The organism is Pseudomonas sp. FG1 (assembly GCF_034313875.1).
GTDB lineage: Bacteria > Pseudomonadota > Gammaproteobacteria > Pseudomonadales > Pseudomonadaceae > Aquipseudomonas > Aquipseudomonas veronii.
In genome coordinates, this window is record NZ_JAVIWP010000001.1 from 6,628,981 (window position 1) to 6,686,651 (window position 57,671).

Genomic DNA, 57,671 nt, shown 5'->3' on the forward strand with positions numbered 1-57,671 from the left:
AGAACTTCCCGCCGCTGCAAACCATGGAAAGCCTGCTGTTCAGCTTCCTGTGGGCCGGCTGGACGCTGCTGTCGCTGTCGCTGATCTCTGGCTGGCTGTTCGTCGAGAACCTGTTCGCCCAGCACCTGGTGCATAAAACCCTGCTGGCGTGCCTGGCGTGGGTGGTGTTCAGTGTGCTGCTGTGGGGCCGCAACCGCCTTGGCTGGCGCGGGCACAAGGCGATCCGCTGGACCCTGGCCGGTTTCTGCCTGCTGATGCTGGCCTACTTCGGCAGCAAGCTGGTTCGCGAATACATCCTGCATATCTGACGGGCAGCGATCATGGACAACTTGCCCTTAGGGCCGATGCTCGCGGTAATCGCCTTGCTGATTTTGTGGGCGGCGCTGTTTACCGCCATCGAAGCCGCACAACAACACCTGTTGGCCCTGCGCCCCGGTACCCGCCAGGGCGACAAAGCCGCTGCCCGCCTGCACTTCCCACGCCCCAGCATGATCCTCTGCAACACCCTGTGCCGTGCTGGCGTGGTAATCCTTTGCACCCTGCTGGCGATCTACGCCTGGGCGCAAAACGGCGCGTGGCTGGGCTGGCTGGTCTCCTGCTCGATCCTGCTGGTGCTGGCCGATTACCTGCCGCGCGCCCTGGCCACCCGCCATCCGCAAGCGGTGCTGGGCTTCGGCAATGCCCTGCTGGGCGTGCCGCTGAAAATTATCTACCCCCTCGCCTGGCTGCTCAATGGCATCAGCCTGCTGTTGCTGCGCCCCTTTGCCCGCCCGCCGGGCATGGTGAAAAAAAGCGACGACCCGCAGCCCGACCATGATGACGAACCCGAGCCAGAGGGAGATGAACGTCGCACGCCCGGCATGCCCGGCATCCACGCGCTGGACAACATCACCGTCAACGACATCCTGGTGCCGCGCAGTGAAGTGGACGGCATCAACCTGGACGACTCGCTCGACGCGATCCTCGAGCAACTGCGCAACTCCCAGCGCACCCGCCTGCCGGTGTTCCACAGCGACATCAACCAAGTCGAAGCCGTGCTCAACACCCGGCTGATCCAGCACCTGCTACCGGATGCCAGCCTGACCAAGGAGACCTTGCTCGAGGCCTGCTACGAACCCTACTTCGTCCCGGAAAGCACGCCCCTGCAACTGCAACTGCTGAACTTCCACAAGCAACAGCGGCGCCTGGGCATGGTGGTGGACGAGTATGGCGAAGTGCTGGGCATCGTCACCCTGGAAGATATTCTCGAAGAAATCGTCGGCGAATTCGAAAGCGAACAAAGTGCCGACAACCCGCATATCGAAGCGCAACCGGACGGCCGCTACATCGTCGACGGCACCGCCTCGATCCGCGAATTGAACAAGAGCCTGGCCTGGCACCTGCCCAGCGACGGGCCCAAGACCCTCAACGGCCTGGTGACCGAAGCGCTGGAAACCATTCCCGATTGCGCGGTGTGCCTGAAGATCGGCCGCTACCGCCTGGAAATCCTCGAGACCGAAGACAACCGCGTGAGCAAGGTGCTGATCTGGCACACCAGCCGCGTGCCGGTTGCCACGTAGCCTCGCCGACGGAACACACTGATCCACTGTGTGCAGACGATCAGATTTTCCCCCTTGTTGGATGCGCAACCCCCTTCCTATAATCGGGTCGGCTTACCCAAGCCGCGCCCGACCGCGTGCTATCCGCACGGACCGCGTCCAGGCACTGCCTTGCCCTGTACGACCGGTGTCCGCTCTCATCCCGAGCCGCTCCGCCCACAACCCTGATCCATGGGTGTTCGACCAATAATAATCCGCGTCCAAACGCGCACTGCCCCTCAGGGATACCGCCATGAGCACCACCTATAACGAGGCTGCGACCGCCGCCCCGACCAACTCGACCGCCCGCGTCGCCACCGCCAGCATCGTCGGCACGGCCATCGAGTTCTACGACTTCTATATCTATGCCACTGCGGCCGCGCTGGTGATCGGCCCGGTGTTCTTCCCGCAGACCTCCGGCACGGCGCAGATGCTCGCGTCGTTCCTGACCTTCGGCATCGCGTTCATCGCCCGCCCGCTGGGTTCGGCGCTGTTCGGCCACTTTGGCGACCGTATCGGCCGCAAATCGACGCTGGTGGCTTCGCTGCTGCTGATGGGGGTGTGTACCACGCTGATCGGCTTGCTGCCGGGGTATGACAGCATCGGCGCCTGGGCACCGATTCTGTTGTGCGTGCTGCGTTTCGGCCAAGGCCTGGGGCTGGGCGGGGAATGGGGCGGTGCGGCGCTGCTCGCCACCGAGAACGCGCCGAAGGGCAAACGCGCGTGGTTCGGCATGTTCCCGCAACTCGGTCCTTCGATTGGCTTCCTGGCGGCCAACGGCCTGTTCCTGATCCTGGCCATGAACCTGAACGACGAGCAATTTCGCAGTTGGGGCTGGCGCATCCCGTTCATCCTCAGCGCGGCGCTGGTGATGGTCGGCCTGTATGCGCGGCTGAAGCTGCATGAAACCCCGGTATTCGCCAGTGCGGTAGCGAAGGAAGCGCCGGTAAAAGTGCCGTTGGTGGAACTGTTCAGCCAGCATTGGCTGCCGGTGCTGCTGGGTGCCGCGTCGATGGTGGTGTGTTATGCGCTGTTCTATATCACCACGGCGTTTTCCCTGAGCTACGGCGTTTCGACCCTGGGCTACAGCCGCGAGACATTCCTCGGCTTGCTGTGTTTTGCCGTGCTGTTCATGGGCCTGGCGACGCCGCTGGCAGCCTTGGCCAGCGATCGATTCGGGCGCAAGCCGGTGCTGATTGTCGGTGCGCTGCTGGCGATTCTGTCGGGGTTCACCATGGAGCCGTTGCTGACCCACGGTTCGACCTGGGCCGTGGCGCTGTTCCTGGCCCTGGAGCTGTTCCTGATGGGTGTGACCTTCGCCCCAATGGGCGCGTTGCTGCCGGAACTGTTCCCGACCCGCGTGCGTTATACCGGCGCTTCGGCGGCGTATAACCTGGGTGGGATCGTCGGCGCGTCGGCGGCACCGTTCTTCGCGACCAAGCTGGTGGCGATGGGCGGGCTGAGTTATGTCGGCGGGTATGTGTCGGCGGCAGCGTTGCTGAGTTTGATTGCGGTGCTGTGCTTGAAAGAGACGCGGGATAACGATTTGAACAAGGTTGCCTGATAGATCGCTATCGGGGGCAAGCCCCCTCCCACATTTTGACCGCATTCCTACAGATTAAACGCGGTTAAGTGTGGGAGGGGGCTTGCCCCCGATAGGCACGACGCGGTTTAGAGCTCTACAACAACCGCCTGAGCCGCACGGGTCGCCTTGGCGCGAGCCGCTTCAATCGACTCATCCCGCGCCAACGCCACGCCCATGCGGCGCTGGCCGTTGACTTCCGGCTTACCGAACAGACGCAACGCCGTGTCCGGCTCGCTCAGGGCCGCGCCGAGGTTGGCGAAGGCGGTCTGGGTCGATTGCCCTTCCACCAGGATCACCGCCGATGCCGAAGGCCCGAACTGACGGATCAATGGGATCGGCAGGCCCAGGATGGCGCGCGCGTGCAGGGCGAACTGCGACAGGTCCTGGGAAATCAAGGTGACCAGGCCGGTGTCATGCGGGCGTGGCGACACTTCGCTGAACCACACCTGATCGCCCTTGATGAACAACTCCACGCCAAACAGGCCGCGGCCGCCCAGGGATTCCGTGACGGCCTTGGCCACGCGCTCAGATTCCGCCAGGGCAATCGGGCTCATGGCCTGAGGCTGCCAGGATTCCTGGTAATCGCCTTTCTCCTGACGGTGGCCGACCGGCGCACAGAAGGTCGTGCCGCCGATGTGGCGCACGGTCAGCAGGGTGATTTCGTAGTCGAAGTCGATAAAGCCTTCGATGATCACCCGGCCCTTGCCGGCACGCCCGCCTTCCTGAGCGTAATCCCAGGCTTTCTGCACGTCGTCGGCACTGCGCAGCAGGCTCTGGCCCTTGCCCGACGAACTCATCACCGGCTTGACCACACACGGGAAGCCCAGGTCTTGCACGGCCTTGCTGTAGTCTTCGAAGGTATCGGCGAAGTGGTACGGCGAGGTCGGCAGGTCCAGCTCTTCGGCGGCCAGGCGCCGGATGCCTTCGCGGTTCATGGTCAGCGACGCGGCGCGCGCGGTCGGGATCACGGTGAAGCCTTCGGCCTCCAGCTCCACCAGGGTGGCGGTGGCGATGGCTTCGATTTCCGGCACGATGAAGTGCGGTTTTTCCGCCTCGATCACCGCACGCAGGGCCGCGCCGTCGAGCATGTTGATCACATGGCTGCGATGAGCCACCTGCATCGCCGGCGCGTTGGCGTAGCGATCCACGGCAATCACTTCAACGCCCAGGCGTTGCAGTTCGATTACCACTTCCTTGCCCAGCTCACCGCAGCCACACAGCAAAACGCGGGTCGCGGTTGGCGACAATGGAGTTCCGATTCGGGTCATCTCAGGTCCTCAGGGGAGCGGATCATGGGGAGAAAGGCCGGCATTTTACATGAACTGCACAGATTGGCTTCAGTTGGCGACGGCACGTTTGCGGATACGCCAGGCCATGATCAGCCAGACCGCGGTGACCCCGGCGAATTTCGACGCCAGCGCGGTGCCCACCACGGCAGGCGTAAGCGCGCCGATCAAGCCGAAAAAGATAAAGGTATCGAGGGGAATGCTCAGCGCCGAACTTATCCACAGGCGATCGTGGAGCGGGCGCTTGGTGATGCTGAACACCAGCCAGTCAATGCACTCGGACACCGCAAACGCGGTGGCGCTGGCCAGCGCGATGGACGGGTCGGAGGTGATATACGACAGCGCCAGCGCCGCCAGCATGGCAAGAATCGCGCCGTGGCCGAAGCGGGTTTGCACCATGTCGCGCAGGATAAACACCAGGCCACCCCAGGCGGACCAGATCACATCCAGGTGCGGCGCGGTGGAGAAGGCGAAGTTGATCAGCACGACGCTGCTGATGTAGGCGATCAGGAAGAGCATGGGGGGATGGACCTGTGGGTAATGCCGCACAGGGTACACAATTACAGGGATGTCGTCTGGGATGGCGCTATCGGGGGCGAGCCCCCTCCCACATTCGACCGCGTTTAATCTGTAGGAACGCGGTCAAAATGTGGGAGGGGCTTGCCCCCGATAACGATGGTTCAGCCAACGGATTTACCGGACGCCATAAACACCAACCCACCCGCCAGCGCCCGCTCATGACACAACCCCAGCACCACCCGACGCTCGGCGTTGTCCATGCGGCTCCAACGCGTGATTTCTTCCACGGTACGCTGGCAACCGGTGCAAATGTCGTCGTCATCCAGTGCGCAAATGCTCACGCACGGCGAGGCGACGGGGCGCTCTGGCGGCTTCATTCTTCCTGCTCGACCAGATCCCGCGCATAACGCTGGGCGTTATGCACATAGTGCGCAGCGCTGGCCTCGAGCATCTTCTTCTGCGCGTCAGTCAATTCGCGCACGACTTTGCCCGGCGAGCCCATGACCAGCGAGCCATCGGGAATCTCCTTGCCTTCGCCGATCAGCGAATTGGCGCCGATGATGCAGTGCTTGCCGATCTTCGCGCCGTTGAGGATCACCGCGTTGATGCCGATCAGGCTGTAGTCGCCGACGGTGCAGCCATGCAGCATGGCGTTATGGCCGATGGTCACGCCGGTGCCCAGGGTCAGCGGGTAACCCATGTCGGTGTGCATCACGCTGCCGTCCTGCACATTGCTGTTCTTGCCGATCAGGATCAGTTCGTTGTCGCCACGCAACACCGCGTTGAACCAGACATTGGCGCCCTCCTCCAGCTTGACCTTGCCCACCAGCGTGGCATTCGGCGCCACCCAGCTGTGTGGGTGCGTCTCAACGCGGGCGTCGCCCAGGCGGTATTTCATGATATGTCCTCACGACTGGCCATTTAAACGATGGCTTATAGATGGATGAAGCTCTTGGGCGGCTGGTGCAGGCTGATGTTGGCATCGTCATAGAGCAAATTGATCAGCTCGACGATCATGATTGCCGTCAGCCCCCAGATCTTGTATTCGCCGAACCGATAGCTCGGCACGTACCAACTGCGGCCCTGGTAATCGATGCGGTGCGTATGTTCGCGCGGGTCCTGGCGGAAAAACTCCAGGGGCACGCTGAAGACGGCGGCGATTTCGGCGTCGTTGGCCAGGTATTCGACGTAGTCCGGGATGACTCCAACGTAGGGCGTGACCCGAATGCCATGCAGGGAAATCAGCGGGCTCAACGGGCCGATCACCTCGACCAGGCCGGGCGGCAGGCCGATTTCTTCTTCGGCTTCGCGCAGGGCGGTGAAGATCAGGTCCGGGTCTTCGGGGTCGCGCCGCCCGCCGGGAAAGGCCACTTCGCCACCATGGGTCGACAGGCCGCTGGCGCGCAGGGTCAGGATCAGCTCAGGTTCGTCACTGCGGGTAATCGGCACCAGCACGGCGGCCTCGGGGAAACGCCCGTCGGTCTCAAGCCGTTGCGGTGTGTGATTGCTTACCCGGCGAAGTAGCTCGTCCAGCATGAGTCATCTCGGTCTGTTGGCTACTTTGCATCATGCACCAAAGCGCGCGGGCGCCCAACCCCAAAACCGAAGGGCTGTCGCGAAACGACAACTTGCAGGGCCCTGCCGCCCACGCCAAGATAGGCAGACTTTCCAGGAACCCCAGCATGAATTTCTGCAGCCAGTGCGGTAAACCGGTCACCCAACGCATTCCCGAAGGCGACGCACGCCTGCGTTTTGTATGCGATCACTGTCATACCATTCACTACCAGAACCCCAATATCGTCGCCGGCACCGTGCCGGTGTGGGGCGATCAAGTGTTGTTGTGTCGCCGCGCCATCGAGCCCCGCCTGGGTTACTGGACCCTGCCCGCCGGTTTCATGGAGAACGGCGAGACCGTGGAACAGGCCGCCATGCGCGAGACCATGGAAGAAGCCTGCGCCCATGTACGCAACCTGAGTCTCTATACGCTGATCGACGTGCCGCATATCAGCCAGGTGCATGTGTTCTACCGCGCCGAGCTGATTGACCTGAACTTCGCCGCTGGCCCCGAAAGCCTGGAAGTGCGACTGTTCGACGAAGCCGATATCCCTTGGTCCGAGCTGGCTTTCCGCACAGTCGGGCGTACCTTAGAATACTTCTTCGCCGACCGTCGCCTACGGTCGTTCCCGGTGCGCAACGAAGCTGTGCCGCCGCTGTCCCAGCCCGCCCAATAACAAACCGGCAGATCGTCGTCCAAGGGAAATCGTTTTAATGCGTTGGTTGCTTGCTTTGCTCTGCCTGTCGTTCGCCACATTGTCCTCAGCCACCACCCTGGAAACCCTGGGCGGCAAGACGGTCGAGAAAATTCTGGTCCTCAAGTCCGCCCATCAGTTGCAACTGATCAACGACGGCAAACCCCTCAAGACCTACCGTATCTCCCTGGGCAAAAACCCCAAGGGCACCAAGCTGATCGAGGGCGACCGTCGCACGCCGGAAGGCTTGTATTGGATCGACTGGCGCAAAACCAGCGACCGCTACAACCTGTCCATGCACATCTCCTACCCCAATATCAGCGATTCGGCCCGTGCCCGCCGCCAAGGCGTGAACCCCGGCAGCATGATCATGATCCACGGCACGCCCGACACCGCGGAGTACCCGGAGCAGTGGTTTCACACCCTGGACTGGACCGACGGCTGCATCGGCATGCGTAACGTCGACATGCGCGAAGTCTGGAACCTGGTCAAGGACGGCACCCTGGTCGAGATCCGCCCGTAACCTTCGCCCCTCGGTCAATTAACTAAAAAAAGTTTCCTGCCCTCGGCAGCGCCTGCCGGTGAATACCAATTCACCCCGCAGGCTGCGCAGCTCTGCGCGCCTTAAAGACCTCTCTAATACCACTTGATACCAGACACCGTTAGTGCGCCCTGAAACCAGGAGCCGAAGCGTTTTGGCAGCATTGACATGGTATTTAAGTGGTATTAGTTTCCGGCCAATACCGGGCGACAACACACTAATAACCGCATCGGAAACCTGACAGATGAACCCCATCCTGACGCTGCGTCCCGACGACAAGCAATCCACACCGCTGTACCTGCAACTGGCCCGCAACCTGGAAGCGGCGATCCACGCCGGCCAATGGAAATCTGAACAGGCCCTGCCGTCGGAACGCGCCCTCAGCGAGCAGTTGAGCATCTCGCGCGTCACCGCCCGCAAGGCGCTGGAAGTCTTGTTTGCCCAAGGCCTGATCCGTCGCAGCCAAGGCTCCGGCACCTTTATCACGCCACGCCTGGAACAACCGCTGTCGCGCCTGTCGGGCTTCAGCGAGATGCTGCGACTCAAGGGGTTTGTGCCCAGCTCCCAGTGGCTGGAACGCGACATCAGCGCGCCGACCCACGAAGAGCTGATCCGCCTGGGCCTGTCGCCAACCGACAAAGTGGCGCGGCTCAAGCGCCTGCGCAAGGCAGACGACACGGTGATGGCCATCGAAATGACCACCATGCCCGCCGCGGTGCTGCCGCACCCGCAAGCCATCGGCCAGTCCCTCTACGAGTACCTCGAAGGCATCGGCAAACCCATCGTGCGCGCCCTGCAGCATATCCAGGCGATCAACGCCTCGGACGAGTTCGCCGCGCTGGTCGGCATCGCCCCCGGCACCGCCATGCTGTTGATGACCCGTGTCGGCTACACCGCCGACAACACCCCGATCGAAATCACCGACACCTACTGCCGCAACGACTACTACGACTTTGTCGCCGAGCTGCGTCGATAGGCCTTTGCCGCGCACTGCGGCCTTAGAGAACTGCCCATGTCCGAAGACAATATCCTCACACCCCATGGCTGGATTCGCGGCCGCCTGGTGCATGAACACGGCAAGGTGATCGCCATTGAAGGCGCACCTTGCGACCCGGCGGACAACGACCTGCCCTACCTGCTGCCGGGTTTTATCGACCTGCACGTCCACGGCGGTGGCGGCAAAGACATCATGGAAGGTGCCGACGCCTTCGAAACCATCACCCGCACCCACGTGCGCTTTGGCACCACGTCGCTGCTGGCCACCACCATGACCGCGCCGGTGGATGAAATCTCCAGCGTGCTCGGCCAGCTCGGCAGCTTCTGCGCGCAACGCCCGAGCGGCAGCGCCCGGGTCCTCGGCGTACACCTGGAAGGGCCCTACATCAATCCGGGCAAACTCGGCGCGCAACCCAACTTCGCCCACACCGCATTGATGGAAGAAGTGGAAGCCTACCTGCGCCTGGCGCCGATCCGGGTGATCACCATCGCCCCGGAAATCGCCGGGCATGACCGCCTGATCCGCGCCCTCAGTACACGCGGCGTGCGTATGCAGATCGGCCACACCCTGGGCAGCTATGAAGAAGGCGTCGCCGCCCTCGCCGCCGGCGCCACCAGCTTCACGCATTTGTATAACGCCATGAGCCCGCTGCATCACCGCGAGCCCGGCATCGTCGGCGCGGCGCTGGCCCACGCGCAGTACGCGGAATTGATCCCGGATTTGCTCCACGTACACCCCGGCGCCATGCGCGTGGCCCTGCGCGCGATCCCATGCCTGTACTGCGTCACCGATTCCACCGCTGCCGCCGGCATGCCCGACGGCGAATACAAGCTGGGCAGCCACACCGTGACCAAATGCCTGGGCGGCGTGCGCCTGGCCGACGGCACCCTGGCTGGCAGCACCCTGACCATGGATCAGGCGCTGCGCAACCTGGTGAAGATCGGCCTGCCCATCAGCGAAGCCTCACAACGCCTGTCGCAATTTCCGGCGGACTACCTGGGCCTGGAACAACGCGGCCGCCTGCAACCCGGCAGCTTTGCCGACTGCGTGCGCCTGGACCGCTCTCTGCACCTCACCGACGTCATGGTCGAAGGAGAAACCATTGTCTTCAAAAATGCTTGAAGAGGCCCTCGCCTCCAGCGACGCGGTCGCGGCGCAGCTGCAACGCCTGGCCCCGCGCCTGCAAGACATCGCCGAGCACCTGCGCCGTCAGCCGCCGCACGTGGCGATGACTGTCGCTCGCGGCAGTTCCGACCACGCCGCGAGCTACTTCGCCTACCTGGCCATGCAGCACGTGGGCATTCCGGTGGCGTCGTTGCCGATGTCGGTGGTGACCCTGCTGCACGCGCCGTTGAAGGTCAGCGGCCAGGTCGCGTTCGGCTTCTCTCAGTCGGGCCAGAGCCCGGACCTGGTCGACAGCCTGCGCCTGCTGCGCCAACGCGGCGCCTTGAGCATCTCGCTGGTGAATGCCGAAGACTCGCCCCTGGAAGCCGCCTGCGAATTCCATGTGCCGCTGTGCGCCGGGCCGGAACTCAGTGTGGCCGCGACCAAGAGCTTTATCGCCACCCTCAGCGCCAGCGCGCTGTTGATCGGCCACTGGAACCAGGAAACCGACCTGCTGCACGCCTGCCGTGCGTTGCCCGATGGCCTGCGCGAGGCGGCCAAACAGGATTGGACGAACGCCATCGACGCCCTGCGCGACTGCCAGCAGTTGATGGTCATCGGCCGTGGCGCTGGTTTTGCCATCGCCCAGGAAGCCGCGCTCAAGCTCAAGGAAACCTCGGCGATCCAGGCCGAAGCCTTCAGCAGCGCCGAGGTGCGTCATGGGCCGATGGCCTTGATCGACGACAACTACCCGCTGCTGATATTCGCCCCACGCGGTGCCGAGCAAGCCGGCCTGTTGAGCCTGGCCGCCGATATGCGCCAACGCGGCGCCCGCGTGTTGCTGGCGGCGCCGGACGATATCGCCGAACGCGACCTGCCGCTGAGCCGCGCCGAACACCCGAGCCTGGACCCGATCCTGGCCATCCAGAGTTTCTATGTCATGGCCGCCGGCCTGGCGCTCGCCCGTGGCATGAACCCGGACCAGCCGCGCCACCTGAGCAAAGTGACCCGCACCCACTGAGTGGCGTGCCGCGATTTCCTGATGAGTACCGTGCCCATGTCCAACAACAATAATGCATTGACCCTCGGCGCCCCCCTCAGCGGGCCGGTGCTGGCCCTGGGCAACGTCCCCGACGAAGTATTCGCCAGCGGCGCCATGGGTGACGGCCTGGCCATCGATCCGCTGAACGATAGCCTGTACGCACCGTGCGACGGCGAGATCATCCATGTCGCGCGCACCGGGCATGCACTGACGCTTCGCGCGCAGAACGGCGCCGAGCTGTTGATGCATGTGGGCATCGACACCGTGGAGTTGAACGGCGAAGGGTTCGCCCTGCTGGTGAAGAACGGTGCGCAGGTGAGCAAGGGCCAGGCGCTGATACAGTTCGATCTGGACCGGATTGCGCGCCAGTGCAAAAGCCTGGTCAGCCTGATCATTCTCACCAACAGCGAGCGCTTCGAACTGACACCGCTGCCGCAGCGCTCAGTCAAACACGGTGAACCGCTGGCGCGCGTGGCGCTGCGTTCCGGCGCCGCGCTGCAAACCGCTGTGGATAACTCCGTCGCGCAAGCCAGCGCCAACGTGCGGATCACCCATCGCGGCGGCTTGCATGCGCGTCCGGCGGCATTGATCCGCAAGACCGCACAAGCGTTCAGCAGCCAGACGCAGTTGCACTTCGCCGGCAAGTCGGCCGCGTGCGACAGCTTGATCGGCCTGATGGGGCTGGGCATCGGTGAGGGCGATGAGGTGTGCGTCACCTGTCGCGGCAAGGACTGCGCTGCGGCATTGCAGGCGCTGGTCGCCGCGCTGTCTGTCGCCATCGGCGAAGAACCTCACACGCCGATGGCGGCCGCTCCACGCCGCGCGAATACCGAGGTCGGTGTGTTGCAAGGTGTCTGTGCGGCACCGGGCCTGGTGTGCGGGCCGCTGTTCCGCCTGAGCACGATCGAGTTGCCGGCCGATACCGGCAACCACTGCGCCGACGAACAGTTGCAACGGCTGGACGCGGCCCTTGAGCAAGTGCGCGGCGAAATCCGCACCACCCTGGACCTCGCCCGCCAACGCCGAAATGCCGAAGAAGAAGACATCTTCGCCGCCCACCTCGCCTTGCTGGAAGACCCCGCCCTGCTGGACACCGCCACCCGCGCCATCGAGCACGGCAGCGCCGCGCCCCACGCCTGGCGCGATGCGATCCAGGCGCAATGCGCGGTGTTGCTGGGCCTGGGCAAGCCGTTGCTGGCCGAGCGTTCCAACGACCTGCGCGACCTGCAACAACGGGTGCTGCGCGTGCTGCTCGGCGAAGCGTGGCACGTCGAGTTGCCTGCCGGGGCGATTGTCAGCGCCCACGAGCTGACGCCGTCGGACCTGCTGCAACTGAGCGCGCAACACGCCGCCGGCCTTTGCATGGCCGAGGGCGGCGCCACCTCCCATGTCGCGATCCTGGCCCGCGGGAAAGGCTTGCCATGCGTGGTGGCATTGGGCGCCGAAGTGCTCGATGTGCCCCAAGGCCAACGCGTGGTGCTCGACGCGGCCAACGGTCGCCTGGAGCTGGCACCCAGCGCGGCGCGCCACGCCGAAGTCGAGCGGATTCGCGACACGCAGAGCCTGCGTCGCCAGGAACAACAGACCCAGGCCCGACTGCCAGCGAACACCCGCGATGGCATGACCATCGAAGTCGCCGCCAATGTCGCCTCCAGCGCCGAGGCCCAGCTGGCGTTTGAAAACGGCGCCGATGGCATCGGCCTGCTGCGCACCGAGTTCCTCTTCGTCGACCGCCGCACCGCGCCGGATGAACAGGAACAGCGCCAGGCCTATCAAGCCGTGCTGGATGCGATGGGCGACAAGTCGGTGATCATCCGCACCATCGACGTGGGCGGCGACAAACAGCTCGACTACCTGCCGCTGCCGGTCGAGGCCAACCCGGTGCTGGGCCTGCGCGGCATTCGCCTGGCCCAGGTGCGCCCCGACGTGCTCGACCAGCAACTGCGCGCACTGCTGCAAGTCAGCCCGCTGGCGCGCTGCCGCATCCTGCTGCCGATGGTCAGCGAAGTCGACGAACTGCTGCAGATCCGCCAACGCCTGGATGAACTGTGCGCCGAGCTGCAACTGACCCAACGCCCGGAACTGGGGGTGATGATCGAAGTGCCCGCCGCCGCGCTGATGGCCGAACAACTGGCCAGGCATGCGGACTTCCTGTCCATCGGCACCAATGACCTATCCCAGTACACCCTGGCCATGGACCGCGACCACGCCGGCCTCGCCGCGCGGGTCGATGCGCTGCACCCGGCGCTGCTGCGGCTGATCGCCCAGACCTGCGCGGGCGCGGCCAAACACGGGCGTTGGGTCGGCGTGTGCGGCGCCTTGGCGTCCGACCCGCTGGCGACGCCGGTGCTGGTCGGGCTGGGGGTCAGCGAGCTGTCGGTCAGCCCGCCGCAGATCGGCGAAATCAAGGACCGCGTCCGCCACCTGGACGCGGCGCAATGCCGGCAACTGAGCCTGGGCCTGCTCGACCTGAGCAGCGCCAAGGCGGTACGCCAAGCCTGTCAACACCACTGGCCGCTGAGCTGACAACAACAAGAAAAGGGAGACACGCCATGTACCAACACCTTATCGAAGGCCTGCAACGCCTGGGCCGTGCGCTGATGCTGCCGATCGCGATCCTGCCGATCGCCGGCCTGCTGCTGCGCCTGGGCGACACCGACCTGCTCAACATCGCGGTGATGCACGACGCCGGGCAGGCGATCTTCGCCAACCTTGCGCTGATCTTCGCCATCGGCATCGCCGTGGGCTTTGCCCGCGACAATAACGGCACGGCCGGTTTGGCCGGGGCCATCGGTTACCTGGTGATGATCTCGACGCTCAAGGTGATGGACTCGACCATCAACATGGGCATGCTTGCCGGGATCGCCAGCGGCCTGATGGCGGGCGGGCTGTATAACCGCTTCAAGGACATCAAGCTGCCGGAGTACCTGGCGTTCTTCGGCGGGCGGCGATTCGTGCCGATTGTCACTGGGTTCAGCGCGGTCGGCCTGGGCGTGATCTTTGGCCTGATCTGGCCGCCGATCCAGCACGGCATCAACAGCTTCGGCGTGTTGCTGATGGAAAGCGGCAGCCTGGGGGCCTTCGTGTTTGGCGTGTTCAACCGCCTGCTGATCGTCACCGGCCTGCACCATATCCTCAACAACATGGCGTGGTTCGTGTTCGGCAGCTTTACCGACCCGGTGACCGGCGCGGTGGTGACCGGCGACCTGACCCGCTACTTCGCCGGTGACCCGAAAGGTGGCCAGTTCATGACCGGCATGTTCCCGGTGATGCTGTTCGGCCTGCCCGCCGCATGCCTGGCGATGTACCGCAACGCCCTGCCGGAACGACGCAAAGTGATGGGCGGGATTTTCCTGTCGATGGCGCTGACCTCGTTCCTGACCGGCGTGACCGAACCGATCGAATTCGCCTTCATGTTCCTCGCGCCGTTCCTGTACCTGCTGCATGCGCTGCTGACCGGGCTGTCGATGGCGGTCACCAACCTGCTGGATATCCACCTCGGGTTTACTTTCTCCGGCGGCTTTATCGACATGGTGCTGGGCTGGGGCAAGTCCACCAACGGTTGGCTGGTCGTACCGGTCGGCCTGGCTTATGCGGCGATTTACTACAGCGTGTTCAGCTACTGCATCCGCCGCTTCAACCTGAAGACACCGGGCCGCGAAGATATCCCGGTGGCGCAGGCCGAAGCGATGAGCGATAACCAGCGCGCCACGGCTTACATCCACGCGCTGGGAGGGGCGGACAACCTGCTCAGCGTCGGGGCTTGCACCACGCGCCTGCGCCTGGACATGGTCGACCGCAACAAAGCGGTGGATGCACAGTTGAAAGCCCTCGGCGCGATGGCCGTGGTGCGGCCGGGCAACGGCGGCAGTTTGCAGGTGGTGGTCGGGCCGATGGCCGACAGCATTGCCGATGAGATTCGCCTGGCGATGCCAGCGTTTGTGGCCGGCGCGCCGGTGGATAAACCGGTCGCGGTCAATGTGCAGGAAGCCGAGCAATGGTTGAGTGCACTGGGCGGCCGGGGGAATGTGCGCCAGCTGGAAGCGGTGGCGATGACCCGCTTGCGGGTGGAGCTGGGGGATGATTCGGTGGTGTCCGAGGCTCAACTGACGGCACTTGGTTGCCAAGGCGTCAGCCAACTTGATAGCGGTGTTTGGCACCTGCTGATTGGTGACAAGGCCTCGGGCTTGAGTGAGGTATTGGAGCGACTGGTCAGCGTCCATGAGGTCGGCGCCAGGGTTTAAGAGAGGTAGTGGTTGTTCTGGCCTCATCGCGGGCAAGCCCGCTCCCACATTTGCCCGAGTTCCAACGCTGGAATGCGGGTAAATGTGGGAGGGGCTTGCCCGCGATGAGGCCCTTACAGCCAACAAAAAACCCACTGACCAAACTGGCCCAGCGGGTTTCTCGTTCATGCAATCAACGAATCAGAAATCCGCCAACCGCCACACCTCATACGCCGGTGTCTCATAGGGATGGCTCAGCTTCAACGCAGCCACAACAGCCACGATCAGCTCATCCGCCACCACCAGCTCAACCTTCCACTCTTCAACCACTTCAACCTGGCCGACTTGCCCGAGAAACGGCTGGCTGCCGTCCAACGCGCGGAATTGGCCCTGGCCCAGCACTTGCCAGGCGCAGCTGTCGTAGTCGCCGATGCGCCCGCCGCCGGCTGCGAAGACGGCGGCTTTCACCGCCTCCACATGGCTGCCGGGCACGAAGAAGCTGAGCTTGTACACCGCCTTAGTTCACCCACACGCGCGCGTTGCGGAACATCCGCATCCACGCGCCGTCTTCGTTCCACTCTTCCGGGCGCCACGAGTTCTGCACGGCGCGGAATACACGCTCCGGGTGCGGCATCATGATGGTGACGCGACCGTCGCGGCTGGTGAGGCCGGTGATCCCGCGCGGCGAGCCGTTCGGGTTGGCCGGGTAGCTTTCGGTGACCTTGCCGTGGTTGTCGACGAAACGCATGGCGACGCAACCGGATACATCAGCTTCGAGCAAGGCTTCTTCGCTGGCGAACTCGGCATGGCCTTCACCGTGGGCGATGGCGATGGGCATACGCGAACCGGCCATGCCTTGCAGGAAGATCGAGTTGGACTCCTGCACCTGCACCATGGCGACACGGGCTTCGAACTGCTCGGAACGGTTACGCACGAAGTGCGGCCAGAACTCGCTGCCCGGGATCAGTTCGTGGAGGTTGGACATCATCTGGCAACCGTTGCACACACCCAGGGTGAAGCTGTCGTTGCGCTCGAAGAAGCCCTGGAACGCGTCGCGGGCACGGCTGTTGAACAGGGCCGACTTGGCCCAGCCTTCACCGGCACCCAGCACGTCGCCGTAGGAGAAACCGCCGCAGGCCACCAGGCCTTTGAACTCATTGAGGTCGACGCGACCGGCGAGGATGTCGCTCATGTGTACGTCGATCGCATTGAAGCCGGCGCGGTCGAACGCGGCCGCCATTTCCACCTGACCGTTGACGCCCTGCTCGCGCAGTACGGCAACCTGTGGGCGAATGCCTTTCTTGATGTACGGCGCGGCGATGTCCTGGTTGACGTCGAAGCTGAGCTTGGTGCTCAGGCCCGGGTTGTCTTCTTCCAGGATCACGTCGAATTCCTGTTCGGCGCAGTCGGCGTTATCGCGCAGGCGCTGGATCTGGTAGCTGGTCTCGGCCCACTGGCGCTGCAGCAGACGGCGCTGGCCTTCGAACACGGTGTCGCCGTTGAAGACGATGTCGATCTGACCGTTGTTGATCGGCTGGCCGATTACGGCTACGCAATCGCCCAGGCCGGCGGCGCTGAACTGTGCCAATACGTTTGGCGTCGCGTCCTGGCGCACCTGGATCACCGCACCCAGCTCTTCGTTGAACAGGATGCCGTTGAGTTCAGAGGCGTCCTCGGCAACGCTGTCGAGCACCAGGTTCAAGCCGCAGTGACCGGCGAAGGCCATCTCGACCACGCTGGTCAACAGACCACCGTCGGAACGGTCGTGGTAGGCCAGCAGGTGGCCGTCGGCGTTGAGGCCCTGGATCACGGCGAAGAAGGCTTTCAGGTCTTCGGCGTCATCGACGTCCGGGGCATGTTTGCCGAGCTTGCCATGGGTTTGCGCGAGGATCGAAGCGCCCATGCGGTTCTGGCCACGGCCCAGGTCGATCAGGATCAGATCGGTGGTGCCCTTGTCCATGCGCAGTTGCGGGGTCAGGGTCTGGCGGATGTCGGTGACCGGCGCGAAACCGGTGACGATCAACGACAGTGGCGAGGTGACGCTCTTGTCCACGCCTTCGTCGTTCCAGCGGGTGGCCATGGACATGGAGTCCTTGCCCACCGGAATGGTGATCCCCAGTTCCGGGCACAGCTCCATGCCGACAGCCTTGACGGTGTCGTACAGGCGCGCGTCTTCGCCGGGGTGACCGGCAGCAGACATCCAGTTGGCCGACAACTTGATGTCGGACAGCTTGCCGATACGGGACGCGGCGATGTTGGTGAGGGTTTCACCAATGGCCATGCGGCCCGACGCCGGAGCGTCCAACAGGGCCAGCGGCGTGCGTTCGCCCATGGCCATGGCTTCACCGGTGTAGACGTCGAAGCTGGTGGCAGTGACGGCAACGTCGGCCACCGGCACTTGCCATGGGCCGACCATTTGGTCACGGGCCACCAGGCCGGTGATGGTGCGGTCGCCGATGGTGATCAGGAAACTTTTGCTCGCGACCGCCGGGTGGTGCAGCACGCGTTCGATGCTGTCGGCCAATTCCAGTGTGCTTGGGTCGAAGTCATCGCCCAGCTCGGTTTCACGTACCGCCGAGCGGTGCATGCGCGGGGCTTTGCCCAGCAGCACTTCGAGCGGCATGTCCACCGGGCTGTTGCCGAAGTGGCTGTCGGTGACCGTCAGTTGCGGCTCGGCAGTGGCTTCGCCGACCACGGCAAACGGGCAACGCTCGCGTTCGCAGATGGCCTGGAAGCGCGCGAAGTCTTCAGGACCGACGGCCAGGACGTAGCGCTCCTGGGACTCGTTGCTCCAGATTTCGTGCGGGGCCATGCCCGGCTCGTCGTTTGGAATGTTGCGCAGTTCGAAACGGCCGCCACGCTCGCCATCGTTGACCAGTTCCGGGAAGGCGTTGGACAAACCGCCGGCGCCGACGTCGTGGATGAAGCTGATCGGGTTCTTGTCACCCAACTGCCAGCAACGGTCGATGACTTCCTGGCAGCGGCGCTCCATCTCTGGGTTTTCGCGCTGTACCGAAGCGAAGTCCAGGTCTGCCGAGCTGGTGCCGGTGGCCATGGAGGAAGCCGCGCCGCCGCCCAGGCCGATCAGCATCGCCGGGCCGCCGAGCACGATCAGCTTGGAGCCGACCAGGATCTCGCCTTTCTTGACGTGTTCTTCACGGATGTTGCCCATGCCGCCGGCCAACATGATCGGCTTGTGGTAACCGCGCACTTCGTCGCCACGCGGGGTGGTGATGGACTGTTCGAAGGTACGGAAATAACCGGTCAGCGCCGGACGGCCGAATTCGTTGTTGAACGCGGCGCCGCCCAGCGGGCCTTCGATCATGATGTCCAGCGCGGTGACGATGCGCTCCGGCTTGCCGTAGGGCACTTCCCACGGCTGTTCGAAGCCCGGGATCTGCAGGTTGGACACGGTAAAACCGGTCAGCCCGGCCTTGGGCTTGGCGCCACGGCCGGTGGCACCTTCGTCGCGGATCTCGCCGCCGGAACCGGTGGCTGCGCCCGGGAACGGGGCAATCGCGGTCGGGTGGTTGTGGGTCTCGACTTTCATCAGGATGTGTACCGGTTCCTGCACCGCGCCGTACTGGCGGGTTTCAGGGTCCGGGAAGAAACGGCCGGCGACGCTGCCGACGATGACCGAAGCGTTGTCCTTATAAGCCGACAGAACGCCTTCGCTGTGCATCACGTAGGTGTTCTTGATCATGCCGAACAGGCTTTTTTCCTGGCTTTCGCCGTCGATGTCCCAACTGGCGTTGAAGATCTTGTGACGGCAGTGCTCGGAGTTGGCCTGGGCGAACATCATCAGTTCGATGTCGTGCGGGTTGCGCTTCAAGCCGTTGAAGGCGCTGACCAGATAATCGATCTCGTCTTCGGCCAGGGCCAGGCCCAGCTCGGTGTTGGCCTTCGCGAGGGCGGCGCGGCCACCGCCGAGCACGTCAATCGCGGTCAGCGGCTTGGGCTCGGCGTGGCTGAACAGAGCACCGGCCTGTTCCAACTGGCTGACGATGATCTGGGTCATGCGGTCGTGCAGGCTGCCGGCGATCAGCTCGGCTTCGGCCTCGCTGAACTGGCCCGCGACATAGAAGGCAATACCGCGTTCCAGGCGCTGGATTTTTTCCAGGCCGCAGTTGCGGGCGATATCGCTGGCCTTGCTCGACCAGGGCGAGATGGTGCCGAACCGCGGCAGAACCAGGAACAAGCGGCCGGTCGGCTCTTGAACGGGAACGCTTGGGCCGTACTTCAGAAGGCGTGCCAGCACTTGCTGTTCGTCGGCGGTCAAGACGCCGGTCACGTCGGCGAAATGAGCAAATTCAGCATACAGGCCTGTAACAGCTGGAACCTTCTGGCTCAGTTGCTCAAGGAGTTTGCTGTGGCGAAAGGCAGAAAGGGCAGGAGCGCCGCGCAGGATCAACATCTTCGGGACAGCCTCGGGAAGGGGTGTGCTTTGAGGCCGTGCATTCTAACGTAAACCGTCGTCAACGGCACCCGAAACACTAACGCTGGCCGCTGCCGAACGTCAGTTGGCTGGGTTTGTAAGGTGTCGGGGCGTTATCCGGGGCGGCGGGCACAGTTATTTTAACCGTCACAATCGCTCTCCAAGCCACGTTTCTGCGGGCTGCAGCACAGTTTCAAGGCGGCTAGCAGACAAGTCCCCCGCTGTCGAGATATGGCGCCGTGGGCCGTTTGCGTATACTGCGCAGATGTTCTCCCCAACTGCTTTGCGCCCGCGATGCGCCAAATGGCTCATCGCCACCGGACTCTTCCTGATGCTCAGCGCCTGTGTTGATAAGCCCAGCACGCTCGAGCGAATCAAGGAGGATGGCGTATTGCGGGTGATTACCCGGAACAGCCCGGCCACGTATTTCCAGGACCGCAACGGTGAAACCGGTTTCGAATACGAACTGGTCAAGCGCTTTGCCGACGACCTGGGGGTGAAGCTGGAAATCGAGACCGCCGACAACCTCGACGACCTGTTCGGCCAGTTGGGCAAACCCAACGGCCCGGTCCTCGCCGCCGCCGGCTTGGTCAGCAGCGAGCGACGCAAGCAGCAGGTACGCTTTTCCCACCCGTACCTGGAAGTTACCCCGCAGATCATCTACCGCAACGGCCAGTCGCGCCCCACCAATGCGGCAGACCTGGCGGGCAAGAAGATCATGGTGCTCAAGGGCAGCACCCACGCCGAACAACTGGCCGAGCTTAAAAAGCAGAACCCTGCGATCGAATACGAAGAATCCGACGCCGTTGAAGTGGTCGACCTGCTGCGCATGGTCGACGAGGGCCAGATCGACCTGACCCTGGTGGACTCCAACGAAGTGGCGATGAACCAGGTGTACTTTCCCAACGTGCGCGTGGCGTTCGACCTCGGCGATGCCAGCAACCAAAGCTGGGCCGTGGCCGCCGGCGAAGACAACAGCCTGCTCAATGAGGTCAACAGCTACCTGGACAAGGTCGGCAAGAACGGCACCTTGCAGCGCCTGAAAGATCGCTATTACGGGCACGTCGATGTACTCGGCTACATGGGCGCCTACACCTTCGCCCAGCACTTGCAGCAGCGCCTGCCCAAGTACGAGAAACACTTCAAGACCTTCGCCAAGGAAGAAAAGGTCGACTGGCGCCTGTTGGCCGCCATCGGCTATCAGGAATCACTCTGGCAACCGGCGGTCACTTCCAAGACCGGCGTGCGCGGCCTGATGATGCTGACCCAGAACACCGCCCAGGCGATGGGCGTGTCCAACCGCCTGGACGCCAAGCAAAGCATCATGGGCGGCGCCAAGTACCTGGCGAAGATCAAGGACGAGCTGGACGACGATATCGCCGAGCCGGACCGCACCTGGTTTGCCCTGGCCGCCTACAACGTGGGCACCGGGCATCTGGACGACGCGCGCAAGCTGGCGCAGAAGGACGGCCTGAACCCGAACAAGTGGCTGGACGTGAAGAAAATGCTGCCGCGCCTGTCGCAGAAGCAGTGGTACAGCAAGACCCGCTACGGCTATGCACGGGGCGGCGAGCCGGTACACTTCGTGGCGAACATCCGGCGCTACTACGACATCCTCACCTGGGTGACCCAACCACAGCTGGAAGGCAACCAGGTAGTCGAAGGCAACCTGCATGTGCCAGGGGTCAACAAGACTAAGCCGCCGGAAGAGAACCCGCAGCTGTAAACCCGAAGCCCCCAAACACCACCGCACAATGTGGGAGGGGGCTTGCCCCCGATAGCGGTGTGACAGTCAGCTTGTTTATAACTGACCCACCGCCATCGGGGGCAAGCCCCTCCCACATTTGAATCGCTACTGGCCTTGGAGGCCGGTGAGCAGATGTACCGCGCCACCCGCCAGCACCATCACTCCCGACACTCCCGCCGCCTTTAACGCCGCCGCATCCACCCGCGCCGCATCCCGCAGTTGCACACGCACCCGCGTCAGCGCCACGCGTTGTTGCGACTGGAGGTTATCCGCGCCACCGAGGGCATTCAGCACATCGGCGGACAACAGGTTCTCCGCCGCCGGCACAGGCGCCGCGACGGTTTCGGCGATCAAGTCCGGGGTCAGGGCTTTCCAGAACGCCCGCTGCAATTTCTCGAACATGCTCAGTGCTCCACGACAGGTGAGGTTTCAACGGTGGCCGCGTGGTACAGGCGCAAGGCCTCGCGCACCTGCGCGGCTTCTTCAAGGCCGAGCACCTGATGGGCGATGATCTGGCAGTCCGCAAGGTCCAGCTCGCGCACGGTGGCCTTGATGGTCGGGATCAGCGGTACGCTGACCGACAGCTCGTCCACCCCCAGCCCGATCAACACCGGCACCGCCGACGCTTCAGACGCCAGCGCCCCGCACACGCCAACCCACTTGCCATGGGCATGGGCGGCCTTGACGGTGGTGGCGATCAGACGCAGCACCGCCGGGTGAAAGCTGTCGGCCTGGCTGGCCAGGCGCGGGTGATCGCGGTCCATCGCCAGGGTGTATTGGGTCAGGTCGTTGGTGCCGATGGAGAAAAAGTCCACATGGGGCGCGAACACGTCCGCCATCAAAGCCGCGGACGGCACTTCGATCATGATGCCCAGCTTCGGCAGCTCGGTGAGCCCCAGCGCCAACGCTTCCTCTTCAAGCATCGTGCGCGCCAGGCGCAGCTCCGAGAGCAGGCTGACCATCGGCAGCATGATGTGCAGCCGCGTCAACCCGGCACTCGCGAGGATCGCGCGGAACTGTTCGCGCAACAACTCGGGGCGCTCCAGGCACAAACGAATACCGCGCAAGCCCAGGAACGGGTTGGTCTCGGCATCCATCGGCACATAGGCCAACGGCTTATCGCCGCCGACATCCAACGTGCGTACCACCAGGTTGCGCTCCGGGCCCAGGGCGCGAGCGATGGCGTTGTAGGTGCCGGCTTGCTCCTCGGGGCTCGGTGCGCGATGGCGGTCCAGGTACAGAAACTCTGATCGCAGCAGCCCCACGCCTTCGCCGCCCAGGCTCAGGGATTGCTCGACCTCCTGAAGCGACGCGACGTTGGCCGTGACTTCGACGTGATGACCATCGCGGGTGATGGCCGCCAGGCGTGCCTGCGCGACGTCGCGTTGGCGCCGCACTATTTGCTCCCGGTGGGTGGCCTGCAATTGCTCGATCTCGGCCAGGTCCGGGTCCAGGTGCAACTCGCCCTTGTCGGCGTCCAGCAACACTTGCCGACCGTCAGCCAACGCCAGCACCTGCGGCGGCGCCCCGCAAATCGCCGGCAGCCCCAGCGCCCGGGCGAGGATCGCGACGTGGCTGGTCGCCCCGCCGCCGACGGTGACGAACCCGAGCACCTTGTGCGTGTCGAGGCTGGCGGTCTGCGACGGCGTCAGTTGCTCGGCGATCAGGATCGCGCGCTCAGGCAGTTCCCAGGCGCGGTCGTGAATGCCGAGGATCAGTTTCAGCACGCGCTGGCCGACGTCGGCCAGGTCCGCCGCACGTTCGGCGAGCAGGGCATTGCCCAGGCCCTGGAACAGTTGGGCGGTGGCGAGCGTGGCGCTGTTCCAGGCAAAGGCGGCGCTTTTGCCGACGGCCAGCAGGTCGTGGGCTTGCTCCAGCAGGGTCGGGTCTTCGAGCAGTTCCTGATGGGCGCGGAAGATCTGCGCCTGGGCACTGCCGACCGCCTTGGCCTGCAAGCTCTGCAAGGCCTCGGTAGCGGCGTGCAGGCCACGGTCCAACGCCGCGCGTTCGAGTGCTTCGCCGCCGCCCGTTTCGGGAATGCTCAGCGCCGGCTCTGCCACCTGGACCACCTGGCCAAACGCCGAGCCCGGCGACGCACACACGCCCCGCAGCAGGCTCGTGGACGCCAGCGACACACGCGGTTCGACGTCCTCGACCGGCGCCGCGACGCTCTCGCCGCACCCCTCGGCCAACAGCGCCACCAACGCCTTGATCGCTGCGGCGGCATCCTCTCCCGCCGCGCTCACCTGCAAGGTGTCGCCCTGCACGGTTTGCAGTGCCATGATCGCCACCAGCGACTTGGCGTTGGCGCTCTGGGTTTGCTTGTGCAGGTAGATACTGGCGTCGAACCCCTTCGCCGCCTGGGCAAACACCGCCGCCGGGCGCGCGTGCAAACCGTTGGCATTGGGCAACGTCAACGGTTTGGAGAACAGTGCGTCGCCCTCCTCTTCGTCCTCGGTTTCAGCCGCCTCGCCTGGCGACAGGCGCACCAGCGGCTGGCCCAGCGTGACCGGGCCGCTGTCCGACGCCAGCAGCGCAAACGGCTCGCCGCTGACCACCAGCATCAAGGTCAACAGGCTCCGGGCATTGAGCGCTACGTAGTCGGCGTCGAACTCGATCAACGGCTGCCCGGCCTCCACCCGCTGGCCTTCCCCGACCAAACGGCTGAACCCCTTGCCCGCCAGGTTCACGGTGTCCAGGCCGATATGCAGCAGCACCTGGACGCCATTGTCAGCCGTGATGCTCACCGCATGGCCAGTGTTCTGGATATTGCTGATCACCCCGGCCAACGGTGCGCAGAGGGTCTGCGAGGTCGGGTCGATGCACAGGCCGTCGCCGATCAGGCGGCTGGAGAACACCGGGTCGGGGACCTTGTCCAGTGCCAGCAGCACGCCCGACAAGGGCGCAAGCAATTCCAGGGGTTGAGTTGCGGTCATGACTTCACCTGCTGTTTTGTTCTGTAAAAATCATTGGGTGGATACACATCCCGAGGTGACAAAGATCAAATGTGGGAAGGGCTTGCCCCCTGCCACATTTAAGCCTGTCTACATCCGAAGATTCACTTCCACCAGTACTCGACTTGCACACCGACATTCGAGCCATGCCGCGCGGTGCCGTAGGCGCCGGTGTCAGACAATGCCGACCCAGCCGCCAGCTCATTCGCCGCGCGTTTGGCCGCTGCGTTCCAGCTCGCATAGGTGTAGTACAGACGCACTTCCGGGCGCGCCCAGAAATCCGGGCCTTTGGGCGACCAGGTCGGGGCGAAGGTGAATTTGCTCAGTTTGCGCGTACCGCCGGTGGCGTCGACCTGATCATGACCAAGCTCGGTGACCAGTTTGAACTGTTCACTGATGGCATAGGCCGGGCGCACACCGATGGACATCCAGGTCTGGTCCTGGCTGCCGGGGCGAATGTCTTTCTGGTACACGGCCTCGATCTGCCCACCGAAACGCGGGGTCACCTGCCAGTCGAAAAACTCCACGGCGCGGTAGCTTTTGCTGCTGTTATCCAGGGCCGTATTGCCGGTGTAGCCAAGGCCGGTGCCGGGACCTTCGCCATACTGCAGGGCGAACTTGTTCTTGCCGCCAAGGAAAGGTTTTTGCACATGTTGCGCGGTCAGCGCCCAACCGCTGTTGGCATCACGCCCACCGGCTTTTTCGATGTAGCTCAAGCCCAGTTCCAGCTCGCCGCCGGGGTTGGTCTTGAAGCCGGCCACGTTGAAGTCGTGACGCGTGGCGTATTCCTTCTGGTACAGGTTGTCCTTGCGCGAAAGCGCGTAGCTGTATTTCAGGTCGCCAATCAGCACATCCTCGATGCCGCCGCCCGTGGCGCTCTGGTTCCAGTAGTAGAAATCGGAGATATGGATGTCGTTACGCTTGTAGTAACGCCGCCCCGCCCACAGCGAGCCGCCGTTGAGGCTGGGCAGGTTGGACCACTGTGCATACATCTGCGGCATGCGCGCCGAGCCGTTGTCTTCGCCCTGGAATTTAAGCGCGCGGTCGTACTTGTTGTAGAGCGAAGCCATGGCGTCGACGCTGAGCACGGAGCCGTCGTCGAGGGTCAGCAGGTCCTGGCGCAGTTCCAGTTCGGCGTACTGTTCGCATTCGTTGCCCAACCGGTATTTGGATTGCGCGCCCGGTAGTTGGAAGCATTGCTGCTTGCCACTGCCGGTCGACGTCCCCGCGCCGCTACGCAAGTAACCGGCAAACTCCAGGGCCTGAGCGCCGAACGGCAAGCTCAGACACGATGCAACGAGGCCCAGCTTTATTGTTGTTTTCATGAAGTACTCCGATATTTTTATTATGTTTGTGTGAAGCGCCCGGTGCTCCCACACCGGGAATTGACCTTCTGCTTCGCGTCGCGCGGGGCAGTTGCAACGACGTTCCAGCCGTCAGTCCTTGAGGTGCAGCACAAAGGATTCGTAAGGCCGCAACAGCAGCGGGCCCGTGCTGACCTGGCAAGCGGGGTAGTTGCTGATCAGCAGGCGTTGTCGGGTAGCGGCGTTGAGGACGTGATCGGGCAGCTGGATTTCGCAGGGTTTGCCGTAGAAGTTGTTCAGCACCAGCAGGCGCTCGCCATGGCCTTCGCGCAGGTAGGCCCAGACCTGGAGGTGGCCCAGCAACAGTTCGCGGTAAACGCCGTCTTGAATCAGCGGCTCCTGGCGACGCAAGGCGATCAGGCTGCGGTAGTGATGCAGCACCGAATCCGGGTCATCCCGTTGGCTGTCGACGTTGATCTGCGCCGCGTTGGCCGGGATGCCGATCCACGGTTCGCCGCTGCTGAAACCGGCATGCTGGCGAGCATTCCACTGCATCGGCGTGCGCCCGTTGTCCCGCGACTTCTGCATAATCGCCGCCATGCTCGACGCCTCGGACTCACCGGCATCGCGCTTGAGGCGGTAGATGTTGAGGGTTTCGACATCGCGGTACTGCTCGATCGTGTCGAATCCCGGATTGGTCATGCCCAACTCCTCGCCCTGGTACACATACGGCGTGCCCTGCAGGAAGTGCAGCGCCGTGGCGAGCATCTTGGCCGAGACCACACGATGCTCACCGTCATCCCCAAAGCGCGAGACCACCCGTGGCTGGTCGTGGTTACACCAGAACAGCGCGTTCCAACCACCGCCGGCCTGCATGCCCAGTTGCCAGTCGGAAAAGATCTGCTTGAGCTGCAGGAAATCGAAGTCGGCCTTCACCCACTTCTGCAGGTTCGGGTAGTCGACTTTCAGGTGGTGGAAGTTGAAGGTCATCGACAGTTCTTTGGACTCCGGCCGCGAGTAGCGGATGCAGTGTTCCAGGCTGGTGGATGACATCTCGCCGACGTTGATCAGGTCATGGCCTGCGAAGACTTCGCGGTGCATTTCCTGCAGGTACGCGTGTACGTTCGGACCGTCGGTGTAGAAACGCCGACCGTCGCTGGCGTCCTCGGGGAAATCGGCGGGCTTGGAGATCAGGTTGATCACATCCAGGCGGAAACCGCCGACGCCTTTGTCGCGCCAGAAACGCATCAGCTTGAACACCTCGGCGCGCACCTTGGGGTTGTCCCAATTCAGGTCGGCCTGGGTGTGATCGAACAGGTGCAGGAAGTACTGGCCGGTTTGCGCTTCGTATTCCCAGGCCGAGCCGCCGAATTTGGATTCCCAGTTGTTCGGCTGGTCGCGCCAGATGTAAAAGTCGCGGTACGGGTTGTCGAGGCTGCTGCGCGCCTGCTGGAACCACTCGTGCTCGATGGAGGTGTGGTTGACCACGATGTCGAGCATCAACTTGATGCCGCGCTTGGCCGCTTCGCTGATCAGTTGGTCGCAATCGGCCATGGTCCCGTAGCTCGGGTCGATGGCGTAGTAGTCGCTGATGTCGTAGCCGTTGTCGCGCTGCGGCGAGCGCAGGAACGGGGTGATCCACAGGCAGTCGACGCCCAGCCATTGCAGGTAGTCGAGTTTGTCCACGATACCCAGCAGGTCACCGGTGGCGTTACCCGCGTGGCTGTGAAAGCTTTTGGGGTAGATCTGGTAGATCACCGAGTGTTGCCAGTTTTGCATGGTGGGTTCCTTCAGTAAAATTGTGTACCCGCCGCTCGGGCCTCATCGGGAGCAAGCCCCCTCCCACAGGGGGAACGCATTCAACTGTGGGGCGGGCTTGCTCGCGAACGCGGTAATTCAGGCAACCCGATACCCAGGCCGCACGATCTTCATGCTCAATGCACAGGTCAGAACAAACGGCACGACCATCGCGATGACCATCCCGATCACAAACATCGGGATGGCATGCGGCATGATCGAGATAAACCCGGGCAAGCCGCCGACCCCGATGGCCGAGGCCTGCACCTTGTTCAGCGACAGGAAAATGCTGCCCAGTGCCGAGCCCAGCAGCGCGGCATAAAACGGGAACTTGAAGCGCAGGTTCACGCCGAACATCGCCGGTTCAGTGATGCCGAAATACGCGGAGACAGCGGAAGTCGAGGCCATGCTTTTGTCCCGCGCATTGCGCGCCATGTAGAACACCGCCAGCGCGGCGCTGCCCTGGGCCAGGTTGGACATGACGATCATCGGCCAGATAAACGTGCCGCCCTGGGTGGAGATCAGTTGCAGGTCCACCGCCAGGAACATGTGGTGCATACCGGTGATCACCAGCGGCGCATACAACAGACCGAAAATCGCCCCGCCGAGCATCGGCGCCAGGTCAAACAGCGTGACCACGCCCTGGGTGATCAGGATGCCGAGGTGACGGGTCACCGGGCCGATGATCGCCAGCGCGAGCACGCCGGTGACGACGATGGTGGTGATCGGCACGACCAACAGTTGGATGGCATTCGGCACCCGCGCGCGCAGCCATTTCTCGATGACGCTCATCACATACGCCGCCATCAGGATCGGCAGGATCTGCCCCTGGTAGCCAACTTTCTCGATCTTGAACCATCCGAAAATATCGAAGTACGGCAGGCTCTGGCCATCGAGGCCGGCCACCGCCTTGCCGTAGTTCCAGGCGTTGAGCAGGTCCGGGTGGACCAGCATTAGGCCAAGCACGATGCCGAGGATTTCACTGCCGCCAAAACGCTTGGCCGCCGACCAGCCCACCAGCGCCGGCAGGAACACGAACGAGGTGTTGGCCATCAGGTTGATCAGGCTCCACAGGCCATCCAGGTTCGGGTAGGCCTCCAGCAGCGTCTTGCCCTCGATGAACATGCCCTTGGCGCCCATCAGGTTGTTCACGCCCATCAACAGGCCGGCGATGATCAACGCGGGCAGGATCGGCATGAACACATCGGAGAACACCCGCACCAGACGCTGCATGGCGTTGGTCTTGTCGGCGCCCTTCTTCTTGACGTCGGCGATGGTGGCGGCGGCGAGGCCGGTCTGTTCGCGCAGGGCGGCGTAGACCTTTTCCACTTCGCCGGGGCCGATCACCACCTGGAACAGGCCACCGGTAAAGAACGAGCCCTTGACCAGGTCGACTTGGTTCAACGCGCTGCCGTTCACCAGGCTCGGGTCCTTGAGCGCCAGGCGCAGGCGGGTCACGCAATGGGCGGCTTGCTCAAGATTGTCGCGGCCCCCGAGGTGCTCGAGAATTTCGCGGGCGATGTTCGAATAGTCGTGGCTCATGCTTGGTTTCCACTTTGATTTTTTTATTTGGGGGGCAGTCATTGGCAGCACGCCGAAGGCAAAAGTACTCGTACAGACGAGTTAAAGCAACAACTCGTCTGTACGAGTTACATATTGTCTATTTTTTCTGGATCAGGCCCCGCCACAGCCCACAGATTTCCATGGGCCCAATGGACAAACCCCAGCCGTGCCACTAAGGTTCCTGCCTTGAACGCAAACGCGGCACAGAGCCATCCCCATGAGCAAATACAACCAGATCTATACCGATCTGCTTGCCAACATCACCACCGAACGCCTGCAACGCGGCACCCGTCTTCCCTCTGAAACCGAACTGATGGATGCCTACCAGGCCAGTCGTGGCACCGTGCGGCGGGCCATCGAGCAGCTGCAGGAGCGTGGGTTTGCGCAGAAAATCCATGGCAAAGGCACGTTTGTGTTATCGCCCAACCCCATCGAGTTCCAACTGGGCGGCATCGTCAGCTTCCACGAAACCCACGCCGACCTGGGCGATGACGTCCACACCGACGTCGTCGAATTCACCCAGTTCCCGCTGGAAGGTTCGCTGCTGCAGCATATCGAGGCCGAACCCGGCACCCTGATCACCCGTATCAAACGGGTGCGGCGCATCGGCGGCAAACGGGTGATCCTCGACATCAACCACTTCGTCGCCGACCTGATCCCCGGCCTGGACCGCACCATCGCCGAGCAGTCGATCTACGCCTTCATCGAACAGACGTTGCAGTTGCACATCAGCTACGCCCAACGCACCATCGAAGCCCTGCCCCGCGGCAAAGACGACCAGGCACACCTCGACCTTGAGGGGCAAAGCCATGTGATCGTGGTAAGCAACCAGACGTTTCTGCAGGACGGGCGGCAGTTCGAGTACACCGAGTCGCGGCATACGTTGGATAAGTTCTACTTTTCGGATATTGCGCGGCGCTAAGGCCGAGCGAAGCTCAAACGTGGCCGCGGGCCGCTATCGCGAGTAAGCCCGCTCCCACACTTTTGCTGCGGCGTTTGATTTATCGTGTTTCAGATGCGCAGAACCCCGGCATATGGCCGGGGTTCTGTTATTCAGCATCCACCTGCTAGGGCAGGATCATTCCCACTCAATCGTCGCCGGCGGCTTGCTCGACACGTCATACGTCACACGCGAGATGCCTTCGATTTCATTGATGATACGGCCGCTGACGGTTTCCAGCAGTTCGTAAGGCAGGTGTGCCCAACGGGCGGTCATGAAGTCGATGGTTTCCACCGCACGCAGGGCCACGACCCAGGCGTAACGACGGCCGTCGCCGACCACGCCCACCGATTTCACCGGCTGGAACACTACGAACGCCTGGCTGACTTTGTGATACCAGTCGGCCTTGCGCAGTTCTTCGATGAAGATGTGGTCGGCGCGACGCAGCAGGTCGGCGTATTCCTTCTTCACTTCACCGAGGATCCGCACGCCCAGGCCCGGGCCCGGGAATGGGTGGCGGTAGACCATGTCGTAGGGCAGGCCCAGTTCCAGGCCGAGACGGCGGACTTCGTCCTTGAACAGCTCACGCAGCGGTTCGACCAGCTTGAGGTTCATTTCCTCGGGCAGGCCACCCACGTTGTGGTGGGACTTGATCACGTGGGCCTTGCCGCTCTTGGCGCCAGCCGACTCGATCACGTCGGGGTAGATGGTGCCTTGGGCGAGGTACTTGATGTTGTCCAGTTTGTTGGACTGGGCATCGAATACGTCGATGAAGGTGCGGCCGATGATCTTGCGCTTCTTCTCCGGGTCGGACTCGCCGGCCAGGTTGTTCAGGAACTGATCTTCAGCGTTGGCGCGGATCACCTTGACGCCCATGTTCTCGGCGAACATGGCCATCACTTGCTCGCCTTCGTGCAGGCGCAGCAGGCCGTTGTCGACGAATACGCAGGTCAGTTGATCACCGATGGCCTTGTGCAGCAGCGCGGCAACCACGGAGGAGTCAACGCCGCCGGACAGGCCGAGCAGGACGTTGTCGGTGCCGACCTGGGCACGCACGTTGGCGATGGCGTCTTCAGCGATTTTCGACGGGGTCCACAGGGCTTCACACTCGCAAATGTCGAGGATGAAGCGCGACAGGATGCGCCCGCCTTGCTTGGTGTGGGTCACTTCCGGGTGGAACTGCACGCCGTAGTAACCACGCTCGTCGTTGAACATGCCGGCGATCGGGCAGCTCGGGGTGCTGGCCAGGATGTGGAAGTCTTGCGGCATCTTGGTGACTTTGTCACCGTGGCTCATCCACACGTCGAGGCCGAACAGGCCGTCGGCGTCGACGTGGTCTTCGATGCCGTCCAACAGGCGGCTCTTGCCGACCACGTCGACACGGGCATAACCGAATTCACGCAGCTCGGAACCTTCAACCTTGCCGCCCAACTGCTCGGCCATGGTCTGCATGCCATAGCAGATACCGAACACGGGCACGCCCAGGTCGAATACGGCTTGCGGGCAGCGCGGGCTGTTGGCTTCGTGTACCGACTCGGGGCCGCCGGCGAGGATGACGCCTTTCGGTGCGAATTCGCGGATCGCTGCGTCGTCCATGTCGAACGGATGCAGTTCGCAGTACACACCGATTTCACGCACGCGACGGGCGATCAGTTGGGTGTACTGGGAACCGAAATCGAGGATCAGGATACGGTGGGCGTGAATGTCGAGGGCCATGAGATCAGTCTCGTCTAATGAATCAGAAACAACTCGGGGCTGAATAAGACAGCCCCGGTTACTTAACTTTATGCTGGAAGCCTCAACCTACGCGGTAGTTTGGCGCTTCCTTGGTGATCTGCACGTCATGGACGTGGGATTCGGCCATACCGGCGCCGGTGATCCGCACGAACTCTGGCTTGGTACGCATTTCGTCGATGTTGGCGCTACCGGTGTAGCCCATCGAGGAACGCAGGCCGCCCATCAGTTGATGGATGATCGCGCTCAGGGTGCCTTTGTACGGCACACGGCCTTCGATGCCTTCCGGAACGAGTTTCTCGGCGCCTGCCGAAGAGTCCTGGAAGTAACGGTCGGAAGAACCTTGCGCCTGGGACATGGCGCCCAGCGAACCCATGCCGCGGTAAGCCTTGTACGAACGCCCCTGGAACAGTTCGATCTCGCCCGGGGCTTCTTCAGTACCGGCGAACATCGAGCCCATCATCACGCAGGAAGCACCGGCGACGATGGCCTTGGACAGGTCACCGGAGAACCGGATACCGCCGTCGGCGATCAACGGAACGCCCGTGCCTTCGAGGGCCTCGGCGACGTTGGCGATGGCGCTGATTTGCGGCACGCCCACGCCGGCGACGATACGCGTGGTGCAGATCGAGCCAGGGCCGATACCGACCTTGACCGCATCCGCGCCCGCTTCGGCCAGGGCCTTGGCGGCAGCGCCGGTGGCGATGTTGCCGCCGATCACCTGGACTTCAGGGAAATTCTGTTTGACCCAGCGAACGCGGTCGATCACGCCCTTGGAGTGACCGTGGGCGGTGTCGACCACCACCACGTCCACACCGGCAGCAACCAGGGCCGCTACGCGATCACCAGTGTCTTTACCGGTGCCGACTGCCGCGCCGACACGCAGACGACCTTGGTCATCCTTGCTGGCCAGCGGGTAAGCCTTGGCTTTTTCGATGTCGTTGACGGTCATCATGCCCTTGAGGGCGAATTTGTCGTCGACGATCAGCACGCGCTCGATGCGGTGCTTGTGCAGCAATTCGCGCACGTCGTTCTTGTTGGCGCCTTCCTTGACCGTGACCAGACGCTCTTTAGGCGTCATCACTTCGCGGACGGTGACTTCAAGACGGTTCTCGAAACGCACGTCACGGGAGGTGACGATGCCGACGAGGTCGCCATTGTGCAGCACCGGAACGCCGGATATGTTGTGCAGACGGGTCAGTTCGAACAGGTCGCGCACGGTGGCGTCAGCGTCGATGGTGATCGGATCTTTCACCACACCGGCTTCATAACGCTTGACCTTGCGCACTTCGGCAGCTTGCTGCTCGACGGTCATGTTCTTGTGGATGATGCCGATACCGCCTTCCTGAGCCATGGCGATGGCCAGACGGGCTTCGGTGACGGTATCCATGGCAGCGGAAACCAGGGGAATATTCAGCTCGATGCCACGGGTTAGGCGGGTCTTGAGACTGACTTCGTTAGGAAGCACCTCGGAATAACCGGGCACTAGGAGAATGTCGTCGAATGTCAGAGCTTCTTGGCTGATACGCAGCATCGCGGGGGCTCCCGAGCGGGAAAATGGAAGCGCGCCATTATACTCAGACACCCCTCAGGTCTCAACGTAAAACTCTGACAAACTTGGTAATACTGATAGATGGAGAAAAGATGCTGCTTTTCTGTAGGAGCGAGCTTGCTCGCGAAGAACACCAAGGCACCGCGTTTAACCAGACCACCCGGATTATCGTTGACGATTTTCGCGAGCAAGCTCGCTCCTACAATGGGTTGAACTTGCAGCCTACAACTCGACTTTGACCCAACTGATCTTCTGGTCCAACCAATCGGCAAATTCGTCGATAAAGCTCTGCTTGAACCCCGCCTCCGCCCAGTTGTTGAAGATGAATCCGAGGTTGGAAAACCCACATTCCTGCAGGAACAGAAAACCGTTGATGTCATCCTCATGCCCACACAGCGGGCAGGTGAAGTTGTCGGTGTGGCCGGGCATCCACTCTTCCAGGCTGTCGAACAGCGCCTCGCCGATTTCCTTGAGGCATTCCGGGCAGCCGGCTTCTTCGAGAAAGCCCTTGGCCGGTGTATAGATGCAACGCTTGTAGATGATTTCCAGGCCATTGACGGGTTCGTTGAACGGCAGCGCATCCGGGTGCAGCACCACGGCGCGGGCGCCGTCGGCCAGGGCGTAGGCCATGCGGTTGCCGGTGCACCCGCAGGTGGTCAGCTCTTCCTTGATGATGTTCTTGCGCACCAGCCAGCGCACGATCGCCCGGGCACGGGGTTCGTGGACGGGCAAGGTGGAGATTTTCGGGACAAGGATGCTTTGGGAATTCATGGGAGCCCTGCGGTATGACGTCTGGCGCCGTCGCGGGCAAGCCCGGCTCCCACCTTGCAATGCGATCGACTGTGGGAGTGGGCTTGCTCGCGAAGAAGCCCTGAAGGCAGGCAGCTTAATCCCTGCCCGACACAGGTCAAGTACTCAGGTACCGCCCAATCAAGGCAATGCCACTGGCCAGCACCAGCCACGTGACCAATCGCACAAACGCCTCACGGGACATGCGCAACGTCAGCCGCCGCCCACACCACAACCCCAGGGCCATCGCCGGCAGCAGGCAAAACGCCAGCAGCAACAGCGGCATGTCGGCATACACCCCGGCGATCAGGAACAGGCTCAGGCGCACCACGGTGCTGCAACTGATCAACGCGCTTTGCGTGGCGCGCGCGGCGTCCTTGGGCAAACGACTGCTCAAGTAGATCGCATATAGAAAGCCGCCACTGCCGAACAACGCACCGAACAAACCGCCGACGGTGCCCATGGGAACCGCCCAGCCCGCCGCCAGTTGCGCCGGCCGGGCCTTCACCGCCAAGGTGTAAATCGCGTAGGCGCTGATAAACAGCCCCATCAACAACAGCAACAGATCCGAATGCAGGTTGAGCAAAAACACCACGCCCAGGGTGCAACCGATCGCCATGCACGGCAGCAGTCGCAACAGCTCCGGCTTGTTCACATCCCGTCGCGATTGCAGCAGGTTGCCGAAGGCCGCGATGAAATCCAGCAACACCAGCAGCGGGATGACCTTCGACAGCGGCATGAATATAAGCAGGATCGGCCCCGCCACCAGCGCCGTACCGAACCCGGCGATGCCAAACACGATATAGGCCACGGCAACGCCCAGGCCGATCACCAGCCAATCTGTACCGCCAAACGACCACTGACTCATCAGCTCAACCGGGCTCATGGGCAATTCCTTGAAAGAGAGGTGCATCACTTTAGCCATGGGTGAGAGTTGCGACTAATATCTTCAAAGCCCTCCACACATCTCGAAAAGGCATGACGCGTGATTTCCACCCGCCAACTGCGCTACTTCGTCGAAATCGCCGACAGCGGCAGCTTCAGCGCCGCCGCCGAGCGCCTGTTTGTCGCGCAATCGGCCCTGAGCCGGCAGATCAAAGAACTGGAAAACCAACTGCACACCCCATTGTTCGAACGCACCGCGCGCCTGCCTCGGCTGACCGCCGCCGGTGAAGCCTTCTACCCGCGGGCGCGCAATCTGCTGAGTGAACTGCACAAGGCCAGCGAGATGGCGACGCAAGTGGGTAACGGCCAGGTCGGCACCCTGCGCTTGAGCCATTCGAGCACCGTGCCGATGAGCGGCGCGCTGCTGCGCGGCATCAGCACCTGGCTGGAGCGCTGCCCCGGCGTATCGATGGATATCGCCAAACTGTCCTCCGAAGCCCAACTCGAAGAAATTGCCGACGGTCGCCTGGACGTCGGCCTACTGCGCCTGCCGGTGCTACGCCAGCGCGAAGGCGTGCGTGTGGTGCCTTTATACAGCGAGCAGTTACTGCTGGCCGTACCGCCGAACCACGCGCTAGCCCGCTGCCAGGCACCGGTCGAATTGGCCCAACTCAAGGACGAAGCGTTTATCTCGGTCCCCCACCCCCAGCGCGGCGGGCTGAGCTATCTGTCGGCCGAGTTGTGCATGCGTGCCGGATTTTTCCCCAAGGCTGCACGGGTCATGTCGCGCAAGACCACGCAGTTGCAGTTGATCCAGGCCGGCTTCGGTATCGCCTTGTTACCAAAATCGATGCAGGACATCGCCCCGGCCGCCGTGCATTTTTTACCCCTGACCGACCCGGACTGCCTGAGTACCGTGGCCCTGGCCTGCCCGCACACACCGAGCGCGTTGGTGGAGCAATTCTGCCAAACCTTGCGCGAATGCCTATAAACTGCCGCCCATGATTAAAGATCCCTCTCCATGATTAAAGATCCGTTCGCCCGCCTGGGCCTGGACCGCGAGGTCCTGACTGTCAGCCAACTCAACGGCCGTGCGCGGGTGTTGCTGGAAGACGTGTTCACCAATATCTGGGTCGAAGGCGAGATCTCCAACCTCGCCCGCCCGGCTTCCGGCCATGTGTACTTCACCCTCAAGGACAGCGGCGCCCAAGTGCGTTGCGCGCTGTTCCGGCAGAACGCCGCGCGGGTGCGCCAGGCATTGAAGGACGGCCTGGCGGTGAAAGTGCGCGGCAAGGTCTCGCTGTTCGAGGGCCGTGGCGACTATCAACTGATCCTCGACACTGTCGAGCCCGCCGGCGATGGCGCGCTGCGCCTGGCCTTCGATGCGCTGAAGGAAAAACTCAGCGCCGAAGGCCTGTTCAGCGCCGACCGCAAGGTGGCGTTGCCGGCCCATCCGCAGCGCATCGGCATTATCAGCTCGCCGACCGGCGCGGTGATCCGCGACATCATCAGCGTGTTCCGCCGCCGCGCGCCGCAGGTGCAACTCACCTTGATCCCCACGGCCGTACAGGGCCGCGAAGCGGTGGCGCAGATCGTGCGCGCGCTGAAGCTGGCCGACGCGCGTGGCTTCGACGCATTGATCCTGGCCCGTGGCGGCGGCTCGCTGGAAGACCTCTGGTGCTTCAACGAAGAAGCCGTGGCCCGGGCGGTGGATGCTTGCGTGACGCCGATCGTCAGCGCCATCGGCCATGAGACCGATGTGTCGATCAGCGACTTTGTCGCCGACGTGCGCGCGCCGACACCGTCTGCCGCCGCAGAACTGCTCGCTCCGGACGCCAGCAACCTGGTGCGCCAGGTCGACAGCCTGCACCGCCGCCTGGTGATGCTGATGCGCAACCGGCTGAGCCACGACCGCCTGCGCCTCGAAGGCATGGCCCGCCGCCTGCGCCACCCCGGCGAACGTCTGCGCCAACAGGCCCAGCGCCTGGATGACCTGGACATGCGCCTGCGCCGCGCTTTCGAACGCAGCCTCAACACCCGCCGCGAACGCTTGATCCGCCTGGAAACCCGCCTCGCCGGCCAACACCCCGGGCGCCAACTGGCCTTGCTGCGCCAACGCCTGGACAGCCTCGCCGAACGCCTGCCCCGCGCCATGCGCGAAGGCCTCAAGGCGCGCCGCCTGCAACTGCAAAGCCAGGTGCAGACGCTGCAAGTGGTCAGCCCGCTGGCGACTCTCGGCCGCGGCTACAGCATCCTGCTCGACGAGCGCGGTCATGCGATTCGCAATGCCGCGCAGACCCACACCGGCCAGCGCCTGACTGCGCGCCTCGGTGAAGGCCAATTGCAAGTGCGGGTGGAAGACAACCACCTGACACCCGTCACCCTTTCGTTATTGGATTGATCGATGCCACGTTTTTTCAGCCTGTTGATGCTGCTGTGCCTGACCGTCAACGCCCACGCCGACAGCTTCATCATCCGGGCCTTGAACAAGCCGGTGCCCGGCGGTGTGGCCGTCGTCGACCTGGGCCCCGCGGCGGCCGCGCCGAAAGCCACCTACCAGGGCAAGCCGGTCCTGGTGGTCAAGGAGCAGGCCAACTGGCTGGCGATTGTCGGCATTCCGTTGACGGTCAAACCGGGCAACGAACGCATCAGCAGCGGCGGGCGCAACCTGCCGTTTATCGTCGGCTACAAGCAGTACCCGGAACAGCGCATCACCCTGAAGAACAAAAGCCAGGTCAACCCCGCCCCGGCGCAACTCAAGCGCATCGAAGCCGAGCTGGCGGTGCAGATCAAGGCTTACCGCCGTTTCAGCCCTAACCTGCCAAGCAACCTGCTGCTGGACAAACCGGTCAACGGCCCGCTGTCGAGCAAGTTCGGCGTGCGTCGCTTCTTCAACGGCGAAGAACGCAATCCGCATTCCGGCCTGGATTTCGCCGTCCCCGCCGGCACACCGATCAAGACCCCGGCGGCGGGCAAGGTGATCCTCACCGGCAACTACTTCTTCAACGGCAACACCGTGTTCGTCGACCACGGCCAGGGCTTTATCAGCATGTTCTGCCATATGTCGAAGATCGATGTCAGTGCGGGCCAGCAACTGGCACGCGGCGCGGTGGTGGGCAAGGTCGGCGCGACGGGTCGCGCGACCGGGCCGCATATGCACTGGAATGTCAGCCTGAACGATGCACGGGTGGATCCCGCGATCTTTATCGGCGCATTTCAACCTTGACCGACTCGATTGCGCAGCCGATAGAGGCTGCGCAATTAAAACCAGCCTCAGACTATTTACCAAGCATAAAATCTCGTTTCCTACGCCCACAGAAGAACTTATCTCAATTTTTCTGGACTACTTGCCATCTTTCACCCCGGCGGTTAGGGTTGAACTTATGAAAACCTCTCACACACTCATTTTGCTCCGCCAGCACCGCAGCCTGTGCCTTGTCAGCGCACGACTGCCAGGCTGAATCGATCTGCCTCGTCCCTTGTTTTATACCCCATAACAGTTTTCCGGCAGGCCGCCCTTTTTCGGCCCTTCCACCAAAGGATTTCCCGATGAGCATGCTCAAAGACCCGTCTTCGAAGTACCGCGCGTTTCCGACCATCGATATTCCGGACCGCACCTGGCCGTCGAAAACCATCACCACCGCGCCGATCTGGTGCAGCTCCGACCTGCGTGATGGCAACCAGTCGCTGATCGAACCGATGGATGCAGTGAAAAAACTGCGCTTCTGGAAGACCCTGGTCGCCGTCGGCGTGAAGGAAATCGAAGCCTCGTTCCCGGCCGCTTCGCAAACCGACTTCGACTTCGTCCGCACCCTGATCGAAGGCAACCACATCCCCGAGGACACCACCATCCAGGTGCTGACCCAGGGCCGTGAAGACTTGATCGAGCGCACCTTCGAATCCCTGCGCGGCGCGAAAAAAGCCATCGTCCACCTGTACAACGCCACCTCGCCGTCCTTCCGTCGCATCGTGTTCAACCAGGACAAGGACGGGATCAAGGCCATCGCGGTCAACGCGGCCAAACTGTTCGTCAAATACGCCGCCCAGCAGCCGGAAACCCAGTGGACGTTCGAATACTCGCCAGAGACCTTCAGCGCCACCGAGCTGGAATTCGCCAAGGAAGTGTGTGACGCAGTGATCGAGGTGTGGAACCCGACGCCCGAGCACAAGATGATCCTCAACCTGCCGGCCACCGTTGAATGCGCCACGCCGAACATCTATGCCGACCAGATCGAGTGGTTCGGCCGTCATGTCAACCGTCGTGACAGCGTGATCATCAGCCTGCACACCCACAACGACCGTGGCACCGGCGTAGCCGCCACCGAATTGGGCCTGATGGCCGGCGCCGACCGTGTCGAAGGCTGCCTGTTCGGCAACGGCGAGCGTACCGGTAACGTCGACCTGGTCAACGTGGCGTTGAACCTCTACACCCAGGGCGTGAACCCTGAACTGGACTTCTCCGACATCGACGGCGTGCGCAAAGTGGTCGAGGAATGCAACCAGATCCAGGTGCATCCACGTCACCCGTATGTCGGCGACCTGGTACACACAGCATTCTCCGGCTCCCACCAGGACGCAATCCGCAAGGGCTTCGCCCAGCAGAAACCCGACGCCCTGTGGGAAGTGCCGTACTTGCCGATCGACCCGGCCGACATCGGCCGCAGCTACGAGGCGGTGATCCGGGTGAACAGCCAGTCGGGCAAAGGCGGCATCGCCTACCTGCTGGAGCAGGAATACGGCATCAGCTTACCGCGTCGCATGCAGATCGAGTTCAGCCAAGTGGTTCAGGCCGAAACCGACCGCGTGGGCCTGGAGATGAGCGCTTCGCAGATTCACGCGCTGTTGCAGCGTGAATACCTGCAAGCCAACACGCCCTACGCGCTGGTCAGCCATCGTCTGCAGGAAGAAAACGGTAACAGCACCGTGGAAGTGGAAGTCTCGGGCAAAGGCCAGGGCGAAACCAACCTGCACTGGCACGGCAAGGGCAACGGTGCGCTCGAAGCCCTGGTCGCCAGCCTGCCGATTGGCGTGGAAATCATGGACTACAACGAACACGCGATCGGTGCCGGCACCAACGCCAAGGCTGCGGCCTACATCGAGCTGCGAGTGAACGGTGAGCGTCCGGTGCATGGCGTGGGCATTGATGAAAACTTCACCACGGCCAGCTTCAAGGCGGTATTCAGCGCCCTGAACCGCTCGCTGAGCCATCTGGAAGCGAAAGCGGCGTAAACACTGAGCGCTGACATGCAAAAGGCCCCTGGGTGAGAACTCAGGGGCCTTTTTTGTTGGGCTTTGGATGTGTGTGGTCTGTCGGGGCCTCATCGTGGGCAAGCCCACTCCCACATTTTGACCGTGTTCGGCTCGAATGTGGGAGTGGGCTTGCCCGCGATAGCGGTCTGTCAGACAAACTGAAAAGTATCGGCATCCAGGTTCGCCGGAAATTTGCTGCGGTAAGCCGCCAATTCATCCGCTTTGAGGCACACCGTAAACACCCCGTCCGCCTCCCCCGCACTCAACAGGCTCTCACCCTGGAAATCCAGCACCTGGCTATCCCCGGTATAAGCGAAGCCTTTGCCGTCGGTACCCACCCGATTCACCGCCGCCACATAACACAGGTTCTCGATCGCCCGCGCTGGCAGCAACCGGTTCCAATGCTGGCGTCGCGCCCCCGGCCAGTTGGCCGTGTACAGCAGCAGGTCGGTGTCCTGGGCGTCACGACTCCACACCGGAAAGCGCAGGTCGTAGCAAATCAATGGGCGAATACGCCAGCCCTTTATCTCGAACAGCACCTGGCGCTCGCCAGGCGTGTAGTGATTGTGCTCGCCGGCCATGCGAAACAGGTGGCGCTTATCGTAATGCAGCACCTCGCCGTCCGGCCGCGCCCATAACAGACGGTTGCGGTGGCTGCCGTCGGCGGCCTGGATGATCACACTGCCGGTGATCACCGCGTTGTACTTCGCCGCCTGGCTCTGGAGCCAGCGATGGGTCGGGCCATTTTCCGGTTCGGCCTGGGTGGCCGAGTCCATGGAGAAACCGGTGGTGAACATCTCCGGCAGGATGATCAGGTCGGCGCCACGGGCCTGTTCCAGCAACAGTTCGAAGTGATCGAGGTTGGCCTGGCGGTTGTGCCAGGCCAGGCTGGTCTGGACCAGGGCGATGTTCAGGTCGGGTAGTGCATTCAGATCACGCATAGTTTCTCAGCTGCTTGTTGCAGCGTCTCCTCGCGTTTGGCAAAGCACAGGCGCACCAGGCGCTGGCCTTGGGGTGGATGCTGATAGAACACCGAAACCGGGATCGTCGCTACGCCATGCTCGCGGGTCATCCACAACGACATGGCGACGTCATCCAGGTCTGGGCGAATCGCTGAATAATCCACCAGTTGGAAGTAAGTACCGGTGACCCGGGTAAAGCTGAAACGCGACGGCGTCAACAGGTCGCAGAACAGGTCGCGCTTGGCCTGGTAAAAGGCCGGCAGTTCTTCGACGTGTTCCGGGTGTTCGGCCATGAAGTCTGCCAGCGCGTACTGCAGCGGGGTCACGCCGCAGAAGTTGACATATTGATGCACCTTGCGCAATTCGACGGTCAGCGCCGGTGGCGCGACCACGTAGCCGGTTTTCCAGCCGGTGACGTGATAGGTCTTGCCGAAGGAGCTGACCACGAACGCACGTTGATACAGTTCTTCGTGGGCCAGCACGCTGACATGAGGCACACCGTCAAACACCAGATGTTCGTAGACCTCATCGCTGACCAGGTAGATATCGCGGTCGCGGATCAAGGCCGCCAACAGGTCCAGCTCGGCGCGGCTGATCAGTGCGCCGGTGGGGTTATGCGGCGTGTTCAGGATGATCATGCGCGTGCGCGCAGACAACGCCGCCTGGATCTTTTCAAAGTCGAGGCTGAAGTTTTCCAGGTTCAGTTGCACATGCACGCAGCGACCGCCGGCCAACTCGACCGAAGGCTCATAGCTGTCGTAGCACGGGTCGAACACGATGACCTCATCGCCGCTGCGGATCACCGCCTGGATCGCGCAGAAGATCGCCGCCGTGGCTCCGGGCGTGATCGTCACTTCGCTGTCGGGGCTGACCGTGGCGCCATAGCTGCGCGCGATCTTGGCCGCCACTTGCTGGCGCAGGGCTGGCAGGCCGGTCATCGGTGCGTATTGGTTATGGCCGCTGGCGACATGCTTGCCCACGGCATCGAGCAAACCCTGCGGGCCATTGAAGTCAGGGAAGCCCTGGGACAGGTTGAGCGCGCCGGTTTCGGCAGCGAGTTGCGACATGGTGGTGAAAATGGTCGTGCCGACATTTGGCAGCTTGCTGTTGATCATCGGAGGCCCCTGCAGGTGAACCGCAAGTTTTAAGCTGCCAACTGCATCGGGTCAAGGCGCAAACCACCGCGCACAAAAAAGGGCCCGTAAAGAGCCCTTTTTGCGAGGTCGGAATCAGCGCTTGTCGCGGCGCTTCTTGTCGGCCTTCTTGTGGTGAGTCATCAAACGACGCTTCTTGTTCACCTGACGGTCAGTCAGTGTGTTCTTGTTGCCTTCGTATGGGTTCTCGCCACCCTTGAACTCGATACGGATCGGCGTACCGACCAGCTTCAAGACACGGCGGTAGGTGTTTTCCAGGTAACGCACGTAGGATTTAGGCACCTTCTCGATCTGGTTACCGTGGATCACGATAATCGGCGGGTTGGCACCACCCAAGTGGGCGTAACGCAGTTTGATCCGGCGGTTGTTGACCATCGGCGGTGCGTGCTCGCCGACCGCGTCTTCGAGGATCTGGGTCAGACGGTTGGTCGGCCAGCGGGTGACCGCAGACTTGAACGAGTTCTGTACGGACGCGTAGAGGTTGCCCACGCCGGTGCCGTGCAGTGCCGAGATGAAGTGGATATCGGCGAACTCGACGAAGAACAGACGACGCTGCAGTTCGATCTTGACGAAATCGCGCTCGCTCGGCGTCATGCCATCCCACTTGTTGATCGCGATCACCAGCGCCCGACCAGCCTCAAGGGCGAAGCCCAGCAGGTTGAGGTCGTGGTCCACCACGCCTTCGCGGGCGTCCATCACGAAGATCACCACGTTGGCGTCTTTGATCGCCTGCAGGGTTTTCACCACGGAGAACTTTTCAACTTCCTCGTGGATCTTGCCGCGCTTGCGCACACCAGCGGTGTCGATCAGCGTGTACTTCTCGTCGTTACGCTCGAACGGGATGTAGATACTGTCGCGAGTAGTGCCGGGCTGGTCATACACGATGACCCGGTCTTCACCGAGCATACGGTTGACCAGGGTCGACTTGCCGACGTTGGGACGGCCGATGATGGCGATCTTGATACCGTCTTTTTCGCTCGGGCCCGGAATGCGCTTGGCTTCCTCACCTTCGGCGACGACCTCTTCTTCGCCCTCTTCTTCCTCGGCGTCATCCTTAGGGAAGTCGCGCAGGGCGATTTCCAACATCTGGGTGATGCCGCGACCGTGGGCACCGGCGATCGGGATCGCGTCGCCCAGGCCCATCGGGCTGAATTCGGCACGGGCCATTTCAGGATCGATGTTGTCGATCTTGTTGGCAACCACGTAGGAACGCTTGTTGCGCTTGCGCAGGTGCTCGCCGATCATCTGGTCGGCAGCGGTGTAGCCCGCGCGGGCGTCCACCAGGAACAACACGACATCGGCTTCTTCAATGGCCAGCAGCGACTGCTCGGCCATCTTTTCGTCCATGCCATGCTCGTCACCGGAGATACCACCGGTGTCGACAATAATGTAGGAGCGCCCTTGCCACTTTGCCTCACCGTATTGGCGATCACGGGTCAGACCGGACAAGTCGCCGACAATGGCGTCGCGAGTCCTGGTCAGGCGGTTGAACAAGGTGGACTTGCCGACGTTAGGTCGGCCCACCAGGGCGATTACGGGAACCATGCGGCTCTCCACTTCGTTATTTCAGAAAATACAAAAGCCGCTGCAAGGCAGCGGCTGGTGCTCGGGGCGGCATTTGAAATGCCACATACCCTGCCCGACACTGGTTCCTGTAGGAGCGAGCTTGCTCGCGAAAAACCTGAGGACGCCGCGTTTATCCAGAAACCCGCGTGAGCGTTGACGTCCTTCGCGAGCAAGCTCGCTCCTACATTAAGCAATGAAGCAGGGCCGCCTGGGGGTAACCCCAAGCATAGTCAAACCTTTACTTGATGGTCAGGGCTTCCAGCTTGCCGCTGTTGCCAAACACATAAAGCATGTTACCCACGACCAGCGGACGCGCACGCAGGCCGTCGCTGTCGATGCGCTCGCGACCCACAAAGCGACCGTCTACCTGGCTCAGCAGGTGCAGGTAGCCTTCGAAGTCGCCTACCGCTACGTAGCTGGAGAACACTTCCGGTGCCGACAGTTGACGGCGGGCCAGAGAGTCGTTGCTCCACAGCGCAGTGGTGGAACGTTCGTCGACACTTTCAACGGTGCCGGACGACAGGCTTACGTAGACGCTGCCAAACCCTTGGGCGACACCGGCGTAGCTGGAAGCATCACGCTGCCAGTTGACGCGGCCGCTTTGCAGGTCCAGTGCCGCGACACGGCCCTGGTAGGTAGCGACGTAGAGGGTTTCGCCGGACAGCAGCAAACCACCGTCGATGTCGACGACGCGATCCAGTTCCGAACGACCTTGCGGGATCGCCACACGCGTTTCCCAGATCGGCACGCCGTTCTGGGTATTCAGGGCGACCACTTTACCGGTCGACAGTCCCGCAACGGCCAGATTATTGGTCACAACCGGACCACTGGTACCGCGCAGGGTCAGCACCGCAGGGGTGCTGTCGTACAACCAGCGCTGGGCGCCAGTGCTGGCGTCTAGGCCGATCACACGGTCGTCCTGGGTTTGCACCACGACGATGTCGCCGTTGGTGGCAGGCGGTGCGAGGACTTCACTGGTCACGCGAGCGCGCCATTTCTCTTCACCGGTGCTGGAGTCCAGCGCCACGACTTCGCCCTTGAGCGTGCCGAGCATGACCATGCCGTAACCCACGCCGACGGCGCCGGATACAGGCAGTTCGAGGTCTTTCTTCCACTTCACGTCGCCGTTCATGCGATCCATGGAGATCACCACGCCGGTCACGTCAGCGGCCACAATGTTGTCACCGTCGATTGCCGGTACCAACATATTGTAGGTTTCGCCCTGACCGTCACCGATGGAGCGGCTCCACTGCTTTTGCAGGACCACTTCTTCCTTGAAGCTGGTCAGCTCGGCCGGAGGCAGTTCTTTTTTACTGTTGCTGCTGCAACCCGCGGCCAGAACGGCCAGAGCCAGCAATGCTGCATGTTTCCAACGGATCACGTCACGCATCCCCTTTGGCCAAGTCGTCGAGCTTGATTTGTAAGCCACCGACCGCCGCTTCATCAGACAGCGCCGCCTTGGCTTTTTGGTACGCAGCATTGGCTTCGTCGGTACGACCCAATTGGACCAACAGGTCACCCTTGAGCTCTTCGCGAGTGGCTACAAATGCCTTGTCAGCGTCGCCGTCGAGCAGTTTGAGTGCTTCGTCGGCCTTGTTCTGTGCCGCCAATACCTGAGCCAGGCGCTGACGTGCGATTTCACCCAGGGTCGGGTTGGTCGGCTTGTCGGCGATGGCCTTCAGTTCGGCGACGGCGTCATCCAGCTTGCCGGTGTCGACCGCGACTTTCGCGACGAACAGGCTACCGTATTGGGCGTAGGTGCTACCGCCAAATTCGCTCTTGAGCTTGCCGGCCAGGTCTGCCACTTGCGCAGGATCGGGCTTGCCGCTCGGCGTCAGCGTGCTTTCCAGCAATTGCTGATAGAGGATCGAGGCGCCCTGGGACTGGTTGGCCTGATACTTGTGCCAGGCTTGCCAGCCGAACACCACCACTAAAGCCAGCAGGCCGCCGGTAACCAGGGGCTTGCCGTTACGCTGCCACCAGTCCTTGAACTCGGCCAGTTGCTCATCATCAGTACTCGACACCCCAACACTCCTTAATCGCTAAATTCGGCTGTTCGACAGCTTCAACCCTGCACGACGCAGGTGGCCAAGTGCGCGGCGAGCGCATCAAAGGCAATGTTCTGTTGCTCGCCCTGGCCACGCAGGGGTTTGAAACCTATCACTTGCTGGGCCAATTCGTCATCGCCGAGGATCAGTGCGTACAGCGCACCGCTCTTGTCGGCCTTCTTGAACTGGCTCTTGAAGCTGCCGGCGCCGGCATTGATCTGCAGGCGCAGGTTCGGCAACTGGTCGCGCACTTTTTCGCTCAGGGCCAGGGCAGCCAGTTCGGCGGCCTCGCCAAAGGCGCACAGGTACACATCCACCTGACGGGAGATTTCTTCCGGAACCTGTTCCAGGGTTTCCAGCAGCAGGATCAGGCGCTCGATACCCATGGCAAAACCCACGCCGGGAGTCGGCTTGCCGCCCATCTGCTCGACCAGGCCGTCATAACGGCCACCGGCACACACGGTGCCCTGGGCGCCGAGCTTGTCGGTGACCCACTCGAACACGGTCTTGCTGTAGTAATCGAGGCCGCGCACCAGTTTCGGGTTGATCACGTAAGGAATCCCGGCGGCTTCCAGGCGCGCCTTGAGCCCCTCGAAGTGGGTGCGGGATTCGTCGTCCAGGTAATCGGCCATCTTCGGCGCATTGACCAGCACGGCCTGCGTGTCGGCGTTCTTGGTATCGAGGACCCGCAACGGGTTGGTTTTCAGACGGCGCTGGCTGTCTTCGTCCAACTTGTCCAGGTGGGCAGACAGGTACTCGACCAGGGCGACGCGATAGCGGCCCCGGGACTCACTGGTGCCCAGGCTGTTGAGTTCAAGCTTGACCGCATCGCGGATGCCCAGCAGGCCCCACAGGCGCCAGGTCAACACGATCAGTTCGGCGTCGATGTCCGGACCGTCGAGGTTGAACACTTCCAGGCCGATCTGGTGGAACTGGCGATAACGGCCTTTCTGCGGGCGTTCGTGGCGGAACATCGGCCCGATGTACCACAGCTTCTGCGGCTGGCCACCGCCGGTGAGGCCATGCTCGAGCACGGCGCGCACGCACGCGGCGGTGCCTTCCGGACGCAAGGTCAGGGAATCACCGTTGCGGTCTTCGAAGGTGTACATCTCTTTTTCGACGATGTCGGTCACTTCACCGATGGAGCGCTTGAACAGCTCGGTGAACTCGACGATCGGCATACGGATCTGTTTGTAACCGTAGTTATCCAGCAGACGCGCAACGGTGTTCTCGAAGTAGCGCCACAGCGGCGTCTGCTCCGGAAGGATGTCGTTCATGCCACGAATGGCTTGCAGAGACTTGCTCACATCTATTCCTTAAATTCGCTGGATCAGCCGCGCGCGATAACTGCAGCGTCAGCCTCGACCTTTTCGGCCGCTTTCTGGCGGATCAGTCTTTCGAGCTCATCCACCAGATTGTCATTCGTCAGTTTCTGCGACGGCTTGCCGTCGATGTAAATCAGGTTCGGCGTGCCGCCGGTCAAGCCGATATGGGCTTCCTTGGCTTCACCCGGCCCGTTGACCACACAACCGATCACCGCGACATCCAGCGGCACCAGCAGGTCTTCGAGGCGCCCTTCCAGTTCGTTCATGGTTTTCACCACGTCGAAGTTCTGCCGCGAGCAGCTCGGGCAGGCAATGAAGTTGATGCCACGGGAACGCAAATGCAGGGATTTGAGAATGTCGTAACCGACCTTCACTTCCTCTACCGGGTCTGCCGCCAGGGAGATGCGGATAGTATCGCCAATCCCTTCGGCGAGCAGCATACCGAGACCCACCGCAGATTTCACTGTGCCTGAGCGCAAACCGCCCGCTTCAGTGATACCCAGGTGCAGCGGCTGCACGATTTCCTTGGCCAGCAGGCGGTAGGCTTCTACCGCCATGAACACGTCGGAGGCCTTTACGCTGACCTTGAAGTCCTGGAAGTTCAGACGCTCAAGGTGTTCAACGTGGCGCAGCGCCGATTCAACCAGCGCGGCCGGGGTCGGCTCGCCGTATTTTTTTTGCAGGTCTTTTTCCAGGGAACCGGCGTTGACGCCGATGCGGATCGGAATCCCGCGATCACGGGCAGCATCCACCACCGCGCGTACACGGTCTTCGCGACCGATGTTGCCCGGGTTGATGCGCAGGCAATCGACGCCCAGTTCGGCCACGCGCAAAGCGATCCGGTAGTCGAAGTGGATGTCGGCAACCAGCGGCACCTTGACCAGTTGCTTGATGCGGCCGAAGGCTTCGGCGGCATCCATATCCGGTACGGAAACCCGCACGATGTCGACGCCGGCGGCTTCCAGACGGTTGATCTGGGCGACGGTGGCAGCAACATCGTTGGTGTCGCTGTTGGTCATGCTCTGTACCGCGATGGGGGCGTCGCCACCCACTGGCACCGAGCCGACCCAGATCTTGCGCGATACGCGACGTTTGATTGGAGATTCGCCGTGCATGACTATTGTCCCAACTTCAGGCGAGCAGTTTCGCCACTGGTGAACGGCGCTACGTCGACAGGCTGGCCGTTGTAGGCCACTTGCGCGCCACGGGCAAAGCCCAGACGCAGCGTCAAAGGAGGCTTGCCGCCCTGGTCGAGCGTATCTCCCTTACGCTTCAGACCGCTAAACAGCACTTTGCCGTTGCCATCGCTGAGTTGCGTCCAGCAGTCAGCAATGAAGGTAATTTGTACGTGCCCGTCACCGGCGATCAACGCGGGGGTGGTCGGCGGCGAAATCGCGGGGGCCGCCGGGGCGGCGGCAGGCGCTGGCGCCGGCACGGGAGCGACCGGGGCGGTGGCTTGCGCCACAGGCGCCGCCGGAGTGTGCGCCGGTGCAGCCGGTACGACCGGGGCGTGCGCCGATACGGCTGGAGCCGGCACCGCAGCAGTGGTGGCCGCCGGGGCCGATTCCGCCGCGGGTTGCTCGGCCGTCACTGGCGCTTCGGGCGCAGCCTGGCCTTCGGCGACAGCCTGGTCTTCCGGCTCGTCCAACGGGTGAATCTGCGTGGTGCCGTCGGCGCTTTCGACTTCGACGTGCTCCATGGCGTTGCTGGTCAGGTCCTTGGTGCGCTGGGATGCCTGGTCCTGCCACCAGACGAAACCGCCACCAATCACGGCGATCAGCAGCAACAGGCTGACGATGCGCAGGATCGTGTGGGACACCCGCACCGGCTCTTCGATGCGCCCCAGACCATGGACGTTGCTGCCCTGGGAGTCGGTGCCGGTGACCTGGTCGAATTGCTGGACCAAGATGGCCTGGTCGATACCCAACAATTTGGCGTAGGCGCGAATATAGCCGCGGGCGAAGGTATGCCCAGGCAGCTTATCGAACGCGCCGGCTTCCAGGTTGCCCAGTGACGTGGTGGTCAAATTGAGCTTGAGGGCCACTTCCGCCAGCGACCAACCATTGCTTTCGCGGGCCTGACGCAAGGTGTCGCCTGGGTTTACGCGATTAGCTGCTACAACTTCCGGGTGCGCCGCTTTCATCATTGCTCCGACAGGTATTGCTGATATTCCGGCGTACCGGGATAGAGTCGTTCGAGTTGCTGGCCATAACGTGCGGCCGTGTCGCGTTCTTCATGAACCGTCGCCAGGCGCACACCGAGCAATAGACTACGTGCATTTTGCCCGCTGAGCAGGCTAAAACGTTCGTAATAGTCACGTGCCGGCACATAATGCCTGTCTTCGTAAGACAACTCAGCCATTTCGAGCAAAGCGCGAGGCTGGCGACTGTTCAGGTGCAGGGCTTTTTCCAGGTGTTGGCGCGCGATGTCACGCTGGCCGAGACGCTTGGAGGCCACCCCAAGGTTCTCGAACACGCGCGACCGCTCTGGGTAGAGGGTATCGGCGCTGGCTTGCTGGAAATAACGGGAAGCCTGGTCATAGCGTTTCTGCTCGAACAGGAAGCTGCCGTAGTTATTCAGCAGCCGGGGATCGGCAGGACGGGAAGCCAGGGCCTTGCTGAAATACTGCTCGGCCAACTCAGGCTCGGCCTGGGCCTGGAACACCAGGGCGAGTGCGCCATTGGCCTCGGCATCGTCGCCGTCCAGTTCAAGGGCCTTTTTCAACGGCACCTTGGCCTGCTCGCTCATGCCCTGACGCAGGTAACCCAAGCCCAGTTGCACATAAGCCACTCGCGCCTCTTCGCGGCCCTTGCCGGTTTGCAAAGGGCTGTCATAGCCCGATGAAACACAACCGGTCGCAAGACCGGTAACAAGCAAAAGCAGCGCAAGGCGCAAGGGCATAGAGATCCTCTCTCAGGTTCGAGTCGCAGCGCTTTGCGGCACATCGTCGGCGGCGCTCAGTTCGCGCACGGCGATATAACGTTCGCTGCGACGGGTGCGATCCAGCACCTGTCCTACCAATTGGCCACAGGCGGCGTCGATGTCTTCACCACGGGTGGTACGCACGGTAACGTTGAAGCCGGCCTGGTGCAGTTGATCCTGGAAACGGCGGATGGCGTTGTTGCTCGGCCGCTCATAGCCAGAATGGGGAAACGGGTTGAACGGAATCAGGTTGATCTTGCACGGGATGTTCTTGAGCAACTCGATCATCTCGATCGCGTGTTCGACCTTGTCGTTGATGTCCTTGAGCAAGGTGTACTCGATGGTCAGCACGCGCTTTTCGCCCAGGGACGACATGTAGCGCTGGCAAGATTCAAGCAGCATCTTAAGCGGATACTTCTTGTTGATCGGCACCAATTGGTTACGCAATGCGTCATTGGGTGCGTGCAGCGACAATGCCAGGGAGACGTCGATGTGCTTGGACAGCTCATCGATCATCGGCACCACGCCGGAGGTCGACAGGGTCACACGGCGCTTGGAGATGCCGTAACCCAGGTCGTCCATCATCAGGTGCATGGCCGCGATCACGTTGTCGAAGTTCAGCAGCGGCTCACCCATGCCCATCATCACCACGTTGGTGATGGCACGGTCGACGGTCGCCGGGACGCTGCCAAAGGATTTGTTGGCAATCCACACCTGGCCGATGACTTCGGCGGCGGTGAGGTTGCTATTGAAGCCTTGCTTGCCGGTGGAGCAGAAACTGCAGTCCAGGGCACAGCCTGCCTGGGACGAAACGCACAAGGTGCCACGTTTGCCCTGGGGAATGTAGACGGTCTCGACGCAGCTGCCGGACGCCACGCGCACCACCCACTTACGGGTGCCGTCGCTGGAGATGTCCTCGCTGACAACTTCGGGACCACGGACCTCGGCAATAGCCTTGAGCTTGTCGCGCAGGGCCTTGCTGACGTTCGTCATGGCGTCGAAATCATCGACGCCAAAGTGGTGAATCCATTTCATTACCTGACCGGCACGGAAACGCTTCTCCCCGATCGAGTCGAAGAATTTTTCCATTTCCTGTTGAGTCAGACCCAGCAGGTTGGTTTTTACAGTCGATGTAGTCATGGATTCACCTTCACTCTTAAGCCAATGCTTAGCGAGTGGTTACTTCAGTAGCTGCGAAGAAGTACGAAATTTCGCGGGCAGCAGCGGCTTCGGAGTCCGAACCGTGTACAGCGTTGGCGTCGATGGAATCAGCGAAATCAGCACGGATGGTGCCGGCAGCTGCTTCTTTAGGGTTGGTAGCGCCCATCAGCTCACGGTTCAGAGCGATAGCGTTTTCGCCTTCCAGAACCTGAACGACAACAGGACCGGAGATCATGAAGGCAACCAGGTCGCCGAAGAAGCCACGAGCGCTGTGCTCAGCGTAGAAGCCTTCAGCTTCAGCCTTGGACAGTTGCTTGAGTTTCGAGGCTACAACCTTCAGGCCGGCTTTTTCGAAACGAGTGGTGATCTCGCCGATGACGTTTTTTGCAACAGCGTCAGGCTTGATGATGGAGAAAGTACGTTGAACAGCCATGGTGTAACTCCAGAAACGGTAATTTGCGAAAAATTAAACCCGCGAATTATACGCGGGTTCTTGGGTATTGCCTAACTGCGTAAAGGAGGCGTCAGTCCTGTTCTTCTTTCCAGGCAGTCTGGATCGCTTCCAGGACCTTTTCACCGCCGCGGTCGCGCTCATCGTCAAACCCGGGCAAAGCCATGACCATGTCACGCAAAGCGACAAAGTTCAGCGAGTAGGGATCCATATCCGGATTGCCATCGGCCAACAGGATAGCGATCTCTTGCACATCAACCCATTTAAGACTCATGACACTTCCTTGAATCAATGCGGCGCTTCGGCCGCATGGTTGAGCGAATATTTCGGAATTTCGACGGTGATGTCTTCGGTCCCGACCTTGGCCTGACAGCTTAGGCGAGAAGTCGGCTCCAGGCCCCAGGCGCGGTCAAGAAAGTCTTCTTCCAACTCGTCAGCTTCTTCCAGAGAGTCGAAACCCTCGCGAATGATGCAGTGACAAGTGGTGCAAGCGCAGACACCGCCGCAGGCACTTTCGATCTCGATGTGGTTTTCATGGGCAACTTCGAGGATGGACTTGCCGGTCTCAGCCTCCACGACCATACCGTCCGGGCAATGCTCGGCGTGTGGCAGAAAAATGACCTGCGGCATCAATTATTCCTCAATTTCATTCAGGTTGCGGCCCGCCAGGGCGGCTTTTACCGTCTGGTTCATGCGGCGGGCAGCGAAGGCATCGGTCACTTGCGACAGGCGCTTGGTCTGCTGCTCGATGGCATAGCCATCGGAGCCTTTCATCAATTCGGCCAGTTCCTGCATCTGCAGGTCGATGACCATGCGTTCTTCGGCATCCAACAGGCGTTCGCCGTCGACATCCAGGGCGCCCTGCACCGCTTCGAGCAGGCGTTGGGCATCGACTTGCTGCTCGCGCAGTACGCGGGCGACCTTGTCGTCACTGGCATACTGGAACGAATCCTTGAGCATCTTGGCGATTTCGCCGTCGGTCAGACCGTAGGACGGCTTGACCTGGATGCTGGCCTCAACGCCCGAGCCCAATTCACGCGCAGCCACGCTGAGCAGACCATCGGCGTCGACCTGGAAGGTCACGCGAATCTTCGCCGCGCCCGCGACCATCGCCGGGATACCGCGCAATTCAAAGCGCGCCAGGGAGCGGCAGTCGCTGATCAGCTCGCGCTCGCCCTGCAGCACATGAATCATCATGGCCGTCTGGCCGTCTTTGTAGGTGGTGAAGTCCTGGGCGCGGGCGACGGGGATGGTGGTGTTGCGCGGAATCACCTTCTCCATCAGGCCGCCCATCGTTTCCAGGCCCAGGGACAGCGGAATCACGTCGAGCAGCAACAGTTCGCCACCGTCGCGCTTGTTGCCCGCCAGGGTATCGGCCTGGATCGCAGCACCGATGGCCACCACTTGATCCGGGTCGATTTCTGTCAGCGGCTGACGACCGAACGCTTCGGCAACGGCTTCGCGCACGCGTGGCACGCGGGTCGAACCACCGACCATGACCACGGCAGCCACGTCTTCAAGCTCTACGCCGGAGTCACGCACGGCGCGGCGACAGGCTTTGAGGCTGCGGGCGACCATCGGCTCGATCAGCGCATCGAAGGCTTCGCGAGTCAGTTTGGCCGACCAATTGCCGTAGGAAACGTCAACAGAGGCCGCATCAGTCAGGGCTTCTTTGGCGGCGCAGGCGGTTTGCAGCAGATGGCGCTGCTCGCCCGGGTCCAGGTCATCGGACAAACCGGCACTGCTGATGATCCAGCGCGCGATCGCATGGTCGAAGTCATCGCCGCCCAGGGCGGTATCGCCGCCGGTGGCCAACACTTCGAAGACCCCGCCGGTCAGGCGCAGGATCGAAATATCAAAGGTCCCGCCGCCCAGGTCGTAAATGGCGACCAAGCCTTCGGCCTGCTGGTCGAGGCCATAGGCCACGGCGGCCGCGGTCGGCTCATTGAGCAGGCGCAGTACGTTCAGGCCGGCGAGTTTCGCCGCGTCCTTGGTCGCCTGGCGCTGGGCGTCGTCGAAATACGCCGGCACGGTGATCACCGCCCCCACCAGTTCGCCGCCCAGGGTGGTCTCTGCGCGCTGGCGCAGCACCTTGAGGATATCGGCCGACACTTCCACCGGGCTTTTCGGGCCCTGGACGGTGTCGATGAACGGCATGTGCGACTCGCCGCCGACAAAGCGGTACGGCAGTTGATCGCCCAATTGCTTGACGTCGGACAACCCACGACCCATCAAGCGCTTGACCGACAGCACGGTGTTCAACGGGTCGGTGGACGCCGCCAGCTTGGCCGACTCACCGACTTCAGTGCGATCGGCGTGATAGCGCACCGCCGACGGCAGGATCACCTGGCCATCAGCATCGGGCAACGGCTCGGACAGGCCGCTGCGCAAGGCGGCGACCAGGGAATTGGTGGTGCCCAAGTCAATCCCGACCGCCAGGCGACGCTGGTGCGGTTGAGGACTTTGGCCGGGTTCGGCGATCTGCAGTAGGGCCATGGTAATCAGGTCTTATCTGTCTTTCAGGCGTGCAACAGGGGCAGCGCTGGGTTAATCGTCGAGGCGCTCTTCTAACTGGCGCACTTCGTAGGAGAGCTTGTCGAGGAACTGCATGCGCCGCATCAGGCGTTCGGCCTGCTCACGTTGCGCTGCATCGTCCCAACAGGCTGCGAAGCTTTCGTTGAGCTCATCCTGGGCCACTTTCAGACGCCGCTTGAAGACCGCAACACCCGCCAGATCGGCTTCGTCCTGCAAGTCTTCGAGTTCCTCGCGCCACTGCATCTGCTGCATCAGAAAGTCCGGATCATGCACCGTGACTTCCAGCGGCAACTCACCACCGTTCATCGCGAGCAGGTAACGCGCGCGCTTGGGGGGGCTTTTGAGGGTCTGATAGGCTTCGTTGAGGCTGGCCGACTGCTCCAGCGCCAGGCGCTGTTCACGCTCGGAAGCGTCGGCAAAGCGGTCCGGATGCACGCCACGCGCCAATTCACGGTAGCGCGTGGCAAGCTGCTCGAGGTCCAGCCGAAAGCTCGGTTGCAACTCGAATAAAGCGAAATGACAAGGAGTGCCCACAAGTAGCCTCAGATGTTGAAGCTTTCGCCGCAGCCACATTCACCGCGCACGTTGGGGTTGTTGAACTTGAAGCCTTCGTTCAACCCTTCCTTGACGAAATCGAGTTCGGTGCCGTCCAGGTAGGTCAGGCTTTTCGGGTCGATGATCACTTTCTCGCCGTGACTTTCGAACACCTGATCTTCCGCCACTACCTCGTCGACGAACTCCAGCACATAGGCAAGGCCGGAACAGCCCGTGGTGCGAACACCCAGACGAATCCCCTCACCTTTACCGCGCCCATCCAGGGAGCGTCGCACGTGCCGCGCAGCCGCTTCTGTCATGCTGATAGCCATCGTTGACTCCTTACTCGTCGCCAAATGCTTTAGATCAAGCCTTTCTTCTGCTTGTAGTCGCGAACGGCCGCCTTGATGGCGTCTTCTGCGAGTACGGAGCAGTGAATCTTCACTGGCGGCAAGGCCAGTTCTTCGGCCAGTTGAGTGTTCTTGATGGTCTCTGCTTCATCCAGAGTCTTGCCTTTCATCCACTCGGTCGCCAGGGAGCTGGAGGCGATGGCCGAACCGCAGCCGTAAGTCTTGAACTTGGCGTCTTCGATGATGCCTTGTTCGTTGACCTTGATCTGCAGGCGCATCACATCGCCGCACGCCGGAGCGCCGACCATGCCGGTGCCGACATCAGGGTCTTCCGCGTCCATCTTGCCGACGTTGCGCGGGTTTTCGTAGTGGTCGATGACCTTTTCGCTGTAAGCCATGGTACTGAATCCTCACTCATCAGGGCCGCTCTGGAACCCTGTAAAAACGTCTGCGTTTTCCGCCACGTTCCTACAGAGCTGGGGTGGCGGCTTCTATAGTTAGTGTGCCGCCCACTCGATCTTGGAAATGTCGATGCCGTCTTTGTACATGTCCCACAGCGGCGACAAGGTGCGCAGCTTGGTGACGGCCTCGCAGACTTTCTGCGCGGCGTAGTCGACTTCTTCTTCGGTGGTGAAACGGCCAAACGTAAAGCGGATCGAGCTGTGCGCCAGTTCGTCGTTGCGGCCCAGGGCGCGCAGCACGTAGGACGGCTCAAGGGAGGCCGAGGTGCAGGCCGAACCGGACGAAACCGCCAGGTCCTTGAGCGCCATGATCAGCGACTCGCCTTCGACGTAGTTGAAGCTCAAATTCAGGTTGTGCGGTACACGGGCAGTCATGCTGCCGTTGATGTACAGCTCTTCAAGGTTTTCGACCTGCTTGTAGAAGCGATCGCTCAGGCCCTTGATACGCACGTTTTCGGCAGCCATTTCTTCCTTGGCGATACGGAACGCTTCGCCCATGCCGACGATCTGGTGAGTCGCCAGGGTGCCCGAACGCATGCCGCGCTCGTGACCGCCGCCGTGCATGGTGGCTTCGATGCGAACGCGAGGCTTGCGGCTCACGTACAGGGCGCCGATGCCTTTGGGGCCGTAGGTTTTGTGCGCCGAGAACGACATCAGGTCGACTTTCAGCTTCGACAGGTCGATGTCGACCTTGCCGGTGGACTGAGCCGCGTCGACGTGCAGCAACACACCTTTGGAGCGGGTCAGCTCGCCGATGGCCGCGATGTCGTTGATGGTGCCGATTTCGTTGTTCACGTGGATCACGGAAACCAGGATGGTGTCTTCACGCATGGCCGCTTCGATCATCGCCGGCGTCACAATACCGTCGGTGGTCGGCTCGATGTAGGTGACTTCGAACCCTTCACGCTCCAGTTGGCGCATGGTGTCGAGGACCGCCTTGTGCTCGATCTTGGTGGTGATCAGGTGCTTGCCTTTGGTCGCGTAGAAATGCGCGGCGCCCTTGATTGCCAGGTTGTCGGATTCGGTGGCGCCGGAGGTCCAGACGATTTCGCGTGGATCTGCACCCACCAGGTCGGCGACTTGGCGACGAGCGTTTTCAACCGCTTCTTCGGCTTTCCAGCCGAATACGTGGGAACGCGACGCCGGGTTGCCGAAGTTTCCGTCAACCAGCAGGCATTCGCTCATCTTTTGCGCGACACGCGGGTCAACCGGGGTGGTCGCTGAGTAATCAAGGTAAATCGGCAATTTCATGGACTTTCTCCTAAATCAGGCTGGCTGGCGTGCCGTTAGCTCTTCGGCTGTCACTCGACGGCGGACGCTTCAATCTTGTCCAGACGCGGCGCCTTGGTGTTGCAACGGCGCTGGTCCTGACGCTGGGCTACTTCTTGCACCTCACGGCGAGTCACAAGATCAGCCAAGCTGATACCACTCAAAAACTCATGGATCTGCAGGCTCAAGTCACACCACAAGTGGTGGGTCAGGCAGGTGTCGCCGGCATGGCAATCACCCAAACCCTGGCATTTGGTGGCATCGACGGATTCGTTGACCGCGTCGATCACCTGGGCCACCTGAATGCCCTGCATGTCGCGGGACAGTTGATAGCCACCACCCGGCCCACGCACACTGGAGACCAGATTGCTGCGGCGCAATTTGGCGAACAGTTGCTCGAGGTAGGACAGGGAAATGCCTTGGCGCTCGGAGATATCGGCCAGGGACACCGGCCCAGTTTGCGCGTGCAAAGCCAAGTCAAGCATGGCGGTCACCGCGTATCGGCCTTTTGTAGTCAGTCTCATGGACAAGTACCAAGGTGTTTCAGAATGGGAGCAAGTATGCTATTCCCGAGTATTTAAGTCAACTATAAGACCTAGTACTTTAGTCAGGATTACCCGTAAAAAGGGCGCGCAAATAATAGCAGGATGGGGTGGGGACGAACAGAAGGAACAGCGGCCAAGCAGGAATTCCAAGACCAATGGAGAACAACCTGTGGGAGGGGGCTTGCTCCCGTTCGCGAAGGACCAGTCAATGTATGGGTGACTACCCCACCGCTATCGGGAGCAAGCCCCTTCCCACAGGGGACTTTTGGTGATCGTGAGGCCTCAGCCAGCCTTGGTCGCGGCTTCGTCTTTGAT

The 57,671-nt window shown here is 62.2% G+C and carries 52 protein-coding genes (2 of these 52 only partly in view); 16 read left to right on the forward strand and 36 right to left on the reverse strand.

The annotated features are described in order from the left end of the window. The 3 genes from RGV59_RS30545 to RGV59_RS30555 all read left to right on the forward strand — a co-directional run. A protein-coding gene (locus RGV59_RS30545; RefSeq protein ID WP_026139922.1) for a cytochrome C assembly family protein crosses the window boundary here: on the forward strand, positions 1–308 show its 3' end. 505 nt of this gene lie to the left of the window's left edge; the window shows 308 of its 813 coding nt (coding positions 506–813); its start codon lies beyond the left edge, outside the window; it ends in the stop codon at positions 306–308. Positions 309–320: 12 nt separating this feature from the next. Continuing rightward, positions 321–1,559, forward strand: a complete 1,239-nt coding sequence (locus RGV59_RS30550; RefSeq protein ID WP_104902545.1) for a transporter associated domain-containing protein — start codon at positions 321–323, stop codon at positions 1,557–1,559. Between the two features lie 271 nt (positions 1,560–1,830). Continuing rightward, the gene (locus tag RGV59_RS30555) at positions 1,831–3,141 is read left to right on the forward strand and encodes an MFS transporter (protein ID WP_017846139.1); all 1,311 of its coding nucleotides are present in this window, start codon (positions 1,831–1,833) and stop codon (positions 3,139–3,141) included. 107 nt (positions 3,142–3,248) lie between these two features. Here RGV59_RS30555 and purT read toward each other — a convergent pair whose 3' ends face one another. The 5 genes from purT to RGV59_RS30580 all read right to left on the reverse strand — a co-directional run bounded on the left by purT (position 3,249) and on the right by RGV59_RS30580 (position 6,503). Then, positions 3,249–4,430, reverse strand: coding sequence for a formate-dependent phosphoribosylglycinamide formyltransferase (gene purT / locus RGV59_RS30560; protein WP_026139924.1), 1,182 nt, complete (start codon positions 4,428–4,430; stop codon positions 3,249–3,251). A gap of 69 nt (positions 4,431–4,499) precedes the next feature. Continuing rightward, entirely contained in the window at positions 4,500–4,967 is a 468-nt protein-coding gene (locus RGV59_RS30565; RefSeq protein ID WP_017846141.1) for a VUT family protein, read from the reverse strand. Positions 4,968–5,128: 161 nt separating this feature from the next. After that, positions 5,129–5,344: a DUF1289 domain-containing protein gene (locus RGV59_RS30570; RefSeq protein WP_046382197.1), complete on the reverse strand. Its 216-nt coding sequence runs from the start codon at positions 5,342–5,344 to the stop codon at positions 5,129–5,131. Then, complete coding sequence (locus RGV59_RS30575; RefSeq protein WP_017846143.1) at positions 5,341–5,865, reverse strand: gamma carbonic anhydrase family protein; 525 nt, start codon at positions 5,863–5,865, stop codon at positions 5,341–5,343. Before RGV59_RS30575 ends, RGV59_RS30570 begins: the two co-directional genes overlap by 4 nt. A gap of 35 nt (positions 5,866–5,900) precedes the next feature. Then, entirely contained in the window at positions 5,901–6,503 is a 603-nt protein-coding gene (locus RGV59_RS30580; protein ID WP_046486983.1) for a CoA pyrophosphatase, read from the reverse strand. 146 nt (positions 6,504–6,649) lie between these two features. Between RGV59_RS30580 and RGV59_RS30585 the strand changes: the two genes are divergently transcribed. From RGV59_RS30585 to nagE, 7 genes are all read left to right on the forward strand, one after another. Beyond that, complete coding sequence (locus RGV59_RS30585) at positions 6,650–7,198, forward strand: NUDIX hydrolase (protein ID WP_017846145.1); 549 nt, start codon at positions 6,650–6,652, stop codon at positions 7,196–7,198. Positions 7,199–7,235: 37 nt separating this feature from the next. After that, the gene (locus tag RGV59_RS30590) at positions 7,236–7,739 is read left to right on the forward strand and encodes a L,D-transpeptidase family protein (protein WP_017846146.1); all 504 of its coding nucleotides are present in this window, start codon (positions 7,236–7,238) and stop codon (positions 7,737–7,739) included. Positions 7,740–8,001: 262 nt separating this feature from the next. After that, the gene (locus RGV59_RS30595) at positions 8,002–8,733 is read left to right on the forward strand and encodes a GntR family transcriptional regulator (RefSeq protein ID WP_017846147.1); all 732 of its coding nucleotides are present in this window, start codon (positions 8,002–8,004) and stop codon (positions 8,731–8,733) included. Positions 8,734–8,769: 36 nt separating this feature from the next. Continuing rightward, entirely contained in the window at positions 8,770–9,876 is a 1,107-nt protein-coding gene (gene nagA, locus RGV59_RS30600) for an N-acetylglucosamine-6-phosphate deacetylase (RefSeq protein ID WP_017846148.1), read from the forward strand. After that, positions 9,869–10,879 (forward strand): SIS domain-containing protein, encoded by a 1,011-nt coding sequence (locus RGV59_RS30605; protein WP_371928134.1) that lies wholly within the window; start codon positions 9,869–9,871, stop codon positions 10,877–10,879. Before nagA ends, RGV59_RS30605 begins: the two co-directional genes overlap by 8 nt. A gap of 36 nt (positions 10,880–10,915) precedes the next feature. Beyond that, on the forward strand, positions 10,916–13,426 hold the full coding sequence (gene ptsP / locus RGV59_RS30610) for a phosphoenolpyruvate--protein phosphotransferase (protein ID WP_126585450.1): 2,511 nt from the start codon (positions 10,916–10,918) through the stop codon (positions 13,424–13,426). 26 nt (positions 13,427–13,452) lie between these two features. After that, the gene (nagE, locus tag RGV59_RS30615; RefSeq protein WP_104904513.1) at positions 13,453–15,144 is read left to right on the forward strand and encodes an N-acetylglucosamine-specific PTS transporter subunit IIBC; all 1,692 of its coding nucleotides are present in this window, start codon (positions 13,453–13,455) and stop codon (positions 15,142–15,144) included. A gap of 180 nt (positions 15,145–15,324) precedes the next feature. Here nagE and RGV59_RS30620 read toward each other — a convergent pair whose 3' ends face one another. Next, entirely contained in the window at positions 15,325–15,636 is a 312-nt protein-coding gene (locus RGV59_RS30620; protein WP_017846152.1) for an NIF3 1, read from the reverse strand. 4 nt (positions 15,637–15,640) lie between these two features. After that, positions 15,641–19,537, reverse strand: a complete 3,897-nt coding sequence (gene purL, locus RGV59_RS30625) for a phosphoribosylformylglycinamidine synthase (protein ID WP_126585451.1) — start codon at positions 19,535–19,537, stop codon at positions 15,641–15,643. A 286-nt stretch (positions 19,538–19,823) separates the two neighbouring features. Here purL and mltF point away from each other — a divergent pair, with 286 nt between their 5' ends. Further along, positions 19,824–21,284, forward strand: coding sequence for a membrane-bound lytic murein transglycosylase MltF (gene mltF, locus RGV59_RS30630; protein ID WP_026139926.1), 1,461 nt, complete (start codon positions 19,824–19,826; stop codon positions 21,282–21,284). 126 nt (positions 21,285–21,410) lie between these two features. Here the strand turns inward: mltF and RGV59_RS30635 are convergent, their stop codons facing one another. The 5 genes from RGV59_RS30635 to treP form a co-directional block, all read right to left on the reverse strand. Then, on the reverse strand, positions 21,411–21,707 hold the full coding sequence (locus tag RGV59_RS30635; RefSeq protein WP_017846155.1) for a PTS transporter subunit EIIB: 297 nt from the start codon (positions 21,705–21,707) through the stop codon (positions 21,411–21,413). A 2-nt stretch (positions 21,708–21,709) separates the two neighbouring features. Further along, positions 21,710–24,241, reverse strand: a complete 2,532-nt coding sequence (gene ptsP, locus RGV59_RS30640) for a phosphoenolpyruvate--protein phosphotransferase (protein WP_126585452.1) — start codon at positions 24,239–24,241, stop codon at positions 21,710–21,712. A gap of 122 nt (positions 24,242–24,363) precedes the next feature. Further along, entirely contained in the window at positions 24,364–25,584 is a 1,221-nt protein-coding gene (locus RGV59_RS30645; protein ID WP_026139927.1) for a maltoporin, read from the reverse strand. Positions 25,585–25,695: 111 nt separating this feature from the next. Further along, positions 25,696–27,342, reverse strand: coding sequence for an alpha,alpha-phosphotrehalase (treC, locus tag RGV59_RS30650; RefSeq protein ID WP_126585453.1), 1,647 nt, complete (start codon positions 27,340–27,342; stop codon positions 25,696–25,698). Between the two features lie 117 nt (positions 27,343–27,459). Continuing rightward, positions 27,460–28,902 (reverse strand): PTS system trehalose-specific EIIBC component, encoded by a 1,443-nt coding sequence (gene treP, locus RGV59_RS30655; protein WP_046489811.1) that lies wholly within the window; start codon positions 28,900–28,902, stop codon positions 27,460–27,462. A 238-nt stretch (positions 28,903–29,140) separates the two neighbouring features. Here treP and treR point away from each other — a divergent pair, with 238 nt between their 5' ends. Continuing rightward, positions 29,141–29,845: a trehalose operon repressor gene (gene treR, locus RGV59_RS30660; protein ID WP_017846160.1), complete on the forward strand. Its 705-nt coding sequence runs from the start codon at positions 29,141–29,143 to the stop codon at positions 29,843–29,845. A gap of 156 nt (positions 29,846–30,001) precedes the next feature. Here the strand turns inward: treR and guaA are convergent, their stop codons facing one another. From guaA to RGV59_RS30680, 4 genes are all read right to left on the reverse strand, one after another. Continuing rightward, positions 30,002–31,579 (reverse strand): glutamine-hydrolyzing GMP synthase, encoded by a 1,578-nt coding sequence (guaA, locus tag RGV59_RS30665; RefSeq protein ID WP_046382186.1) that lies wholly within the window; start codon positions 31,577–31,579, stop codon positions 30,002–30,004. Between the two features lie 82 nt (positions 31,580–31,661). Continuing rightward, positions 31,662–33,131, reverse strand: a complete 1,470-nt coding sequence (gene guaB / locus RGV59_RS30670; protein ID WP_017846162.1) for an IMP dehydrogenase — start codon at positions 33,129–33,131, stop codon at positions 31,662–31,664. 240 nt (positions 33,132–33,371) lie between these two features. Continuing rightward, positions 33,372–33,920: a sugar ABC transporter ATPase gene (locus RGV59_RS30675; RefSeq protein WP_322247139.1), complete on the reverse strand. Its 549-nt coding sequence runs from the start codon at positions 33,918–33,920 to the stop codon at positions 33,372–33,374. Between the two features lie 136 nt (positions 33,921–34,056). Further along, positions 34,057–34,824, reverse strand: a complete 768-nt coding sequence (locus RGV59_RS30680) for a sulfite exporter TauE/SafE family protein (RefSeq protein ID WP_126585454.1) — start codon at positions 34,822–34,824, stop codon at positions 34,057–34,059. A 99-nt stretch (positions 34,825–34,923) separates the two neighbouring features. Between RGV59_RS30680 and RGV59_RS30685 the strand changes: the two genes are divergently transcribed. From RGV59_RS30685 to leuA, 4 genes are all read left to right on the forward strand, one after another. Next, entirely contained in the window at positions 34,924–35,814 is an 891-nt protein-coding gene (locus tag RGV59_RS30685) for a LysR family transcriptional regulator (protein ID WP_126585455.1), read from the forward strand. Between the two features lie 30 nt (positions 35,815–35,844). Further along, the gene (gene xseA, locus RGV59_RS30690; RefSeq protein ID WP_322247140.1) at positions 35,845–37,224 is read left to right on the forward strand and encodes an exodeoxyribonuclease VII large subunit; all 1,380 of its coding nucleotides are present in this window, start codon (positions 35,845–35,847) and stop codon (positions 37,222–37,224) included. Positions 37,225–37,227: 3 nt separating this feature from the next. After that, positions 37,228–38,049, forward strand: a complete 822-nt coding sequence (locus RGV59_RS30695; RefSeq protein ID WP_017846167.1) for a M23 family metallopeptidase — start codon at positions 37,228–37,230, stop codon at positions 38,047–38,049. Positions 38,050–38,372: 323 nt separating this feature from the next. Next, on the forward strand, positions 38,373–40,052 hold the full coding sequence (gene leuA / locus RGV59_RS30700) for a 2-isopropylmalate synthase (RefSeq protein WP_017846168.1): 1,680 nt from the start codon (positions 38,373–38,375) through the stop codon (positions 40,050–40,052). A gap of 170 nt (positions 40,053–40,222) precedes the next feature. Here the strand turns inward: leuA and RGV59_RS30705 are convergent, their stop codons facing one another. The 20 genes from RGV59_RS30705 to cysE form a co-directional block, all read right to left on the reverse strand. Next, the gene (locus RGV59_RS30705; protein WP_017846169.1) at positions 40,223–41,014 is read right to left on the reverse strand and encodes an amidohydrolase; all 792 of its coding nucleotides are present in this window, start codon (positions 41,012–41,014) and stop codon (positions 40,223–40,225) included. Further along, on the reverse strand, positions 41,002–42,150 hold the full coding sequence (locus tag RGV59_RS30710; protein WP_057004578.1) for a pyridoxal phosphate-dependent aminotransferase: 1,149 nt from the start codon (positions 42,148–42,150) through the stop codon (positions 41,002–41,004). Before RGV59_RS30710 ends, RGV59_RS30705 begins: the two co-directional genes overlap by 13 nt. A 114-nt stretch (positions 42,151–42,264) precedes the next feature. After that, entirely contained in the window at positions 42,265–43,734 is a 1,470-nt protein-coding gene (gene der, locus RGV59_RS30715) for a ribosome biogenesis GTPase Der (protein ID WP_017846171.1), read from the reverse strand. Between the two features lie 259 nt (positions 43,735–43,993). Beyond that, a complete protein-coding gene (gene bamB, locus RGV59_RS30720; RefSeq protein ID WP_017846172.1) occupies positions 43,994–45,145 on the reverse strand; it encodes an outer membrane protein assembly factor BamB in 1,152 nt (383 codons plus the stop codon). After that, positions 45,138–45,779 (reverse strand): YfgM family protein, encoded by a 642-nt coding sequence (locus RGV59_RS30725; RefSeq protein ID WP_017846173.1) that lies wholly within the window; start codon positions 45,777–45,779, stop codon positions 45,138–45,140. Before RGV59_RS30725 ends, bamB begins: the two co-directional genes overlap by 8 nt. Before the next feature lie 41 nt (positions 45,780–45,820). Further along, positions 45,821–47,110 (reverse strand): histidine--tRNA ligase, encoded by a 1,290-nt coding sequence (gene hisS / locus RGV59_RS30730; RefSeq protein ID WP_017846174.1) that lies wholly within the window; start codon positions 47,108–47,110, stop codon positions 45,821–45,823. 23 nt (positions 47,111–47,133) lie between these two features. Then, positions 47,134–48,243 carry a flavodoxin-dependent (E)-4-hydroxy-3-methylbut-2-enyl-diphosphate synthase gene (gene ispG / locus RGV59_RS30735; protein WP_017846175.1) on the reverse strand — a complete coding sequence of 370 codons (1,110 nt, stop codon included), beginning with the start codon at positions 48,241–48,243 and terminating at the stop codon, positions 47,134–47,136. Positions 48,244–48,245: 2 nt separating this feature from the next. Next, positions 48,246–49,271, reverse strand: coding sequence for a RodZ domain-containing protein (locus RGV59_RS30740; protein WP_102617301.1), 1,026 nt, complete (start codon positions 49,269–49,271; stop codon positions 48,246–48,248). Next, positions 49,271–50,029, reverse strand: a complete 759-nt coding sequence (gene pilW / locus RGV59_RS30745) for a type IV pilus biogenesis/stability protein PilW (RefSeq protein ID WP_046382178.1) — start codon at positions 50,027–50,029, stop codon at positions 49,271–49,273. The genes RGV59_RS30740 and pilW overlap by 1 nt, the downstream gene beginning before the upstream one ends. A gap of 12 nt (positions 50,030–50,041) precedes the next feature. Next, positions 50,042–51,190, reverse strand: a complete 1,149-nt coding sequence (rlmN, locus tag RGV59_RS30750) for a 23S rRNA (adenine(2503)-C(2))-methyltransferase RlmN (RefSeq protein ID WP_017846178.1) — start codon at positions 51,188–51,190, stop codon at positions 50,042–50,044. Between the two features lie 28 nt (positions 51,191–51,218). Continuing rightward, positions 51,219–51,644: a nucleoside-diphosphate kinase gene (ndk, locus tag RGV59_RS30755; RefSeq protein WP_017846179.1), complete on the reverse strand. Its 426-nt coding sequence runs from the start codon at positions 51,642–51,644 to the stop codon at positions 51,219–51,221. 91 nt (positions 51,645–51,735) lie between these two features. Further along, on the reverse strand, positions 51,736–51,936 hold the full coding sequence (gene iscX / locus RGV59_RS30760; protein ID WP_017846180.1) for a Fe-S cluster assembly protein IscX: 201 nt from the start codon (positions 51,934–51,936) through the stop codon (positions 51,736–51,738). A gap of 14 nt (positions 51,937–51,950) precedes the next feature. Continuing rightward, positions 51,951–52,292, reverse strand: a complete 342-nt coding sequence (gene fdx / locus RGV59_RS30765; protein WP_017846181.1) for an ISC system 2Fe-2S type ferredoxin — start codon at positions 52,290–52,292, stop codon at positions 51,951–51,953. A 3-nt stretch (positions 52,293–52,295) separates the two neighbouring features. Beyond that, on the reverse strand, positions 52,296–54,158 hold the full coding sequence (gene hscA, locus RGV59_RS30770; protein ID WP_046382175.1) for a Fe-S protein assembly chaperone HscA: 1,863 nt from the start codon (positions 54,156–54,158) through the stop codon (positions 52,296–52,298). 51 nt (positions 54,159–54,209) lie between these two features. Then, on the reverse strand, positions 54,210–54,731 hold the full coding sequence (gene hscB, locus RGV59_RS30775) for a co-chaperone HscB (protein ID WP_046382174.1): 522 nt from the start codon (positions 54,729–54,731) through the stop codon (positions 54,210–54,212). An 8-nt stretch (positions 54,732–54,739) separates the two neighbouring features. Beyond that, positions 54,740–55,063 carry an iron-sulfur cluster assembly protein IscA gene (iscA, locus tag RGV59_RS30780; RefSeq protein WP_010565230.1) on the reverse strand — a complete coding sequence of 108 codons (324 nt, stop codon included), beginning with the start codon at positions 55,061–55,063 and terminating at the stop codon, positions 54,740–54,742. 29 nt (positions 55,064–55,092) lie between these two features. Further along, a complete protein-coding gene (iscU, locus tag RGV59_RS30785) occupies positions 55,093–55,479 on the reverse strand; it encodes a Fe-S cluster assembly scaffold IscU (RefSeq protein WP_003443374.1) in 387 nt (128 codons plus the stop codon). Between the two features lie 99 nt (positions 55,480–55,578). Further along, positions 55,579–56,793, reverse strand: a complete 1,215-nt coding sequence (locus tag RGV59_RS30790; protein WP_046382173.1) for an IscS subfamily cysteine desulfurase — start codon at positions 56,791–56,793, stop codon at positions 55,579–55,581. 50 nt (positions 56,794–56,843) lie between these two features. Continuing rightward, positions 56,844–57,335, reverse strand: a complete 492-nt coding sequence (gene iscR, locus RGV59_RS30795) for a Fe-S cluster assembly transcriptional regulator IscR (protein ID WP_003194020.1) — start codon at positions 57,333–57,335, stop codon at positions 56,844–56,846. A gap of 303 nt (positions 57,336–57,638) precedes the next feature. Next, positions 57,639–57,671, reverse strand: the end of a protein-coding gene (gene cysE / locus RGV59_RS30800) for a serine O-acetyltransferase (RefSeq protein WP_046382172.1). 750 nt of this gene lie beyond the right edge of the window; the window shows 33 of its 783 coding nt (coding positions 751–783); its start codon lies off the right edge, out of view — the gene reads right to left on this strand; the stop codon is at positions 57,639–57,641.

Bases quoted from the DNA above. Each gene is read 5' to 3' on its own strand.
- ndk (WP_017846179.1), bottom strand. From the start codon at position 51,644: ATGGCTGTTCAACGTACTTTCTCCATCATCAAGCCTGACGCTGTTGCA.
- treP (WP_046489811.1), bottom strand. From the start codon at position 28,902: ATGAGCCACGACTATTCGAACATCGCCCGCGAAATTCTCGAGCACCTC.
- RGV59_RS30555 (WP_017846139.1), top strand. From the start codon at position 1,831: ATGAGCACCACCTATAACGAGGCTGCGACCGCCGCCCCGACCAACTCG.
- RGV59_RS30550 (WP_104902545.1), top strand. From the start codon at position 321: ATGGACAACTTGCCCTTAGGGCCGATGCTCGCGGTAATCGCCTTGCTG.
- hscA (WP_046382175.1), bottom strand. From the start codon at position 54,158: ATGGCCCTACTGCAGATCGCCGAACCCGGCCAAAGTCCTCAACCGCAC.
- RGV59_RS30585 (WP_017846145.1), top strand. From the start codon at position 6,650: ATGAATTTCTGCAGCCAGTGCGGTAAACCGGTCACCCAACGCATTCCC.
- der (WP_017846171.1), bottom strand. From the start codon at position 43,734: ATGGTTCCCGTAATCGCCCTGGTGGGCCGACCTAACGTCGGCAAGTCC.
- xseA (WP_322247140.1), top strand. From the start codon at position 35,845: ATGATTAAAGATCCGTTCGCCCGCCTGGGCCTGGACCGCGAGGTCCTG.
- iscX (WP_017846180.1), bottom strand. From the start codon at position 51,936: ATGAGTCTTAAATGGGTTGATGTGCAAGAGATCGCTATCCTGTTGGCC.
- nagA (WP_017846148.1), top strand. From the start codon at position 8,770: ATGTCCGAAGACAATATCCTCACACCCCATGGCTGGATTCGCGGCCGC.
- iscU (WP_003443374.1), bottom strand. From the start codon at position 55,479: ATGGCTTACAGCGAAAAGGTCATCGACCACTACGAAAACCCGCGCAAC.
- RGV59_RS30740 (WP_102617301.1), bottom strand. From the start codon at position 49,271: ATGAAAGCGGCGCACCCGGAAGTTGTAGCAGCTAATCGCGTAAACCCA.
- ptsP (WP_126585450.1), top strand. From the start codon at position 10,916: ATGTCCAACAACAATAATGCATTGACCCTCGGCGCCCCCCTCAGCGGG.
- RGV59_RS30575 (WP_017846143.1), bottom strand. From the start codon at position 5,865: ATGAAATACCGCCTGGGCGACGCCCGCGTTGAGACGCACCCACACAGC.
- RGV59_RS30680 (WP_126585454.1), bottom strand. From the start codon at position 34,824: ATGAGCCCGGTTGAGCTGATGAGTCAGTGGTCGTTTGGCGGTACAGAT.
- leuA (WP_017846168.1), top strand. From the start codon at position 38,373: ATGAGCATGCTCAAAGACCCGTCTTCGAAGTACCGCGCGTTTCCGACC.
- RGV59_RS30645 (WP_026139927.1), bottom strand. From the start codon at position 25,584: ATGAAAACAACAATAAAGCTGGGCCTCGTTGCATCGTGTCTGAGCTTG.
- purL (WP_126585451.1), bottom strand. From the start codon at position 19,537: ATGTTGATCCTGCGCGGCGCTCCTGCCCTTTCTGCCTTTCGCCACAGC.
- RGV59_RS30580 (WP_046486983.1), bottom strand. From the start codon at position 6,503: ATGCTGGACGAGCTACTTCGCCGGGTAAGCAATCACACACCGCAACGG.
- purT (WP_026139924.1), bottom strand. From the start codon at position 4,430: ATGACCCGAATCGGAACTCCATTGTCGCCAACCGCGACCCGCGTTTTG.
- guaA (WP_046382186.1), bottom strand. From the start codon at position 31,579: ATGGCCCTCGACATTCACGCCCACCGTATCCTGATCCTCGATTTCGGT.
- RGV59_RS30635 (WP_017846155.1), bottom strand. From the start codon at position 21,707: ATGTTCGAGAAATTGCAGCGGGCGTTCTGGAAAGCCCTGACCCCGGAC.
- iscR (WP_003194020.1), bottom strand. From the start codon at position 57,335: ATGAGACTGACTACAAAAGGCCGATACGCGGTGACCGCCATGCTTGAC.
- RGV59_RS30705 (WP_017846169.1), bottom strand. From the start codon at position 41,014: ATGCGTGATCTGAATGCACTACCCGACCTGAACATCGCCCTGGTCCAG.
- RGV59_RS30595 (WP_017846147.1), top strand. From the start codon at position 8,002: ATGAACCCCATCCTGACGCTGCGTCCCGACGACAAGCAATCCACACCG.
- guaB (WP_017846162.1), bottom strand. From the start codon at position 33,131: ATGCTGCGTATCAGCCAAGAAGCTCTGACATTCGACGACATTCTCCTA.
- RGV59_RS30695 (WP_017846167.1), top strand. From the start codon at position 37,228: ATGCCACGTTTTTTCAGCCTGTTGATGCTGCTGTGCCTGACCGTCAAC.
- mltF (WP_026139926.1), top strand. From the start codon at position 19,824: ATGTTCTCCCCAACTGCTTTGCGCCCGCGATGCGCCAAATGGCTCATC.
- iscA (WP_010565230.1), bottom strand. From the start codon at position 55,063: ATGGCTATCAGCATGACAGAAGCGGCTGCGCGGCACGTGCGACGCTCC.
- RGV59_RS30790 (WP_046382173.1), bottom strand. From the start codon at position 56,793: ATGAAATTGCCGATTTACCTTGATTACTCAGCGACCACCCCGGTTGAC.
- RGV59_RS30710 (WP_057004578.1), bottom strand. From the start codon at position 42,150: ATGATCAACAGCAAGCTGCCAAATGTCGGCACGACCATTTTCACCACC.
- pilW (WP_046382178.1), bottom strand. From the start codon at position 50,029: ATGCCCTTGCGCCTTGCGCTGCTTTTGCTTGTTACCGGTCTTGCGACC.
- RGV59_RS30590 (WP_017846146.1), top strand. From the start codon at position 7,236: ATGCGTTGGTTGCTTGCTTTGCTCTGCCTGTCGTTCGCCACATTGTCC.
- ptsP (WP_126585452.1), bottom strand. From the start codon at position 24,241: ATGACCGCAACTCAACCCCTGGAATTGCTTGCGCCCTTGTCGGGCGTG.
- RGV59_RS30570 (WP_046382197.1), bottom strand. From the start codon at position 5,344: ATGAAGCCGCCAGAGCGCCCCGTCGCCTCGCCGTGCGTGAGCATTTGC.
- ispG (WP_017846175.1), bottom strand. From the start codon at position 48,243: ATGCACGGCGAATCTCCAATCAAACGTCGCGTATCGCGCAAGATCTGG.
- rlmN (WP_017846178.1), bottom strand. From the start codon at position 51,190: ATGACTACATCGACTGTAAAAACCAACCTGCTGGGTCTGACTCAACAG.
- treC (WP_126585453.1), bottom strand. From the start codon at position 27,342: ATGCAAAACTGGCAACACTCGGTGATCTACCAGATCTACCCCAAAAGC.
- bamB (WP_017846172.1), bottom strand. From the start codon at position 45,145: ATGCGTGACGTGATCCGTTGGAAACATGCAGCATTGCTGGCTCTGGCC.
- RGV59_RS30565 (WP_017846141.1), bottom strand. From the start codon at position 4,967: ATGCTCTTCCTGATCGCCTACATCAGCAGCGTCGTGCTGATCAACTTC.
- RGV59_RS30675 (WP_322247139.1), bottom strand. From the start codon at position 33,920: ATGAATTCCCAAAGCATCCTTGTCCCGAAAATCTCCACCTTGCCCGTC.
- nagE (WP_104904513.1), top strand. From the start codon at position 13,453: ATGTACCAACACCTTATCGAAGGCCTGCAACGCCTGGGCCGTGCGCTG.
- fdx (WP_017846181.1), bottom strand. From the start codon at position 52,292: ATGCCGCAGGTCATTTTTCTGCCACACGCCGAGCATTGCCCGGACGGT.
- RGV59_RS30605 (WP_371928134.1), top strand. From the start codon at position 9,869: ATGCTTGAAGAGGCCCTCGCCTCCAGCGACGCGGTCGCGGCGCAGCTG.
- treR (WP_017846160.1), top strand. From the start codon at position 29,141: ATGAGCAAATACAACCAGATCTATACCGATCTGCTTGCCAACATCACC.